Below are 56,795 nucleotides of genomic sequence, written 5' to 3' on the forward strand. Positions count from 1 at the left end.
CTCCCGGATGGCCTACACGGAGATCCTGGCCGATGAGAAGAAGGAAACCGCTGCAGGGTTCTGGGAACGCGCCAACGCCTACTTCGAATCCTGCGGAATCACGGTCAAACGCGTGCTAACAGATAACGGCTCCTGCTACCGCTCTTACGCGTTCAAGGACGCACTGGGCCCGGAGATCAAGCACAAACGCACCAGGCCCTACCGYCCCCAAACCAACGGCAAAGTCGAGCGTTACAACCGCACCATGCTCGATGAATGGGCCTACGCCCGCCCGTACCGATCAGAGACCGAGCGTGTTGCCGCCTTCGCGGACTGGCTCCATCACTACAATCATCATCGAGGCCACACCTCACTCAAAGGTCAGCCACCAGCCAGCCGCGTCACCAACCTCCGTGGGCAATACAGCTAGCTGCGCACAAGGCCGTGCGCAACGTCGAATGCGCAGCTACGCGTCGAAATGGGCGAGCCGCTCGAGGGATATTGACGTGCCGTCTTGGAAGGTGAAGCACCCCTTCGCTTCTTCGTACGTGACACCTGCCTCCTCCGAAGCACCTCCGTCACCGGCGAGAATCACGACGGCGGCATAGTCGCCGTCGTGCACGGTGCCCGCGGTTCCCACCCACGGAATAGTGAGTTCCGAACCCATCGGGTGGGCGCCGGACCGGACAAACGTTCCGGAAGCATCCAACGCCAAGCCAAACCCAGGCACGGCCCGCACAGAGCTCACCACGGAAGATGCAGCATCCACCGGCCAGCCACCAATTCGCAGCGAAGCCCCCGAAGAAGCAGCACCCCGCACCCGAACCAGCCGAAGCTCCACAGCCCCGCGCGTCACAGAAACCACCGTGACGGAAGGCCCGGGAGTCGCAGTTCCGGCAACCCCACTGCCGTGGTCGGGGCCGGCGTCGGGATCGGGTTCGATCCAATGAGCAGTGAACCGGGAAGCGCCCACCTGGACTCCGCTCTCAGAAGACGAACCAAGGTACTCGAACCCGGTCCGGTGGGTAAGCCGGCCCGAGGAATCAGCGAACGTCACGGCGTTGTCCACGGACTCTGCGGAGTGATCAGGGAACGTGTGCGTGGAGTACCCAATCCGGGCGTAAAGAGGGCTGTCGGCAACCAAAGCCCCAACCACAGCGTGATCGGTCGCGTGGTTCCGGATCCGAACCACCCCGTCGGAAACAGTTCCGTCCACTTGCCAGCCGGGGGCGGCAATGATGCGCTGGGTGTCGGAAACCTCAACAGGCAATGGAGCTTCCACCGCAGTCCATGCAGGGTGTTCCGCCGGAAGCGCCAACCCGAGCATCCCCTTCGCAGCCCAGTACGGTGATCCAGCACCGGAGTACGCCTGCTTCATGCCCGCAAACTCGCCGTGCCAACCGATGGACAAGAGCCCGTCTTCAGTGATGGACCCGTGCCGGGCAAAGTAGTCAAGCATTCCTGACGCTGCCCGCCGCGCCAACCCGGGCGACAGCCTACTGTGCCCGGATAACTCCCCTGCCCAGAACGGCGCTGCGGCTGCGAACCGGTAAATCAAACTTCGCCCCTGAATCAAGGGAGCCCCGTTGGACCCCACCAGGTAAGAAGCGTCATCCAGGAAATCAGCCAGCCGGTCGCCGTCGAGCTTCTTGCGTGCGGAAACCCGGGGATCGGAAGGTGCCATCAGAGCCCACAGCTGCGGGTACACCTGGAAAGCCCAGCCGACGTAGTGGTCGTATGCGCGCTCCGGACCATCAGCAAACCAGCCCCCGCCCCGGTAGAGCGAGTCGTGGATGGCGAGTCCGGCGTCGATATCTTCGTCCGAGTAGCGCCCACCAGCAGAAGCCAGGAACGTCTCCACCACAATCTGGAACCACACCCAGTTGATGGGCGGATAGTCCTCGCCGATCACCGTCTCGAACCAGGCTATGAGCTGCTCCTGCACTCGCTGCGAAAGCTTGTCCCACAGCACATCGCGGGTCAGTGCCAGGCCAACCGCCAACGACGCCGCCTCTACCTTCGCCTGTCCCAGCTCCCCTGGTGTCGGCCACCGGTTGGGATTTGCGGGGTTGGTTCCGGCGTCGAGCCCCTCGGCGTACCACTCGGCGATCCAGCCGGTGGTGGCAGGATCCCCGGCGATGCGGAAGGAAGCAAGCAGGAACGTCCGGGCGAAGGCTTCCAGCGAATCACTCCGTGGGCCGTATCGGCTATTGGCGCCTGGGAGGTGAATGTTGGCGTGGTCATCAGTGCCAAACCGGTGGGCCGAACGCAGCAAGTAATCCGCATAAGAGCACCAGTGATCGCGGGTCAGGCCTGTAAAAGGGGACAATGCAAAGTCCAGCGGAGGCAGCACAAGAGCCATCAGAGCGAATCCTCCAGCACAACGTCAGTCCGGACGCGGGGCGCACCCACAGAGGATTCCCGCACTATCAGTTCAGGGTTCAGGTCAATCCGATGCACTGGGCGCATCCTTCCTTCGGCCAGGCGGGCAGCCATGAGCTGCACTGCAACCTTGCCGACGTAGCTCTTGGGGGGCCGCACCGCGGAGATCGCAGGCTCGGCAAGGTAGGCAACTTCGTCGTCGTATCCCACGATCGCCATGCTGCCGGGAACGTCCACTCCGCGGTCCACGCAATGCTGCACGAACGCCACGGCTTGGGTATCTGAGTGCACCAACATAGCGGTGGTCCCCGAAGTACGGCACAGTTCCAGGACGTGATCAAAGTGTTTGGCGCGTTCGCCATTATCCAGCTTGGCCGAATCCTCATGGATGGACTTGTCCAGCGGGATCTTGAGGGCGGCAAGGGCTTGCTTCCAACCGCGGACCACGTGCGGGCTGGTGGGACTGGTGGAATCCGTGAGGCAGCCGATCATCCGGTGCCCCTCCTGCCACAGGTGCCGCACAGCCATTCCCGCCCCGAATGCATGATCAGTCGCCACCCATTCAAGGCGGTGGGCCGGGATCTCGGAGGGCGCACGCCGCTCGGTCAAGATCACGGGGATGGGCAAAGCATTGAGCCAGCGCAGCAGCTCCTTGCCATGCTCACCGCTCATATCCGGCGCCACGATCAGCCCGTCGATGTTCTGGGTATCCAGCAATGCCTGGACTTGTCGGCGGTTATCGGCAGCATCGTACGCTGAGCCGCGAACCAGAATCCGGAGGTTCTGCAGTTCGGCCTCGCCGCGGGCACCGCTGATGACCTGCGGCCAGTAGTAGTCGAGCGAGGGAACCACCATGCCGATGGAATAGCTGTGCGCCGATGGCCTTCCCACCGCAACTGAGCGGTCCAGTGGACTGGGAAGCGTAGCGCCGCCATGCACGCGGGAAACGAGGCCTTCATCGGCCAGAATGTTCACGTCGCGCCGGATGGTCAGTTCGCTGACACCGAGCTTCGAGGCAATGTCGCGCACCGTAATAGCACCGTGGGCGCGCAGTTCCTCCATCAACCGCTCGCGCCGTTGCAGCGAAAACAGCGACTTACCGCTGCCCTCGGGACTTGATTCGTTAGTCATTGATGGCCTCCACAGTGAGGGTGAACGCGCCGGAAGCGCGGGTTTCGGCGGGCATGCGGAACCGCAAGCGCGTTAGCTTTTCGCCCCAAACGCCGCTGAGGAGCGGATCGTCGAGGTGCCATTCATCCACGAGCACGACGGCGGTGGCCGGCGTCCAGCGCAGGTGCACGCCCCTGGTGGTTTCTACAGCCGGAATGCCGTCGGGCGTGACAGTCGCCGTCGCGTCATGACCCAAGCGAACGGTGCCGGCCAGGAGATAGGTGATGTCGACGTCGGGCGTTCCCTCCGCTGGCCCGGGCGGCAGGTTCCAACCGTCATCTATGACTACGGTTCCAAGTTCCCGGTTCAGCAGGGAGGTCCGGATCCACTGCTCAGCGTGGTCCAGGCCGTAGGCGGAGCCAAGGCCGAGTGCGAGTACCGGATCCTCGGGAGTGGGCTCCTGGAGAACTGTAGCCGCGAAGGACGAACCGGTCCCTTGCTCCAGGCCGAACGGCGCCGGTACGCTGTGCCACGCGCTTTGCATGGCCCGGATCTGATACCGATCGGGGCCGAACGTCTGCGCGGTGTAGGTGGGCTGGCCGGCGTCGACCAGCAAGGGGACCCCGTCCATGGCAACCACCACGGACCCGACGTCGCGGTGATTGTGGTGCTCACCGTTATGCCCGCCCTTGGCCGCGAGAGTGAGCCCGTCTGTGGTGCCGGGAGTTTGCCGGGCGATCATGATTTGGACGGAAGGAAGGTACGTCCCCCAACTAGGTCGCAGCTGTGCGCGTTTTGAGGGCTCAAAACGCGCTGTGCTGCTACTTAGTTGGGTGAGGGAGGTGAGGACGCGGCCTAGTCCGGCCCGCGGGTCAGGCTCCGGTTCGACGGCGGCAAAGGTTGCGGCGTGCGCTGCTGCTTCCGAGTCACCGAGTCGCACAGCCCAGTGGTGCAGCATGTCCCACGGCAGGCCCGCGGGTGCGCGGGCGGGACCGTCGGCGACGTTCAGGAACCAACGATGACCCAGATGCATGCGGTGTGGGAACGCGACGAGTTCGCGGATCACAGGCAGGTCCACGTTGAGCATTCCGTCGGTAGCTTGCTCCAGGACGGCGAGGCCTTCCAGTGCGCGGCCGGCCCCATTCCACCAATAGGCGAAGCCTTCATCAATAGCGCCGTCAGCAGGAATCGAGGCAAGAAAACGGTCAAGTCCCTCGATGCACCGGGCGACAGTTTGAGCCTGCACTTCGGGATCATCCACAAGCAACAGCGCCGCCACAATGAGGTTCGAGTGGATCCAGGGATTCCAGTTGTGGACGTCCCCATTGAGGCCCAGCCAGTGCCAGTCCAGCCTATCCAGGAATGGGCGGATCACCCTCTCGTTGGCCTCCAGCCGGATGCGCTTCCGCAGGCCCGGGGAACGTTCATCCAGCCGCTCGCCAAGCACCAGATCCAGCCACGCGAGCTGGGCAACTACCTCACCGGCGCCCAGGTCCAGGTAAGGGCGGGAGCGGTCAGGAACCACGTCGCCGTTGCGCGTAAAAACATCATCATGGGCAGCCCAACTCCAGGAGCTCTGCTCGCACAGGAGGAAGGCGCCGTCGATTACTTCATCAAGCCAGCCGCCTTGGTCCGAGCCCTCCACCGCAGCCATCACGACGGCGCGCGTCAGCCGCTGCTGCCGACTCGCCACGAGTTCTTCGTAGGCCGTGCGATTGCCGTCGCGAAAGTAGCGCGCGTAGTGGGACACCAGCGGTTGGGGCCAGGGAGTGCCCTTCTCCGCCTTGGCCTGGGTGCGTAGCTTCGTGAGCGAGCATGCAGCAACGCGCTGCCATCCGGCGTCGGACGCTGGACGAATGGTGAGTCGATCGCGGGCGCCGCGAAGCGATTCAACAAGGGACCCGGCCTCAGCCTGGGAGCCCCACGAAGTGAGCAATAGTGGCGCTTGGACGGCGTCGGTGCCGATTGCCATAGGAATTCTTCTCTCATTTGTTCGAGCGTGAACGTTTAAGATCAAGCTCGATTGAGTTGAATGAACTGTCTTGTTCATGAGTATGTACTGATTATTAGATGTGATGCAACACATAAATAACCGGTCGAACAGGCCGGCTGAAATCCGAAGGGAGGATCCCTCAATGTCGCTCAAGCCCCAGGCACTGCTGGTCATGAATAGCGGAACCTTTGCTGATCAGTTCGATTCCACGCGACTGGAGCGGCTGGCAGAATTGGTGGATCTTGGAGATGAGCCGTGGACGGATTCCCTGGACAATCCTGAGCTGTACGGTCGCTTGCAAGAGGTGGAAATCCTCCTCACCAGTTGGGGAGTTCCCCGGCTCAACGCCGAGCGCCTGGAGCGCATGCCCAAACTCCGGGCAATTTTTCACTGTGCAGGAACGGTACGTAGCTTCGTCAGCGAGGCACTCTGGGACCGCGGAATCACTGTCACCAATGGTGCCGATGCCAACGCGATCCCCGTCGCCGAATTTACCTTCGCTTCGATTGTCCTGGCTGGCAAGAAGGCCCAGGTGCTGGCCAATGATGCCCGCTCCTTCCGCGAAAACTGGAGCTACATCAGCGACCGCGGCGAACTGGGCAATATCGGCCGCGTGGTGGGCGTGATCGGATTCTCGCGGATCGGACGACGGGTGGTGCAATTGGTCCAGCAGCTCCAAGACGTAACCTGCCTGGTCAGCGACCCCCATGCCAGTCCCCTTGAGGTGGCGGCCGCGGGCGGCAAGCTGGTGACGCTTCAAGAACTGCTGCCGGTATCTGACGTGGTGACTATCCACGCGCCTGCTCTACCGGAAACACGCAATATGATCAGTACTCAGGAACTGAACGCCATGAAAGACCACGCCACCCTCATCAACACCGCACGTGGTTCCCTGGTTGACACCGCGGCCTTGGAAAAAGAGTGCGCCACCGGACGAATCACCGCCCTGCTGGACGTCACGGAACCTGAACCACTGCCCGCTGACTCCACACTGTACGACCTCCCCAATGTGATCATCACCCCACACATCGCAGGCTCACTCGGAACCGAAACCCGGCGGATGTCCGATGCCGCCCTTGACGACCTGGAACGGTACCTCGCCGGTAAGGACCTCCTGGCCCAAGTAGTTCACGAAGACCTCGGCCTCAGCGCCTAGTCCCTCACACACAGCGACCACACACAGCCAACCACACAGAGCCGCAGCTGCGGCAGACTTAAACCCTTAGTAAGGAGAACGCAATGAAGCGCACAACCCTCGCCGCAATCGCCCTTGCGGTGACTGCAGGACTCGGACTCACCGGCTGTGCCGGCGCTGCGGGTCCCGCTGAACCGCAGGCGGCCGACGGCAAGACCAAGCTGACTGTCTCGGTATGGAACTATGCGGGCACTCCGGAGTTCAAGGCCCTTTTTGACGGCTACGAGGCTTCCCATCCCAACGTGGACATTGAACCCGTGGACATCCTGGCTGACGACTACCCCCAGAAGGTCACCACCATGCTTGCGGGTGGCGACACCACCGACGTCCTCACCATGAAGAACGTGATTGATTACTCCCGCTACGCCAACAACGGCCAGCTGCAGGAAATCAACAGCGTGGTGGACAAGGTGGGCAAGGACAACCTGGCCAGCATCGATGCGTTCGATATCAATGGAAAGTACTTCGCTGCACCCTACCGTCAGGACTTCTGGCTCCTGTACTACAACAAGGACCTGTTCAAGGCCGCCGGCGTTGAAGACCCCAAGGACCTGACCTGGGAGAAGTACACAGAGCTTGCCAAGAAGCTCACCAGCGAAGCGGACGGCAAGAAGGTATACGGTACCTACCACCACATCTGGCGTTCCGTGGTTCAGGCAATCTCAGCAGCGCAGAACGGCGCTGACCAGAACAGCGGCGAGTACGGCTACTTCCAGGACCAGTACAACACCGCCCTGGACCTGCAAAAATCCGGGGCCACATTGGACTTCGGCACTGCCAAGAGCCAGAAGACCAGCTACCGCACCATGTTCGAGTCCGGCCAGGCAGCCATGATGCCCATGGGCACCTGGTACATTTCCAGTCTTCTGCAGGCCAAGAAGGACGGCAAAACCAACGTAAATTGGGGCTTGGCTCCAATGCCTCAGAAGAACGACGACGGTAAGGTCACCACGTTCGGTTCGCCCACTGCCTTCGCTGTGAACAAGAACGCAGCGCACTCCGATGAAGCCAAGAAGTTCATCGAATGGGCAGCCGGCGAAGAAGGAGCAAAGGCTATTTCCAAGATCGGCGTCGTGCCTGCCCTGCAGAACGATTCCGTGACGGCCGAATACTTCAAGCTCGACGGAATGCCCACGGATGAGCTCTCCAAGAAGGCCTTCACTCCGGACGACACCGCCCTGGAAATGCCCGTCAGCGATAAGTCCGCAGCCACGGACAAAATCCTCAACCAAGAGCACGAGCTCATCATGGTCGGCGAGAAGTCCGTCACCGACGGCATCGCTGAGATGGACAAGCGCGTCAAGAGTGAAGTTCTCGGCCAGTAAGAACCATCATGACTACAGAAACCATCACCCCGACGCCTGCCCCGGCACTGAGCCGGGGCAACAGGAAGCAGGCCAGGCGTAATACGTTGATCGGCTGGACGTTCATCCTTCCGAACTTCCTTGGGTTCCTGGCCTTCACCCTCATTCCGGTCCTGGCGGCGTTCGCGCTCTCATTCATGGAATGGACCTCGTTCAGCGCACCCAGGTGGGTGGGTCTGGCCAACTTCCAACGCATGTTCGCCAGCGACTCCTTCTGGATTGCATTGCGGAACACGGTTGTCTACGCACTCGGCCATGTCCCGCTCACCATGGCGCTCGCTCTCATCCTCGCGATGCTCCTGAACCGCAAGCTCAAGGGCATCGGCTTCTTCCGGGTAGCGATCTTCTTTCCGTACATTACGTCCCTGGTGGCCGTAGCGGTCGTCTGGAACATGCTGTTCAGCCCGGACACCGGCCCGATCAACCAGTTCCTTCACGCAGTGGGCATCGCCGAGGCCCCGGGCTGGACATCCAGCTCGGACTGGGCCCTGCCCGCCGTGATCATCACCAGCGTATGGCGTGACATGGGCTACTACATGGTGCTGTATTTGGCCGGGCTTCAGGCCATCCCCACGGAGCTTTATGAAGCCGCGGAAGTTGACGGAGCCAGTGTCTGGCAGCGTTTCTGGAACGTCACCATCCCGTCCCTGCGGCCAACCACGTTCTTCGTGGTGGTCATGCTGACGGTCTCCAGCTTCAAGGTGTTCGACCTCATTGTGGTTATGACCAATGGTGGCCCTGGCCGATCCACCACGGTGCTGTCCCAGCTCATCTACCAGGAGGGCATCGGCGAAGGTAAGTTCGGCTACTCCTCGGCCATTTCACTGGTCCTGTTCATCATCGTGCTGACGATCACCGTCCTGCAATTCAAGATCCAACAGCGGAGGGAACGCTGATGACCAACATGGCTGAAGACCTCAAAGCCCTGGAACTCAACGTACACGCGTCGTCCGTACAGGGCGGCGCACCCAGCGCGGAAGACCGCCGTCGTACGGATCGAAAGCGCTCCCCCCGCGAGCAGAAGAAGCGGACCGCGAACTACGTCATCTACGGCGTTCTAGTGGTGCTGGTGGTGGCGCTCATGGTGCCGTTCATCTGGATGCTTTCCTCTTCCCTGAAGGAAAACAACCAGGTCCTCACCGTCCCCATCCAGTGGATTCCCAAAGAATTCGTTTGGAGCAACTACGCGGACATCTGGACGCGCATCCCCATGATGGGCTATCTGCAGAACTCCCTGTACCTTGCGGTGGTCATCACGTGCCTCCAGGTGCTGACGGGTTCGCTGGCCGCTTACGGCTTCTCCAAGGTCCGTTTCCCGGGCCGCGATGTGCTCTTTCTCTGCTACATCGGCACCATCGCCGTTCCGTGGCAGGCCTACATGGTTCCGCAGTACATCATGATGCAGCAGCTCGGACTGACCAACAGCTTCAACGCCCTGATCCTGCTTCAGGCCTTCGGTGCGTTCGGGGTGTTCCTGATGCGCCAGTACTACATGACCATCCCGGACGAGCTGTGCGAAGCCGCCCGCATCGACGGCTTGAGCGAGTACGGTATCTGGGCCCGCGTGATCCTGCCCTTGTCCAAGCCTGCGCTCGCAAGCCTGGCATTGCTGACTTTCGTCAACACGTGGAACGACTACATGGGTCCGTTCATCTACCTCACGTCCAACCGCCTCTGGACTGTCCAGCTGGGCTTGCGTTCCTTCGTTGGCCAGTTCGACGCCGAGTACGCCATGATCATGACCGGCTCAGTGATCTCCGTGATCCCGATCCTCATCATCTTCCTGATCGGGCAGCGCTACTTCATCCAGGGCATCGCAACCAGCGGGATGAAAGGATGAGTGCTGTGGGTGCGACGACTTTGCAGCAGAAGCGACGCCGGTGGGCCGGGCCGGGGTTCGAAACCTTCGGGAGCATTTTCGGCTTCATTTACACGTTCCTGGTCGGCAACGTCCTGCTGGCCATAGCCAACGCTCCGCTGGTCCTCAGCCTGTCGTTGGTGGCCGACCCCGCCGCTGCGTGGCCGTTCTTCCTGGCACTTTCGGTAACTATCGCGCCGTCCCTGGCTGGCATCTTCGCTGCCTTCAAGGCCTTGAACGACGACGGCGGCGCGGTCAAGCCTGTGGCTGCTTTCCTTCAGGGATACAAGCGCAGTTTTGGCAGGACTGCCGTATTGGGCCTGGGCGCTGTTGGCCTGCTGATGTTCCTCGGTGTGGATCTCGCGATCGTTTCCGCAATGCCGGCTGCTGCGGTCCTCGTGCCGCTGATCGTCGTAGTAGCCGCCGTGGCGGTGAGCCTTACTGTGACGGCGATTGCCGGCGTCGTGCTTCTGCCCGAGGCAAGGCTGAAAAGCATCCTCAAGGCCTCGCTCTATTTGGCCGTCCAGCGCTGGTATCTGAGCCTGGCCATGCTGGTCCTGCTCGGGATCATTGCCTCTGCAGCCGTGCTTCAGCCCGTTCTGGGCATCGCGTTGGCCCCGGCGCCCCTGCTGTTCGTGATCTGGAGCAACGCTTCGTTCGCCTTCCACGCGGCGCTCCGCGCGCCCTAGCCCCCGGATGTTCTCTCACATCCTGACGTCTTTTCCCGAATGTTTTCACATCATGTGAGAGAACGTCCGGGTTAAAGGGGTGTGATGTGAGAGAACATCGGGGGTTGTAGCCGTTAGGCCGCGGGCGTCATTAGCCGCGGCAGAGCTCGCCGTACTTGGTGCCGGCTTCCTGGTAGGCGGCGGAAAGCTCACCCATCTTGTTCTCGTCCGGGGATTCCTTCACGAGTTCATCCGAGTATTCAAGGATGGCCGTGACCACGGGCTTCATCTCATTGGAAGCAACCGGTTCAATCGGGCGGATGGCGTTTGCGACGCGAATGGTTGCGGTCTTGCTGGCGTTGCTCGGGAGGCTGGCAACGGCGACACCCACCCGGTCACACGTTTCTGCGGTGGTCAGCTGCGGCGAAGAGCAGGCTGAAGCCGTGGCAAGCAGCCCGGCAGCGATCAGGACAGTGGTGAGTTTCTTCATGATTCCCTCAATAGTCGGCGCGTCCCTTCGATTGTAAACAGTGCAGGGCCGAGGCCGCGCATCGGGCACCGTATCGAACGGGCCCCCGCCCTGGCCTAGGCTGGAGAACATGGCGATTATTCACAAGGCAACCCTGTCCCCGTCCAAGCTCGAACTCATCGCTGGATACCTGCCGACGCAGCCCTGGTTCGTCCAGGAAGGTGCCCCGGAGCTCATCGGAGCCTACCGTTTTGACGACCCCGCCGGCGAGGTCGGGCTCGAGACACATGTCGTCGCTGCGGGAGAGCGGATCTATCAGGTCCCCCTGAGCTATAGGGGCTACGAACTGGCCGGCGCCCAAGAATGGCTCATCGGCACCATGGACCACTCCGTCCTCGGCAAGCGGTGGGTCTACGACGCCTGCGCCGACCCCGTTTACGTCAAGGCCCTCGCCACTGCCATCCTCACCGGCCAGGAAGAGGCTGCACTGATCGTCGACGGCGAACGCGAGCCCCGGCCCAGCACGGTCAACGTGAAGGGAAGCGGAACGCTCGACGTCGGTGTCCCCGCCTTGAGTGCCTCGGCCCCGGTATCGGGCAGTGGCGTGACCATCATTGATGCTGGTGAGCTTCGCTTGAAGGTATCGCGGGTTGTCGATGTTGATTCTTCGGCCAGCGCAGCTGCATCTCCGGAGCTCCACAGCGAGTTGATCCTCAGCGGGAAGTGGGCCGGACTGGAGAAGCCTGTGGAGCTGGCAGCGGTAATCCGGACCTGAACGAGCGTTGTGTTCGGGCACCTGTTGGTCCCGCGGCCCGCGGCGTAGTCTGGCAACGGGGCCATCTACTCCGTGAGGGGTTCACATGTACAAAGCACAAAACATCATTCCCGCAGTCCAGGACCTGGCCGGCGAGTGGGTGAAGCACGCAGCGGAGGGCACGTCGTCGCAAGCGGATGCAGTTGTGGGGTGGGCGTTGTCCCGGATCAATCACGCCGACGTTCCATCTGTGGTGCACGGTGTGATGCTCACACTGACCGGGAACCGTAAAGCCGCAAAAAGGGCTCAGCGCACCGCGGCCAGAGCGGTCAAGAGAACAACGCAAACTTTGAGCCGCCGCACCAGTCAGCGGAGTTCCCCGCGTGCCGGATGGATGGTTGCCCTCGCAGTTGCTGGCGTCGGCGCAGGCCTGGTGCTCGCATGGCGAATGATGGTGCCTCCCGGGGAACCTGTCCCTGCCAAACCGGCCGCGCAGACGGCCAAGCCGACCACGCCGAATGACCTCGCTGCTTCGCCTACGGATGTGCCCCCGGAGACCTACTGAAGCTGGCCGGACGTACTGAAGCTGGCGGATTTCTACGGACTAGCTCGGTGCCGGGCTAGTCCGGCTTGCCCTCATCGTGTCGGCGAGTCCGTCTCCTGAGGACCATCCTGCTGAACAGTAAGTAGGCGCCTGTTCCAGCGAGCAGGAACCCGACCACACCCACAAGGACGAGTTGTGTGATGATCCCGGCAATGACCATCGCGAAACCGGCCAAAACTGCCAGGACACCAAAAACTGAGCGCGCCACTGCCCCTCGCGGGCGCCCCGACTTCAGCTGGAGGTCCAAGTCAGGATCCGATGAAGCGAGATCCCGCTCAAGCTCTTCCAAACTCCTGCGTTCTTCATCCGACAACGACATCGGAATCTTCCCTCACTACACGAGCATGGGACGCTTTTCAGCGCCTACACGCCAACCACTAGCACGTGCCCTTCTTGCCGTGCCATGACTTTATTATCGTCCTTTTCCGGCTACGATCCACAGCTGAAGTCAGCCTTACCCTGCGCTGGGTGCCGGCACCGTCTCATTGAGTGTGCGCAACGCATTGAGCGTACGGGGATACCCAATGTACGGCAGCAATTGCGTGATGACGTCCAGCATCAGCCCGCGGCTGTTCCCTACGTTCAGATTCGCCAGAATGTGCCCCTTGACCTGTGGCTCGCAGCCGCCAAGGGAGACAAGCATGGACAACGTGAGGAGTTCACGTCTCGGAACATCAATGCCGGTGCGTGTCAGATAGTCGCCGAAGCAGTTCCCGGCAAGGTACTCCTGGAAGTGCATTTCATCAGCTGAAGCAGCTGCACGCATATCATCGATGCGTTCTGCGCCTGCGATCTCCCTCTGGATAGCCAGACCTTTCTCCCCTCGGTCTTTCGGGGTAGTGGTGGACTGGCCTGGAACAGGTAGCTCCACACCGTTCTCCTTGAGGATTTCATTGGTGGCGTGCAGGAAATCCGAAACCTTGCCCATGCCGACGTAGGGGACGGCTTGGTAGACAAGTTCCTTCACCTCCACCGGGATCACGCCCACCGTAAGGGCCGCTCCGAGCAATGCACGGTACTCACGCATTCCTTGTGACGCGATAAGAGACGCGAGCTGAACCATGAGCCTCGTCCTGGTATCCAGTCTTCCGTGACTCAATACCTCGTCGAAAGCGAAGTTGTTGAAGATCTCCACGAGTTCGGGGTCTGTAACCGCCAAGGCTGGAAGCTGACCGGGGAAGAGTTCGTCGTGATTGCGTCGTGCCGTTTCGCTGGGTGCCATCGTGGGCCTCTCTTTCATAGGAGCTCTCCTACTAATCACACTCCTTTTGATGACGGCGCGGGAGAGTCCACTGTTACAGGTTCCGGCAGTGCCTCCTTCGCGTGCGGGAGCATACTGGGGACATGACCGAGAACGATGAGTTCCTTGCCTGGGTCAGGACCACGCTTTACCAGGCTGAGGTGGCCCTCCTCAACGGAGACTCCGCTCCGCGTCGGGCAATTTGGTCCAGCCACGAGCCCGTGAGCGTCCTGGGCGCCTGGCGCAACGCCGTCGGGCAGGAAGAAGTCGGCCGGCTTTTCACAGATCTGGCCAACAGGTTCTCCGACTGCACCGCCTACTCCTTCGAACTGCAGGCCTACGACGTCGTTGGCGACATGGCCTACACCGCTGGTTTGGAGCGATCCTCAATCTCGATTACCGGGCAGCCGGTGAGCCAGGTCCTGAGGGCCACCCAGGTGTACCGCCGCGAGGATGGCGAGTGGAAGGTTGCGCACCGGCATGCTGACACTGTTCTGGAGTGAGATGGCCTACTGCTCTGGCCGCGGCCTCCACACCACAACGGCTTGCGACCTCGCACGGGGACGTTGACCGCGGGCCAGACTGACGACGTCGCCCGCTGCTCCTGCCGCGAAAATACGCGTGTCCAAAGGACTTCGGCGCCGGGTTAGTTCTTCTGTCAGTTCGGCCACCCGGTACTGCAACGCCGCTACCTGGTTTTCAAGGTCCAGGATGCGCCTGATGCCTTCGAGCGAGACGCCGGACTGGGAGAGGCGCTGGACCTCCCGCAGCTTATCGACGTCGTTCTGGGAGTACCGCCGGGACTTCCCGGGGGCACGGCTGGGCGAGACAATGCCCAGGCGGTCGTACTGGCGCAACGTCTGCGGATGCATGTCGGCAAGCTCCGCGGCGACGGAGATGACAAAGATCGGCTGGTTGACGTCGATTGCCATGACCGTCTCCCTACAACCGGGCCTTCGCGGCCAAATCGTGACGCGGGTTGGCGTCGGTGGTCGCGGCAGCAAATGCCTTCACGGCCTCCTCCGCTTCCTTGTTCAGGTTCTGGGGGACGGCGACGTCGATAGTCACCAGCAGGTCACCGGTCGCCTTGGACGTTTTCACGCCGCGGCCCTTGACCCGGAGAGTACGACCGGACGGCGTCCCGGCGGGGACGCGTACCTTGACGGTGTCGCCGTCGATCGTTGGAACATCGATAGTCGCGCCGAGCGCAGCTTCCGCAAACGTGACCGGCACGTGGATGCGGATGTTGTCGCCGTCGCGCTGGAAAAACTCGTGGGGCTTCACATTCACGGTGATGATGAGGTCACCGTTTCCGGCGGGACCAACGTTGCCCTTGCCGCGTTGCCGGACCTTCTGCCCGTCCTTGATGCCCGCGGGAATCTTGACGTCGATCACGTGGCCGTTGCTTTCACGCAGGCTCACAGTAGTGCCCTTGATGGAACCGGCAAAGGAGATGGACGTCGTCGCAGTGCGATCCGAGCCCTTCTGCGGAGCACGCTGGAACCCGGTCTGGCCTCCACCGAAGCCACCCCCAAACAAGTCAGCAAACTCCGGAGGAATACCACCGGCACCCGAAGGCTGACGCGCGCCGCCACCAAACAAACCACCGAACAGGTCCTCGAACCCACCGTTGGCGCCAGCACCACCACGCCCGGCGCCGGCACCCGGAGCGAACCGGGCACCACCCATAGCGCGGATAGCGTCGTACTGCTGCCGGTCCTCAGGGTTGGACAACACCGAGTAAGCCTCGGAAATGTCCTTGAACTTCTTCTCCGCAGAAGCATTCCCCGAGTTCGTATCAGGGTGATGCTCGCGGGCTAGCTTGCGGTAAGCCTTCTTAATATCCGCGTCAGACGCGTCCTTGGCAATACCAAGGATCGCGTAAAAATCCTTTTCAACCCAGTCCTGGCTGGCCAAGAGCGTTTCCTTTCGTTGTGTCGAAGCTTGCGCTCCGCTGGATAGGGGGCCGTGCCCGCTTCGCGATGCCCGCCACGCCGCGGCCCCCTATCCAGCTGCGCGCTGCGGTCATCCCACCTTAGGTGACCCGACAGCCGAGCCGGAGCGGATGAGGGGGCCCGGGAGTGGCATCGGGCCTACCGGAGCGTGGTGGCCAAAGTCCGCAGGACTAAAGCCACCACGCGAAGGGGCGGGGCCCCCTCATCCGCGAAGGCGGACGTTACGCCGGAACCGCCACGATCACTTGGGCCGCACGCAGAACCCGCTCGCCGGAGCGGTATCCGGAGCGCAGCACCTGGCTGACCGTGTCCACGTCGATGTCCTCGCCGGGCTGCTGGATGAGTGCTTCGTGGATGGTGGGGTCGAATTCGACACCGGTTTCCGCGATGCGTTCCAGTCCGTACGTCTTCAGCGCGTTCTCCAGTTTGGTGGCGATGGCGGCGAAGGGGCCGTCTTCGAGGTCACCGTGCTGGCGGGCGGCGTCGACGTCGTCCAGCACCGGGAGCAGGGAGTTCAGGACGCCGATGACGGCCATCTCCCCTGCTACGGCGCGGTCGCGTTCGACGCGCTTGCGGTAGTTGACATACTCAGCCTGAAGGCGAAGGAGGTCGTTGCGGAGCTCCGCTGCCTGGGCTTCAGCCGCGGCGCCGGAGGCTACCGACTCCTCGGCCGGCATCTCTACCCCGTTGAGGATTTCCTCAGCCTGGGAGAGAGCGTCACCTTCCGTGGGGGCGGTGTTGCCTTCGGTGGGAGCAGCAGCTTCGCCTTCGGGGTGGCGGGCAGCCCCGGTTTCCGGGTCAACCTTGCGGTTGTCCCGGATTACGGGCTTGCGCGGCTCGTTTCCTTCAGAGTGCTCTGCTTCGTTGCCGTGGTGGGGCATGGCTACTTCTTCGCTTCGTCTTCGTCGATGATTTCAGCGTCGACGATGTCTTCGTCGGCAGCACCGGAACCTGCGCCACCGGCCGGGGCACCTTCTGCACCGGCACCCGGAGCGTCAGCTGCGGCTGCCTGCGAGTAGATGGCTTCGCCGAGCTTGGTCTGGGAAGCCTGGAGCTTCTCGAAGGCCGTCTTCACAGCGGCGTCGTCGGTGCCTTCCAGCGCGGACTTGAGGGCGTCGACGTCGGCCTTGACCTCGGTCTTGACCTCTTCCGGCAGCTTGTCGTCGTTGTCGGCGATCAGCTTGTCCACAGAGTAGGCGAGCTGCTCGGCGGAGTTACGGGTGTCTGTAGCTTCGCGGCGGGCCTTGTCCTCTGCGGCGTGCTCCTCGGCTTCACGGACCATGCGGTCGATGTCTTCCTTGGAGAGTGCGGTGCCACCGGTGATGGTCATGGACTGTTCCTTGCCGGTGCCCTTGTCCTTGGCGGACACGTGGACGATGCCGTTGGCGTCGATGTCGAAGGTGACCTCGACCTGCGGAACGCCACGCGGTGCCGGAGCGATGCCGGTCAGTTCGAACGTGCCCAGCGGCTTGTTGTCGCGGGTGAATTCACGCTCGCCCTGGAAGACCTGGATGGCCACGGACGGCTGGTTGTCGTCAGCGGTCGTGAAGGTCTCGGAACGCTTGGTGGGGATAGCCGTGTTGCGCTCGATGAGGTGCGTCATGACGCCACCCTTGGTTTCGATGCCGAGGGACAGCGGCGTGACGTCGATGAGGAGGACGTCCTTGCGCTCACCCTTCAGGACACCGGCCTGGAGTGCAGCACCGACGGCTACAACTTCGTCCGGGTTGACGCCCTTGTTGGGCTCCTTGCCGCCGGCAAGTTCCTTGACGAGCTCAGAGACAGCGGGCATACGGGTGGAGCCACCGACGAGCACGATGTGATCGATGTCGGAGACCTTGATGCCGGCTTCAGCGATGACGTCGTGGAACGGCTTCTTGGTGCGGTCCAGCAGGTCCTTGGTGAGGTCCTGGAACTTGGCACGGGTCAGCTGCTCGTCCAGGTGGACCGGGCCGTCGGGGGTGACGGACAGGTACTGGAGGGAGATGTTGGTGCTGGTGGAGGAGGAGAGTTCCTTCTTTGCCTGCTCTGAAGCTTCGCGGAGACGCTGGAGGGCGATCTTGTCCTTGGAGAGATCGATGCCCTTGATCTTGAGCTGGTTCAGCAGCCATTCGACGACGCGGTTGTCCCAGTCGTCGCCACCGAGGCGGTTGTCACCTGCGGTTGCGCGGACCTGGATGGTGGAGAAGTTGTCTTCGTCCTTGCCGACCTCGAGGAGGGAGACGTCGAAGGTACCGCCACCGAGGTCGAAGACCAGGATGAGTTCGTCTTCCTTGCCCTTGTCCAGGCCGTAGGCCAGCGCAGCTGCGGTGGGCTCGTTGACGATGCGGAGGACGTTGAGGCCTGCGATTTCGCCGGCTTCCTTGGTGGACTGGCGCTCGGCGTCGTTGAAGTATGCCGGAACGGTGATCACGGCGTCGGTGACCTTTTCACCCAAGTAGCTCTCGGCGTCGTTCTTGAGCTTCATGAGGATACGCGCGGAGATTTCCTGCGGCGTGTACTTCTTGTCGTCAATGGCGACGGACCAGTCGGTGCCCATGTGGCGCTTGACGGAAGCGATGGTGCGGTCGATGTTGTTGACGGCCTGGCGCTTGGCGATCTCGCCAACCAGGACCTCACCGGACTTCGAGAACGCAACGACCGACGGCGTGGTGCGGCCGCCTTCTGCGTTGGCGATGACGGTGGGCTCGCCACCTTCAAGGACAGAGACCACGGAGTTAGTGGTTCCGAGGTCGATACCTACTGCACGTGACATATCTTGTTTCCTTTCAATGGCCGATGTTCGAGATTGCCCCCGGCACCGGTCCGCTGGGCGGTTGGGTTATCGGGAGCCCACTCAACAATCGGCTAGTTGAGCGTTCTGCACTCAACTGTACTCAGCCTCGTTTCAAAGTCAATCCAAAGTTGAGCGAGGTACGCTCAAGTTTGGCTTTGGTGCCGAAATTTCCCCCGGAAGTACGCGGTTCAGGGGCTGGTTTCGCCCTGCGTGAACTGGCAGACTTGCGCGATGGACTTCGCTGGATTCGTGCCGCGCTGTAGCCTGCGGAGAAGCGTGGAGACACAGAACGGAGGCTCGCCGTGGTCGGGAGACACCCATTTCTTGTGCTGGCCATCTTCTTTTGCTTGAGCTGGTTCGTTCTGGTTGGGTTCCTGGACCGCGGACTCCTGAACCATAATGCTGGGGGTATTTCCGGGCTCTGCCTCGGCGAATATCTTCCCGCCGGAACAATCCATAACCCCGAGGGCTCACCCGTACCACCCCGGGGAGAGTATGCCTTCCTGCCTTTGGGGATCGAGTGCACTTTCACGATGACTGACGGCACTCATCAGCAGTCCATCCACCCGCGACTTACGCAGATCATTCTTGGTGCACTACCCGCGGCCGCGGTTCTGGCATGGGGAGTGGCTAGGGCTTCAGCGTCAATTCGCAGGAGTAGAGCTGCCTGACGACACGCAAACGCACCAGCGTCACTCCGGCGGGCGGGCGACACGGATATCCGGGTGTCCCTGGCGAATGTGGGTGGCGCCAGGGGTTTGGGTGGCGCCACCCGTTTGTGTGGCGCTGGCCGGCGGCGGCTCAGGTTTGTACACCCACGCCACGAGCACCACGGAAATGATCATCAGCAGGAACCAGGCAAGGAGCTTCTCGATCGAGACCGCCTGCCAGCCATTCACCTGGTTGGGGTAGAGCCAAGCGTGGGACCACGTGCCGATGTTCTCGGCGAACCAAATGAACAGTGCCACCAAGAGGAAAGACACCAGGATGGGCATCCTGAAGCGCTTACGGAACACCCGGAAGTGCATCACGCACCGCCCGTAGACAAGCACGACGGCGGCAAGAAGCACCCAGCGCGCGTCGAAGACGTAGTGGTGCGAGAAGAAATTAATGTAGATCCCGGCCGCTACAAGGGCAGTGATCCATCGCCAGGGGTAGTGGTCGAAGTGGAGGTCAAATAGCCGGAAGACGCGCACCATGTACGAGCCAACAGCCGCATACATGAAGCCACTGAACAGCGGAACAGCACCGATCCGGAGGAAGCCCTCGGCCTCGTAAGACCACGAACCCACGTCCGTCTTGAACAGCTCCATGACCGTTCCCACCGCATGGAACAGCAGGATCACCCGCAGCTCGCGCAGTGTTTCCAGCTTGAAGCTGATCATCAGGATCTGAATGACCACTGCGGCGATGGTCAAAAAGTCATTCCGCGCCAAGCTGGCGTCGTCCGGATACCAGAGGCGGGCTGCGATGATCACGGCGAGCAGTGCTGCACCAAAGACGCAAGCCCACGCCTGCTTCAGTCCGAACACCACGAACTCGGTCAGCCGCATGCGGAGTCGGCCGCCCTGAGCGTGCTGCAGATAACGGTGTGCGAGGTCGTCGATGGCTTGTTCCACCGAGGTCGAATTACGCATTCCTTGCCTTGCCCCCGATCTTGGACGGGGTGGTTTCCAGCCGGCTCAGATAGTAGTCCCTTGGCCAGTGCCGTATCCGCTGCGGCAGCCGGGGATAGACGCGTCCGAGCCACCGCATGGTCCGCTCGAAGCGACGGCTATCGCGGGGAGTCCACTCCAAGCCGAAGCCCTCGCGCAGATGGTCCGGAAGCAGGCCGGCGGTCAGGAAGCGGGCAAGCGGCATCGCCAGGCGCATGAGCGCGGGCCCACCTGCCGGATACAGCAGATCCTTGGCTATCTTGCGGGCTTTTTCATCAGGTCGAAGCACGTCCACGTGCGAAGACCAATACCCAGCGAAGGCCCCACGATCGGGCGGCCACATGTTCACCGGAAGCTGCAGCGCCGTCCCAATGCGCGCATAGTCGCGGTACATGCGGTCGGCGGTCTCGTCGTCGAGCGGTCCGTGCACTTGCTCGTAAACGGTGACGGCGGTGTCATAAAGGGTGGCGACAACCCAAAGCTGCGACTCGGGGTCGAAAGCGTTGTAGCCCTTTGTTGCATCGTCAGGGTTCCGGCGCACCGGAGCGTGGGCGCGGTTGACGGAGCGGCGAACCGCAGCAACTTGCTCGTCCGTGCCGTAAACAATGGCATAAACGTAAGTCAGCGTAGACCGCAGCCGGTCCTGCGGCCGTTGGGCAAAGTCACTGTGATCGGCGACTCCATGACCCACCCTGGGATCCGCAATCTGAAGGAGAATGGCGCGCCCGGCACCGGCGAGCAGTATGCCCTCCGCGCCGATATCAGCAAGCCCTCGAACCATCTTGATACTTTACCGTCTGCTGCTCGGTGTCCTGCCGCTGGCCGCAGGCCCGCTGGTCATAACCCCGCCATGCCCTGGAGGACGAGCAGTTGGTGCTCGAACAATTCATCGCGCGCGGCAAAGGTATCCCGCCCGTACTGGCCAAAGACTTCGAAGCTCACAGCCCCGAAGACGGACGTCCACGCCAGCACGCCCCGCGCGAGCGCTGACTCGGGCACCGTGATCCCAAGTTCAGTCCGGATGTTCCGCATGTCTGCTGCCAAGGCCGGTGGGATGACGACGGCGGGACTCACCTCCGTCTCCAGTGCGCCCGCGCGATGGGCTGCGTCAAAGATGCTTACGAGGCGAAAGATGACACGTGTTCCGGGAACTGTGGTTCGCTCACCTGGTGCCTGATAGCCGGGAACGGGGCTCCCGAAAAGCAGGGCGTAGCTGGCTGGTTCCCTGAGCGCCCAAGCACGAATCGCCTTACCCAGGGCACGAAACTGACCTGCGAAATCATTCTCAGGAACCGCCGCTACAGCTGCATCCACTTCGTCGCCGAGCTCGTTGTAGCCGTCGATGAGCAAGAGTGTGAGAAGTTCGTCCCGGCTTTCCACGTAGCGATAAACGGCCGAAGAAACGACGCCAAGGTCCCGGGCCACAGCCCGCAGCGAGACAGCCGCCGCGCCGTGGACTGCTAAGTGCTCCCGGCCGAGTCGCACTATGTCGGCGATGGTTTGTGCCCGCGCACGCTCACGGGGAGTTGGCGGCTTGGCTTTGGGCTGGGCTTTTGGCGCAGCTTCGACGCCTCGCGCAGTGGAAGACATGACACCACCTTGCCACAACACAGAGAGCACCATCAACAAATGAGAGCAGTGCTCTTGACTTTGGCGTTGATGAAAGACATTCTGAATTCAGAGAGCACTGCTCTCTCTTCAAATTTAATTGGACTTCGAGGAAAGAGATCAGCATGTACGTCGTGACCGGAGCAGGACCTGTTGGTTGGACCGTCGCCGAACAACTCGCTGAGCAGGGAGAAGACGTTCGCATTCTGACGCGTTCCGGCAGCGGCCCGGACCATCCCCGCATTGAACGAATGCGCGTGGACGCCTCTGATCCCAGGCAATTGGGCCAAGCACTCAACGGCGCCGCCGCGGTCTTCCACTGCATTCACGGATCCGCTTACCGTGCGGCGGCATGGGCGGCCGAACTCCCGCAAGCCGAACAAGTGGTGATGGATGCAGCGGCAGCCGCGGGCGCCGTCGTCGTATTTCCAGAGAGCCTCTACGCGTACAGCGAGCCGGAGAACGTGATGACTGAGGCGGGTCCACGGGCGGCGTCGGGCGGCAAACGAGGCATCAGGACCCAGCTGCTGAACGCGCGGCAGATGCATGCTGCAAATACTGTGAGTGTGGTGGCCGGCGACTTCTTCGGCCCGCTGGTGCGCACGGCGCATGCAGGCGAACGAATGGTTCCACTGGTTGTGGAGGGAAAGACAGTCCAAGTGATTGGCAGCGCTCGGCAACCGCACTCGTTCACGTTTGTCCCTGACCTGGCGGCGGCAATGATCATAGCGGCCCGGAATCCTAAGCTCTGGAACACCGTGCTCCACGCGCCGACCGGTCCTGCGCTGACCCAACGCGAACTTGCCGCGGCGTTCGCCGACGCTGCCGGCGTTTCTGTTCCGAAGGTGAGTGCTGTGCCCGGGTGGGTGCTGAGGACCGCAGGTCTCTTTTCGACCGACATGCGCGAGCTTGCCGAGATGCTCTACCAGTTCGAGCGGCCGTTCGTGATGGATTCCTCGCAAAGCCAGCGCCTCCTGGGCTGCGAACCGACGCCCCTGCCGGAAGCTGCCGCAGCAACAGTGGCGTGGTGGCGGGACGCTGTCCGGCAAGTGAAGTAGCCGGCAGCGTGCGGTCGAGCGCGTATGTCTGAAAATGTTCGAATCATGGATTTCCTCGCCCCGGGCTGAAACGCTAAGTCCAGTGCATGGAACGTCGCCGGAACGTCCCTCACGATTCCAAACCCACCATTGGAAACACCCCCAAGGGACACTCAATGAGGAGATCTTCCATGTCCAAATTCGCCATCAATCGCCGCCAATTGCTGCAGACCGGGGGCATCGGCAGCCTCGCCGTTGCACTGTCAGCACTGTCACCAGAAGCCGCCCAGGCCGCCCGACCACAGATTTTGAATGCGCCGCTGATCACGGACCTCGGACCGGCAGTAGTTCAGTTTTCGCTTATGAGTTCGCTGCTGGTCGGAGACACCGTGTACATCGGGTCCCGCAACCTGAGTCCTGCCCGGGTCATCGGATTCCATCTCCCTACCCGCACCATAACGTCGCGAACGGACCTTGGCTCGGGATACAGCATCCAAGCGTTGGCCGCCGATTCCACCGGTCGCTACCTGTACGCCGGCGTGCTCCGTGACGGTATTGACGGCAAACCAAATATCTACCGCTGGGACCTGAGCATTCCGAACCTTCCCGCGGTGGGAGTCGGCGAAACGGGAGACCGGGACATCCGGGCACTTGCCGTGGCTCCAGATGGCAAGGTCTATGCTGCCGGCGGCGGGTTGACCACCAATGCGCCGTCCCTGTGGGAATACGATCCGGAGACGGGTACGGTGACCAGCTGGGGCGTTCCGGATCCGGGAGCCACCATTGCCCAAGCCGTTGCTGCGACAGCCAGCACCGTCTACTTTGGCACTGGCAGTACTTTGGGCGGCGGCAACGGCTCAAGCCCTGCCCGGCTCTTTGCCTTTGACCGTGCCACCAAGACATCCACAAGTATCCTCCCGTCCGAGGTCGCAACGGGCGTTTCCGTTACCTCGCTGAGCGTGTTGGACGGGCAACTGGGTGTCGGTGTGAAGGGCCCCGGCAAGTCCGTGTTGATCAACCTTGCCGATCACTCCAAGTACACCATCATTGCCAAGACCGGAGTGATGTTCCGTCAGCTCGGGAACCAAGTGTTCTTCATTAAGGAGCCCGGAGTCTGGTCCTACAACATGATTACGAAGAAAATCACGCAGATTCTTACCGAAGATGTGGGCGCTATGTGGGGTCTGGACGTCCATGGCAGCAGTGTCCTGACTGTGTCCTCCTACGACGTCATCGAGGTGGATCCGGTAACCAAGACTGCGGCCAAGTATGACCTGACACAGGCAGGGGCTCCGGGCGGACCGCAACTCTGCATGGGCCTGGCGGCCGGTGCAGGTGACGTCTATGTAGGTGGCACGGGCACCATTGCCCGGCATCAACTCGCGTCGGACCAGGTTTCCTATCTACGGGCTACGGGCGAGGCCAAGGACGCCATCGTGGTGGGTGGGGTTCTGTTCACGGGCCAGTACAACTCCCGGGGTATCTACTCCTACGATCCTTCAACAGGCCAACTCCCCTATCAGGTGGCAGCCTTGCCGCCCGGACAAAACCGTCCCCTGGACGTTTGCTGGGACGCTGTCAATGGCCTGGTGATTGCGGGGGCGCAGAACGATACCGGCGGGGGCGGATGTTTCGCCGCGTACAACCCCGTCACAACCCAGGTCATCAGCAGGGTCAACCCCATCGACAACCTGCAGATGGTTCGTGCCGTAGCAACGAAAGATGGGGTTGCCTACCTTGGCGGCGACAACATCTATCCAGACGGACCCCGGAGCACGGTAGTGGCGTGGGATCCGCTGGCCAACCAGGAGTTGTGGCGAATTGACCCCGGTCAGACTGCGGGCATTGCTGCGATGGCCATCCATGGGAAGTTCCTCTACGGGATGTCCCGGAGGGCGGCAGGGCTGTTCGTCATCGACCTTGACACGCGCCAAGTGGTTCACCAGGGCGACCTGAGCAGCGTGTGCACTGACTTCGGGGCACTGCAGGTGAGCCGCGGAATCGTCTACGGCGTCTCCGATTCCACGGTCTTCCGGATCGACCCTGCAACCTTTGCCGTCTCTGTGGTGGCGGCCGACATCAACGGCGGGTGGTACAGCGGCCCACACATTACGGCAGACGAAGATGGTCTGCTGTACACGCTACGTGGCCCGAACCTGGTCCGGATCGACGATCAGCAGGCAATGCAAACCATGCGGCGCTAAGCGGAAAGTAGCAGTTGGGCAACAACCCCGAAAGAACATACTTATGACCTTGATCTCCACCCCCGTTCTGTCCGCCACCCGCACTTCTGTTCCCACGCTCACCTGCACCGTGAGGATCGGCGTAGATATTGGCGGCACGAAGATTGAGGCCGTCGCCATCGATCCGGACTGCAATGTCCTCAACACGGTGCGTCGTCCCACTGGAATTGGGAACGAAGCCCTGCTCCACTCCCTCTTCGGCGTCCTCGAAGAGTTGCGTGGTGCGGAAAGCCTGGCGGACTGCACACTGTCCGGGCTGGGGATCGGGATTCCGGGAACAGTGGATACGGCGACCGGGTATGTACGGAATGCCGTGAACGTTGGGGTTGCCGGATTGGAGCTCGGCGGCTTGGTGGAAGCTGAACTTGGGCTGCCCGTCACGGTCGAGAACGACGTCAATGCCGCCGCTGTCGGCGCCCACCACTTGCTGGCCGACGGCGACGCATCCGGGTCCAGCGCCTACCTGAACCTGGGCACCGGCTTGGCCGCCGGCTACGTCAACAATGGCATTTTGGTCCGCGGCGCTTCCGGGGCGGCGGGCGAAATAGGGCATCTCCCCCTCGGGATCCATGGCGGGAAATGCCCCTGCGGTCAGCGGGGTTGCCTGGAGCTCATCGCCTCGGGATCGGGCATCGCCCGCCAGTGGACCGGCGAGGGCCAGTGGCCTGCCGTCGCACTTTTTGAAGCAGCGCTCGACGGCGACCCCCGCGCCCATGCTGTCCAGCGTCGGTTCTTCCAAGGTGCTGCCGCAGCCATCCGGATCATTGGGCTGACCTACGATCCCACCCATATCTATATAGGTGGTGGCTTGAACGCGCTGGGGCAGCCCTTGCTCGCCGGTATACAGCAGGAGCTCGCCCGGTTCAGTGCTCAGTCGCCATTCCTGGCGGGGCTGGCACTTGGTGACCGTGTTCAGTTGGTCCCGACCGGGCTCCCCATCGGCTCTGTCGGTGCGGCGATCGTCGCCGGATAGCAACGTCCCTTCCACTAACCAAAGGAAACCCATGGCAGAAGTCATCATCGTCCGCGATCAAACCGAAGCTGGCAATGTGGCCGCAAAGATCTTCGCAAAGCAGATCATCGCAAACCCCGCCACCGTCCTTGGCCTCGCAACAGGTTCCACACCTCTATCCACCTACGCGGAACTCGCCAAGATGGTCCGCCTCGATCGGATCGATGTTTCCGGGGTTCGCGGCTTCGCTTTGGACGAGTATCTTGGCGTCCCGCCGGAGCACCCGGAAAGCTACCGTTCAGTCATCACCCGTGAGGTAGTGGAGCCGCTGGGACTGAATCCGGATCAAGTGTTTACCCCGCGAGGCACTGGTCCGGATGTCGGCCAGGCCGGAGCCGAATACGAAGCCATGATTGCGCGGGCCGGCGGTGTGGAAATCCAAATCCTGGGCATCGGTTCCAACGGCCACGTGGGTTTTAACGAGCCCGGGTCCTCATTGGCATCCTCGACCCGTATCAAGGCGCTGGCGGAACAAACGCGCAAGGACAACGCCCGGTTCTTCAGCTCCCCGGAGGAGGTCCCGACCCACTGCATCACCCAAGGCCTGGGGACCATCCTCCGTTCCAAGCAGTTGGTCCTCTTGGCCTTCGGAGCGAATAAGGCACAGGCTATTGCAGCTGCGTTGGAAGGGCCGGTGTCTTCGGCTGTTCCGGGCTCGGTCATTCAACAGCATCCGCGGGCCACGGTCATTCTTGATGAGGATGCGGCCGCAGGGCTGGCACACGTCGAGTACTACCGGCACGCATGGCGATCGGCTCAAGAGCTGCGGCAGTATGTTTACAACATACGCTGATCAGGGTCTCTCGTCTTGCCAGCCAGCGGGCGGCGGAGCGTCCAGGAACGTTGTCACAACGTCCTGCACAAGGTTGGTCCTCGCCAGACCGAAGAAGTGCGTGGTGCCTGGAAACACAGCGAGCTGCGAGGCGGGCACACCCTCAAAATCGCCGTTCAAGTCACCCCCGCGCAGCTGGAGGAACCGCACCGCGTGCTCAAGCCTGACCATGTCGCAGTCGCCTACGGTGATCAAAGTAGGGGCTTGAATTCCGCGGATCTCGTCATCCGTCCATCCCTTTGACCCGGAGTCGTAGCCGCCGAGTTTGTTCAAGAGTCCCTGCAGGTGCTCGTGATCCGGGTGCGGGGAGACGGCCAGGTACCGCTGCTCCATGGGAGTGCCCGCGATCATGTCAACGGTCATTTCCATGACCGCCTCAGTGTTGCCACCGCGATCGCCGTCGGGGTTGAATGACACCGACGAGACGATGAGTTTACGGATGAGTTCTGGGTGTTTGATCGCCAAGTGCAGTGCAACCGCCCCTCCAACGCTGAAGCCAAAGACGTCAACCTCCCCAACGTCCAGATGTTTTAGAAGGCCAACGACGTCCGAGGCCAACTCAGCGGTGTTCAGTGGACGGTCGATGTCGTTGGTTCTGCCGTGGCCTTGGAAGTCCGTAGCGATAACCCTGCGTCCATTCGAGAACGCCGGGATGAGAGCGCCGAATTGCTGTTCGATGTCGAACAAACCGCCATGCAGGAGCAGCAACGGCGTGCCCCCGGAACCGTGCAGCTCGTAGTACATCTGAAGTCCGTTGACGGGGGCAAATCCCGCTTCCAGTGCTGCGGCCACTTGCTCATTCATCTTCTGGACCTCCGCTTCGTTTCGGGAAATCCTAGTCCGGCCGTACCTTTCGCGAAAGCAGACTGAAGCGTTCGATGGCGGGTCCCCACCCGCCGTCGAAGGCTTCAGGAAGGCTCTGCCCCCTACTCCGCGTCTTCCCCCATCACCGTCGACTCCCGGATGATCAGCTTCGGGGCCAGGCTCACGCGACGAAGCGCAGGCGACACCGAAGTGCCAGACTTGCCGGCGAGGCGTTCCATGCACATGGTCACCGCCGCRTATCCGACGTCGCGTTTCGGCGGTGCAATAGACGTAAGCGGCACCGGCGCGAGATCCGCAACTTCGTCGTCGTAGGCCACAATTGCCAGATCCTCCGGAATGTCCATCCCGGCTTCCTCGGCGAGGTTTATCAGGGTGATGGCTTCTTCGTCGGGAAGCACCAAGGCAGCGTGCGTGTCGGTTCGGCGGCACTCCTCCAGGAACTGACCAAACTCTTCCTGGTTGTTGCCCGCGCCCATGGATCGAACATATTCAAGGATGGGCGCGTCGGTCTCCAGACCCAGTTTCGCCACCATACGTGCGTGACTGTCAATGAGCCAGGGCGCCGTGGGACTCGTTGCAATGGCGAGGCCGATCCGCCGGTGACCCAGGGAAACAAGATGCTCGATGGCAAGCTCAGCACCATAGCCGTGATCGGACATTACGGACTCGAACACCCGGCTTGAACGTTCCACGAGTACCACCGGGATCCGTAACCCGGACAACAGCTCAAAGGTCGGTGAACCGGTTTCAAGTGGTCCGGCAGTCGCGAGCAGTATCCCGTCCACGGAGTTTGCCACCATGCGTTGAAGTTGCCGGTATTCGTCTTCAGCAGAGTAGTTGCTAACACCAAGAATGAGCCGTGCATTCAATGCCCGGGCTGCAGCTTCAGCGCCACGAATGACATCGGGGAAGTAGTAGCCGGTGGTCGGAACGATGAGGCCCAGGGTTGCGAGCGGCTGGCGGGGGCGCCGGTGAACAGTGTCACCGGGCCGCTCCACCACCATCCGCACCGCTCCGCCATGGACACGCCGCAACAAACCTTGGGCAGCGAGCTGCGTGAGATCGCGGCGGATGGTCATGGTTGACTGGCCGCTCTTTTCGGCAAACTCATTGACGGTCAGGGACCCTCGCAGCTCCAACTCACGGAGTATCTTCTCGTGGCGTTCCCCGCTGAGCATGCCAATCCTCTTCCGGAATCCCAATGTTCAAACAAGCATAAATGACCGAATACAAACAACGTCGCGGGGCAATTACTGCTGGGGCTGGTCGTCAATACGCACCAGGTTCCTGCCGCGCATCGTGTAAAGGTAACCATCCTCGTCGTTGGTGATGTGCGAGCCGCTGTACCAGCCGCCGTCGATATCGGCCACCACTGTGGCGAGCTCGAAAGTCTTGGGATCGAAGCGGAAAACCGTGGTGTCAGAGACCCCGTAGACGGCGCCACGGTTGGTCACCAGCGCTGCGAACCCAGTGCAAACAGCGCTGATGTCCGCTTGGTGCACAACAGCGCGCGTCCGAAGGTCAACAACGAAAACACGCCCCGTCCGCACGATCCCATAAAGGAACGGACCTTGCACGGCAAGGGCGGAGACGCCGGCGCCGAGTCCCGGATCGATCCGACACAGTTCCTTGCCCCTCACGGGATCGAATGCCACCACTGTCCCTGGCCCCTCCGTACCGGGGCGTCCGCCGCCAAGGTAAGCAACGCCGTCGTGCGCTGTAACGGCGCGGACCAACTGGACGTTGTCCACGGGGTTAAGGAAGAACCCGGATTTTCCGGTGCGCGGATCGTACGTCCACAGCGAACCGCCGCCCTCAGTGTCCGCCTGCGCGCAGACCAGGACGAGCTTGTTGACCTCATCCCAGTGAACGTCCAGCGGGCGATTTTGCTCGGCGGAGAACTTGGCCACCTGACTGATGGGCTTGCCGCTGCGGGGGTCATAGCTCCAAATGCCTTGGGAGCTGTACTGGCCAGTGTAAAGAACGTTGTCCACCACCACGGCGTCTTTCGCTTCGCCGGGAACGGCCATGTTGGTAACTTGGCCGTTCTTTAACGAACGGCGCGAGATAACGCCGTTGCCGCCGACGTAGACCAGGCCTCCTCCGGCTGCCAAACCCATGGCTTCCTGCGCGTCCGACGGCGCACCGGCCTCGCCGAGGTCGGTGGTCTTGGCCGTTCCGGCAAGGGGGTCGATTTCCGCGACGAAACCGAACGCGGAGGTGACCAGGAGTTTCCCGTTCAGGGCGTCGACGCCCCAGATTTCGCCGAGGGACGGCCCGCTAAACGACAGCGCCGCGATGGAATTGGTCGCCAGAGAATAGGCCAGCAGGCCGGTTTCGTTGGCGAAATAGACCTTGTCCCCCATCACGGCAAAGTTCTTGGCTGTCTTTCCTACTGATGCGGCAATTACGTACGACGACGGGTTGGCCACGCTCATGGCGGCGATCTTGGACGTGGAAGTGGACGCCGCGGAGCTCACCATCACCTTGTCCCCAAAGATCGCGAGGTCCCGGATGCTGGGGTCTGCAGCCATCTCGCCAGGCGTGACATTGGTGAACGTCTTGGTGGCATGGCTGTACGCGTAGAGGCAGGCGCGGCTGGCGCTTCCTCCACCTCCGAGCGTGCTGCCCGCACCGAAGAAGACGGTCGAATCCGTCGCCGCGACCGCGCGGGCCAAGGTGGCCCCGCTGTCCGGAACGCCCAGGTTGGTGACCAGCCCGGTGGCGGGATCGTATTCCCACAATGCCGGTGCCGTGGCGCTGCCGCCGCCAACCGCGTAGAGGCGGCCGTTGGGTGCCACGCTCATGTCACGAACGTCGCGATCTCCAATGCGGCCGATCGCCGTGGCCTTCGCTCCCGGGCTCGACAGGTCCCAGCGGAAGAGGTTCGGCTGGGGCCCCGTGGTGTTCTGCAGCACGCCGGCGTACAGATATCGGCCGGACGCGTCGGCGGCGAGGGTTTGGATGGAATAGCCGTTCTCAAGCTCAGTCACGCCGGTGACTTTGCCGGTGGGGACGTGAAACGCCACGATGCGCACCGGGTCCAGGTTCCGCGAACCGATGTAGAGGGTGTCGCCCACCAGCAGCCCGCTCATCAACGAGAACTGTACGACGCCGGGGCCCAGGTCCAGGACTTCGGTTGCCTTTGGTTTGGACGCAAGAAATTTGGACGCCGACGCCGGTTGGCCGACTGCCAGTCCGATGGCCGCAGCGAGCGAGGCCGTTCCGCCGACTTGAAGGACTGCCCGCCTGCTGATGTTCGATTTCTCCATGGGAATCCCTGTTCTTAGGTAGCTTTTCTGGGTGGTGCTCATTGAGGGGTGTCCAGAATTCATAGCAGCGTCAAACAAACATCGTCCAGCATTTCTGTTCGTTCAAACAGAGAAAGTTGCTAAATTTCGATCCGAATCCAGCCACAACTTGAGTTGTTCACTCGACTCAATGTTTGAATTTGTTTGAAACGTTGAAGATGTTCGAACTTGCGGATTACATGGGTTCATCGGTGTGGCCCCAGCCACATACCCTCCCCGCGCATCGCAAGTCTTCAAAGGAGAACACCATGAAGCGTCGTCACCTATTTGCAGGGGTGGCAGGCCTGGCCGCCAGTACCCTGCTGCTCGCAGCCTGCGGCACAGGCCCCGGCCCCGGCGCAGCTCCCACCCCCGCGGAAGATCCCTGCGGTTCCATCACCTTCTGGTCCTCCTTGGCCGGCATGGACAAAGTGGCTGAAGCGTTCAACGCCAGCCAGGACAAGATCAAGGTCAGCTTCGAAACCATCCCCAACGGGGCCAACGGCGGTTACGCAAAGCTCTCCACGGCCATCACGGCAGGCAACGGCCCCGACGTCGCAACCATCGAATACCCACAGTTGCCGCAGTTCGTCAGCAACAGCCAGGTGATCCCGCTCGATGGCCTGATCAACAAGGCAGAAACCGTGGACAAGCTCACGGACGAGACCAAAGCTCTGGTCCAGTTCGGGGAAAAGACCTACGCCCTCCCCTACGACGCCGCCCCCATGCTCATGTGGTACCGCAAGGACATGCTGGCGAAGGCCGGCGTCGAGGTCCCCAAAACCTGGGACGATTTCGAACAGGCGGGCAAGAAGCTCAAGACCGTGGCGCCTGACTCCTACCTCGCCAGCTTCAACCCCAACGAAGTAGCTGCGAGCGCCGGGCTGGCTTGGCAGGCGGGCGCCAAGTGGTTCGRCACCGAGGGCGACAGTTGGAAGGTGGGCGTGAATGATGAGGCAACTCAGAAGGTGGCCACTTACTGGCAGAAACTGATCGACCAGAAGATCGTCAAGGTCACCCAGGCCTACAGCGACGAATGGAGCCTGGACCTGGCCAACAGCACCGTGGTTGGCGTCGTTGGTGCGAACTGGAGTGCCACGGGAATCCAGAAGCGCACCGAAGCCAGTGGCCAGAAGGGGCAGTGGATCGCTGCCGAACTGCCCAACTGGGGCAACGAATCGGGAGCCTTCTACGGCGGTTCCAGCTTCAACGTGACCAAGAGCAGCAAGAACCCGGCAGCAGCAGCGAAGTTCGTCGAGTTCCTCACCACCAACCAGGACGCCATCAAAGCCCGCGGCAACACCGGCTCGGCTTTCCTTGCCTTCCCCGGCCTGACGCCGGTAGCCCAGAAGGCCTATGACGCCAGCTACTTCGGCAACGACATCTATGAGGTCTTTACCCAGGCGTACGGCACCATCACCCCTGGTTGGCAGTGGGGTCCCAACTGGGACATCACCAACACCGCACTCAAGGATGCCTACGGCAAGTTGACCACCGGCGGCACCATCCATGACGCCGTCGATACCGCCCAGGACGCCACCGTGGCCAGCCTGAAGCAGGCCGGCCTGTCCGTCAAAGAGTAGCCACCACGCGGGGGCCTCTTCGGAGGCCCCCGCAAGCTAGGAGAATCACATGGCCACCCAGGCCCTCACCACCACAGTGCGCCGCCGAGGCCGCGCGCTGGCGGGAACCGGCGGACGGACTGCCGCCCTGTTCCTGGTCCCCTTCTTCGCGGTCTTCGCGATCGCCATGATCGCACCGGTGATGTACTCGCTGGTGCTGAGTTTCCACTCGCAGCAGAAGTCCGGACTGGGCTTCGGGGAAGCGAAGACCATGTTCGTAGGACTGGAGAACTATGTTCAGGTCTTCCAGTCCGACACGTTCGTGGAAGGCATCGCCCGCCTCGGGTTGTACTGCCTGATCTACATTCCGTGCATGGTGGGCGGTGCAGTGGTCTTTGCCCTCCTGCTGGATGCAACCGTTGCCAAGGCACGCAAGCTTTTCCAGCTCCTGGTGTTTCTACCCCACGCGGTTCCCGGCGTCATCGCCGCCCTCATCTGGGCCTACCTCTACACCCCCGGCATCAGCCCGCTGGTCCAGGCGCTCCAAGGCGGGGGTATCCAAATCAACTTCCTGGACGCGCACATGGTGCTGCCGTCCATCGTGAATATCGGCGTGTGGGAGTGGACCGGCTACAACGTGATCATCCTGTTCACCGCATTGCAGGCCGTTCCCCGGGAAATCCTGGAAGCCGCCCGCGTGGACGGGGCCGGCGAGATCCGCGCCGCAGTGAGCATCAAGTTCCCTCTGATCCTGCCGGCATTGAGCGTCATCATGCTCTTCACCATCATTGGCACCCTGCAGCTTTTCACGGAGCCATCCATCATCTCCAAGGCCACGGCATCCGTCACCAGTACCTGGGTTCCCAACCTTTGGGCCTATGACGCAGCCTTCATCCGCCACAACCTCAACCAGGCTGCGGCGGCCTCCATCATCATCGCCGGACTGGCCGCAATCCTGTCTCTGGCCGTCACCCGCCTTAGCTCCAGGATGAACAAATCATGAGCACCTCAACTCTTTCCCGTGCCCGCAAAACCGCTCCTTCCCAGCTAGCTCCCCGCCGCACGGGATCCCGTTCCAACCGCGGCAGTTCCAACCGTGGAGGCGGGTTCGCCAGCAAGCTCACGGTCAACGGGCTGCTCATCATTGGCTCCGCCTACATGGTGGTCCCGGTCCTGTGGTTGGTTTTCGCTTCTACCAAGAACGCTGCAGATCTGTACGGCACCAGCGCTTATGCCTTGGGCAACTTCTCCCTGTTCGAGAACATAGCCGCGGTGGCAAACCAGGACGGGGGTCTCTTCTTCCGTTGGCTGGGCAACTCCGTGATGTACGCCGGTGTGGGCGCTGTCCTTGGCAGCCTGATTTCGGTCATGGCGGGGTACGCGTTCGACAAGTTCCAGTTCCGGTGGAAGGACTCGCTCTTCGGTTTCGTCCTGGTGGGTGTCCTGATTCCAAACACGGCCACTGTGCTGCCCATGTACCTCCTGGCTTCCCTGGTGGGCATGACCAACACCATCTGGGCCGTCCTCATTCCGGTCCTCTGCAACCCGTTCGGGGTGTACCTGGCCCGCGTCTACTCCGCGAGCTATGTCCCGGCCGAAACCCTGGAAGCGGCACGCATGGACGGCGCCGGCCCGGTCCGTTCCTTTTTCTCGCTCGGCTTGCCCATGATGATGCCTGGCTACATCACCATCGCCCTGTTCCAGTTCGTGGGCGTGTGGAACAACTTCATGCTTCCCCTGGTGATGTTGCAGGACCAGCAACTCCTGCCCGTCAGCGTGGGCATCTCCATCTGGCAGGGCTACTCCGTACCGCAGCCCGAGTTCACGCCCATGGTCATCACGGGTTCGCTCTTGTCCATCATTCCTTTGCTGCTGGCGTTCATTATGCTCCAGCGTTTCTGGAAGTCCGGCCTCACCGCAGGGAGCGTCAAATGACCACGAGCAAACTGAACGTCGCACTGGCGATGGGTCCCGGCATCGTATCCCGGGTCTTTCCCGCACGACGACTCGAGTCCCTGGCTCCTGAACTGCAGTTGTTGAGCCCGGAACCTATGGAGGATTTCACATCTCCCCGTTCCCTGAAACTCCTGGCCGATACGGACATCCTCATCACCGGCTGGGGCTGCCCGCGGCTCGATCCCGCCGCTTTGACGGCAGCACCACGGTTGAGCCACGTCCTGCACGCCGGCGGAACCGTCAAGCATCACGTGGGCCAGGAATGTTGGGACCGCGGCATCGAAGTCAGTACAGCTGCTGATGCCAACGCCATCCCCGTAGCTGAATACACGGTGGCCATGATCCTGCTGGCCAACAAGAGGGTCCTGCAGATCGCCCGAAAACTGCACACAGAAAAAACGGAAATCGAGCCCGACCAGGTGTTCCCGGATATGGGCAACTTCGGCAAGCGTGTGGGCATCATCGGGGCCTCGAAGATTGGCAGGCACGTCATCAGGCTCCTGCAGCCCTACGACGTCCAGCTCGTCGTCGCCGACCCCTACCTCGACGATGCAGCGGCAGCAGAACTCGGCGTCGAGCGTGCCACCCTGGAGCAACTGGTGGCGAGCTGCGACGTCGTCAGCCTCCACGCGCCGTCGCTCCCCTCCACATTCAATCTGATCCATGCGGGACTGGTGGATTCCCTCAAGCCCGGCGCCACGTTCATCAACACGTCCCGCGGCGAGCTGGTGGACCAGGACGCGCTGCTGGCCCGTGTTGAACGGGGTGACCTGTTCACTGTCCTGGATGTCACCACCCCGTGGGTGCTCCCCGCAGAATCCAGGCTCTACACGCATCCGAACGTCCTCCTCACCCCGCACCTTGCCGGGTCCTTGGGGACTGAACTCGAAAGAATGGCTGTCAGCACCATCGATGAAGCCCTGCGCATCTCCCGTGGCGCACCGCTCCTCCACAGGTTGCACGCACAGGATCTCGCCTTCACAGCGTGACTCACGTTCCCACCTGCACATTCAATCGAATGGAGTTACTCCTGATTCCCCAGTGACTACACGCAACAGCGGGAGTAACCTAGTCCCAGTTGCAATTCTGGTCACCTTTCGAGTTCTGGGTTCTGCCGTGGGCTATGTGCGTTCGTCGTTGACCGACCTCCTGGGGGTACTTTCCGACGCCGTCGCTCCCCAGCGCGTAAGGTTCGACGACGGCTCCCCCGAAGCCGTCATTCCCACCCCGGACGCTCCGGTCACCGTCCATGCGGTCACACTCAACCGTGTGGGAAGATCCCGACGTGATGGCCCGGTCCTTGACCTCGAACTGCGGGTAGCGGTGGAATGCCATGGGCCCGAACAACTGGACAACATGGAGCAGCTGCTCCTGGCCGTGGAGCGCCACAGCCAGTACTCGGTGGTTTCCGCGGGCGAATTCCATCCCGAAGAGTACTCCGGAGCTATCCGGCAAGGGCTCGGATTCCTGGTCCGGATCCCCGTGGCGCTGCGCTTCGAAGAGCCTTCCGGACCGCCCGTCCTTGAACCACTCATCGCCAAGACCGGCGTTGCCCGGCGCATCCACGGTCGGCTCGTGGACGTCCACAACAAAGGCATCCCCAACGCCTACATCCATGCCCATTCTTCCGCCACGGCAGTCGTCAGCGATGCGACCGGCCACTTCGAGGTCCTGGCCTCGGCGGATGAACTCCAGCACTTTGCCGTAGCAGTACGCGGCACCGAAAAGGAAGTCTCGGCCAGCACCAGCAGCCTGCCGGTCATCATCCGGTGGGTGTGAATCCGCGGACTACCGCGGGCAGGAAAGGGAGCGCACCATGGCGAACTATCAGGCGCCAGGCGTTTATGTTCAGGAAGTGCCCAGCGGCGCGCGAGCCATCGGGCAGGTCAACACCAGCATCGCAGCGTTCGTAGGCGTGGCTCCGAACCAGGACGCCTTGGTGGATGAGCTCCGTGTGCTGGACAACTGGACCCAGTTCGTGGACCAATATGTCGGCAACGCGACAGCGGGCACACCGCTCTCCAACGCTGTTTACGGCTTCTTCTCAAACGGAGGGAGCCGTTGTTATGTGGTGAACATTGGGGCCAACGGCAGCCTCACCGGGACGGCCACCAAACCCACCGGCCTCACGCTCTTCGAGGCCGTGGACGACATCTCCATGGTGGCAGCGCCGGGCTTCGCGGATGCCGAATCCTACGCTGCACTGGCTGCGCATGTAGAGCACCCGCTCCGGCAGGACCGCATGGCCATCATGGACACGGTGGAAAAAGTGGACGACGTCGGGGCGCTCACCAGGGCCGCGACGTCGGGCGTTCCCGAGGGTGCACGGGATGCGGGCCCGGATGACGAGCGGACGACGGCGGACGCTGGCTCGGGTGGGGATGCTGGCCCGGATGGTGGCGGCTCAAATGACGACACCGGGGAGGAAGCGGATGCCGGCGACAGCACGCCGTCATCGGCTTCTTCTGCATCCGCGGTGTCCTCCGACCACCCCGACTGGCCCGACTCAACCCGGCCCCCGGCGGCCCGCTCGGCGGATCCGGATACGGAAGCCGGCGGCCAGCAGGACCTCGGAGCTCCGCAATCCCCCGGCGGTTATACAGCGCTGTATTTCCCGTGGATCGTGATGATCGATCCCGTGTCCGGGAAAAAGGTGACGCAGCCGCCGTCGGGCCATATTGCAGGCGTGTGGGCGCGCGTCGACGCGACCCGCGGCGTCCATAAGGCGCCAGCCAACGAGCCCATCCAGGGTGCGATCGATCTTGTGCGACGCGTGAGCCGCGGCGAGCAGGAGGTCCTGAACCCGGCGGGCGTGAACTGCATCCGATATTTCCCTGGCGAGGGCATCCGGATTTGGGGCGCCCGAACCAAAGCTCCCGAGGCGAGCGAATACCGGTACGTGAATGTGCGGCGGCTGACCAACATGATCAAGGAGTCCGTGGCGGACGGGACGCGCTGGGTGGTGTTCGAGCCCAATGATCACACGCTGTGGAAGTCGATCCGGCGCGACATCGGCGCGTTCCTGACCAACGTGTGGCGGGACGGCGCCCTGCTCGGGGCTACTCCTCAACAGGCATTTTTCGTGAAGTGCGACGAAGAAACCAACCCTCCAGAGGTCCGAGACGCCGGGCAAGTGGTCACGCTGATTGGAATCGCGCCTGTGAAACCGGCAGAGTTTGTGATCTTCAAGCTCATGCAGTCGGCGGACAACACCAGCGAGACAGAGAGCGCAGGAGCCTGACATGACAACCCCAACACCTGCCGCCCAGCCGGGCAACGTGGTGGACCCGTACCGGGCCTACAACTTCAAGCTCGTGATCCAAGGAGTGGTTCAGGGCCACTTCACCAAAGTGGAGGGCCTCGGCCTGAAAATCGACCGGATCCTCTACCGCTCCGGCGGCGAAAACAGCACAGTCCGCGTCATCCCCGGGCAAGTGGAATACACGCCAGTGACCTTGAAGTATGGGCTCACCGACTCCACCGAGATGCTGCAGTGGCTCTTCAAAGCCGTGGATGGGAAGGTTGAACGCCGGAACGTCTCCATCGCGATGCTCAACGACGCCGGCTCCGTGGAAGTCCGCCGCTGGAACCTCCTGGGAGCCTGGCCGTGCGACTGGTTCGGCGCACCCCTTGACGCTTTGGGCAAGGATCTCGCCATCGAATCCCTCAGCATCGCGTACGACCGCCTGGAGCTCGACGATGCCCGCGCTCCCGTCGCCTGAGCCTGGGTTTTCGTGGCGGCGGGCAGCTGCTCGGCGGTTGCGGGGCGTGGCTGCGTGGCTGGATCGCGGGTCGGCTTCTCCGGGCGCGGGTTCTCCGGGCACAGGCGCGTCGGCGGCTTCGTATTCGGAGCCTGATTCGTCGGAAAGTTCGACGCCGGTGCGCGGCCTCAACCTGGAAGGCGCACCTGAGCACTGGGTTCAGTTGCTGCGCGACGCCGGGTTGGTTCCTCCCGCCGCTCCCAACAACACGCCTCCCGTTGCGAGGCCCACTCTGCGTGCATGGAGACGCTCCTGGCGCGCAAAGCAGGCCCCACAACGCACTTCCACCACCACACCCCTCGTTGCGGGGCCCGACATGCGTGCTTCCGGGCCAACACGGGACGCAGAGCAGGCCCCACAACACGCCACACCCATGCTGCGCCTTCGCACGGATCGCCCAGCCACACCTCCCGTTGAGGGGCCGGATGTGCGTGCTTCCAGGCCAATGTGGGACGCAGAGCAGGCCCCACAACGCACGCCCACTCGTATGGCGGGACCCGATATGCGCGCTTCCGGGCCAACATGGGACGCAGGACGGGTCCAACAACAAACGCCTAGGCTGCGTCTTCGCACGGATCGATCTGAATCGTCCCTCGTTGGGAGGCCTGATCTGAGTGCTTCGGAGCCAACATGGGGCGTAGACCAGGCCCCACAACACACCCCCAACACGACACCCCACATTGTGGGGCCCGATGTGCGTGCCAAAACCCAAGATTCGGGCGCAAAGCAGGCCCCACAACACATACCCATGCTCCCCCTTCGCACCGATCGGCCCGAAACACCCCACGTTGCGGGGCCCGGTGTGCATGCCAAAACCCAAGATTCGGGCGCAGAGCGCGCCCCACAACACACCCCCAACACGACGCCTCCCATTGCGGGACCTACTCTGCTTGCTAAACCCCAAAATCGGGACGCAAAGCAGGGCCCACAACGCACACAACCCCAGGGCCACCCCAGCGCGAGCACAACCCATACCCCGGCACCGGCACCGGCACTCAAGGGGGACTGGCCGGAGCTCGCCCCGAGGCCCAGCCCCACCGCCAACCAATCAAACCCGGCAACCACGCCACTAACCGAAGCAATCGCCCGCCAAGCCCGCCTCACCGACGAACACTTGGCGGTCTGACATGGAACGTGTCGCCTTCCTGATCGAGGACACCGGGGAACACCTGGGCTGCCTGCTCAACCCTGAAACGGTGGTGATGCAGCGTTCCGCCGGTGTGGAGCCCCGGAGAAGTGCGGGCGGCAAACTCAGCGGCAGCGGACTGGCTGATGACCCCCTGCTCTTCACGGGAGGCGGCCACACAGAGCTGAGGCTGGACCTACTCTTCGACGTCGACCTCGCGCCGGCGTCGCTTCATGTGCAGGACGTTCGGCAAATGACCAGGCCTATCTGGGCGCTCGCCGAGAACAGCGCGGAGGTCGAGCGCCAGCGGAGGCCGCCGTCGGTCCGGTTTGTGTGGGGCCGCGCGTGGAATGTGCCGGGCATCGTGACCGAGGTGGCGGAACGCTTTGACCGCTTCGCCCCGGACGGCTCACCGCTCAGGTCCTGGATGCGGATGGTCTTTGTTCGCGTGGGCCAGTCTGCAGACGAGGAAGGCGGCGAGAATTACGAGCTCGCCCAGCGACTCCCTGCCGTGGATCTAACGGCCCCACCCGTGGATACGCTGGCGGTCACGGGCGATGGCAGCACAGACAGGGACGCAGCAATGCCCGACGGCGGCGAGCTCCTTCCTGAGGTGCCACCGGCTGAGTTGGGGCGACTTTCCGTGGAGGCCTTCGGGACACCCCTGCTTTGGAAGCTTCTCTTGGAATACAACAACATCGACGATCCCGCGCACTTCAGCGGACCCCTCGCCGTCCCGCCGGTTGGTGAAACACCATGAGGCAAGTCCAGGGCCTCCCCGAACTCATCGTCACGCTGGGGCGGCGCAGACTCAGCACGGCCGAAACGGCGGCGATAGTGTCCGTCCAGGTGCTCACTTCACTCGCACGCCCAGCCCAGTGCCTCATCAGCTGGCGACCCGGTCCGGGCAGGACTGCTGCGGCGAGGGGTGGCGTGGATCCGGCGCCCGGTGATGCCCTGCGGGTGGAGCTCGGCGGTCACCGGACCCCGCTCTTCGTGGGCGAGGTGACCGTAGTGGAGTACAGCTACGGAGCCAATCTTGGTCAGGAAATCCGCATCAGGGCCTACGATGCCCTGCACCGGCTGAGGAAGCGCCAATTCACCCGGCTGCACGAGGACGTCGATCTTGCAACATTGGCAAGGACACTCTGCGAAGGCACCGGACTGGACGTCATGGGCGGCGGCGAGAAGCTCGGGCAGGTGTACCAGTGCGCCCGAACGGACCTGAGCCTCCTGGTTGAACAGAGTGCCCGGGTGGGCGCCTACCCAGTGGTGCACGACGGCGCCCTCAGGCTGACAGGACTCGACGGCGAAGGCGAACCGCTGGAACTCAGCCTCGGGGCATCACTTCATTCGGCAGAGATCGAGGTCAGCCAGGAACCGGCGTACGCGGCCGCAGCAATCAACGGCTGGCGCGCCGAGGACGCCTCACTCCACCAAGCCGAAACCAGCAGCAGCGACGCCAAAGCCCGGGTCACTGCCGACCCAACATTGGCCAGCGTGGGCGCAGGCGGGACCCTCCGACGAGACAACGAAGTGCTGGAATCCGCCCAGGAGGCGAATGGATTGGCACAGTCCGAGCTGGACGTCAGGATGGCCGGGCAGGTCACCGCGGTGTTTGTGGCTGAGGGCAATCCCGGGCTTAGGGCAGGTGGGCGAGTCAGGATCAGGGGGGTAGCGCCGTCCATCGAGGGAACGTATCTGATCGCGAGCGCCTCACACCGTTTGGACGGCACGGGCTACGAAACCACGCTTACCACCCGCCCACCGAGCCCGGTCCCCGAACGACGCCCGGACGTCTTCACGCTCGGGATCATCACTGATGTGGACGATCCCGAGGCGAGGGGGCGTGCCCGTGTGCAACTACCGGCCTACCCGGACCTCCAGACAGCGTGGGCTCCCGTGCTTACTGCGGCCGCCGGTCCCGGCAAGGGGATGATCACCCCGCCCGCTCCCGGCGATCACGTCCTGGTGCTTCTTCCCGCCACGGATCCGGCCCAGGCCATCATCCTCGGTGGCCTGTACGGCAGCGAACAGACGCCCGACAACCACGTCAACACACCCCGGGAGAGCCGTTACACGTTCCGCAGTGCGGACGGCCAACAAATAATGCTCGACGGCGGTGCCCGCACTGTGAGTTTCACGGATGGCCACGGCTCGTCGGTGGAGCTGGGGCCGGACAAGCTCCGTATCACCGCTGCCACGGACCTGGTGCTGGAAGCTCCGGGTAAAGCCATGAAAATCCGTGCGAAATCCGTCGACTTCGAGGAGGCCTAAGCCATGAGGATTCTGGTTAATGAGGCCGTCCTGCGCTGCGGGCACGACGGCAAAGTGCAGAACGTGCCCTCGCAGGAGTGGGTCCGTGTCAAAGGATCGCCGGTGCTCGTGGACAACGATCCCCAAGGCAGGGATATCAGCATGTGCCCGAATGTTGGCATCAACATCAAACCGTGCAATAAGACGCTGCCCGTCACCAAGGGCTATTCCATCTTCATCAGAATCGGGGGCAAGGCCATCTGCCTGGACACTGTGGAGGGCTTCACGGACGGCACACCCCCGGGCGGCGTGAAGTACAACGTGCGCCGGCCTGGGCAAACGTTCGTGGGGTCGGGTTCATGAAAAGGGGACACTCATGAGCGCGCCACGCTACACATCGATTGCTTTCATCCATCCGGATTTCGACGCCGCAGCCGGCTTCCCGGGCCTGCGCGTCACGCCGGCAGGCAGGTTGGCGACTGTTACGGACGCAGCCTCCATCCGACAGGCCCTCCTCCTGCTGCTCAGCACAAGGCCGGGCGAACGCGTGAACCGCCCGACGTACGGCTGCCACTTGTTCCGCTTGGCGTTCGCGCCGGCTGATGACACCACCGCCGGGCTCGCGATCCACTATGTGGCCCGCGCCGTGGAACAGTGGGAGCGGCGCATCACGGTCCTTTCCTTGGACGCGTCACGGTCGCAGGAGGACCCCGAAGTCCTAGAGGTACGACTGAAATACCGTGTCCGGACCACCCAGCTTGCGGACGAGATCGCCATCGCCTTGCCCGTGGAATCCGGAGGTGCACTATGAGTATTCCCGTGCCCAATCTGGACGATCGGAGCTTCGCGGACCTCGTGGCGGGTGCCCGCGAACGCATCCAGCAAATCGCCCCTGAATGGACGGACCTCTCGGTCCACGATCCCGGCATCACCATTGTGGAGGCCTTCGCCTACCTCACGGACACGCTCATGTACCGGCTGAACCGCGTGCCGGACAAGCTTTACGCCGTCTACTTGAACCTTCTGGGCACGTCGCTGTACCCGCCGAGCAGCGCAGAAACGATGCTGGAATTCAGCCGCTCAAGTGTGGGCGATCAGGAGATCCGGATCCCCCGCGGCACGCAGGTCAGCTGCCCAGCCGGCGTTCCCGGTTCACCCCAGCCTGTATTTACGACGACGGCGGCAGCCACTTTGGCTCCCGGCATGAGCAGCGTCCTGGTCCCCGCAGCCGATATCACCATGTACGACGCCGTACCGATTGGTACCGGGACTGGAAGACCAGGCCAGAGCTTCGTGATCCCTAACGCGCCGATCGTCTCGGGCGCAGGCCTGGCGGTCGCCGTCGAAGTTCCGGCAGGGACGCGGCTAAGCAGCGGTGAGGCAGTGCTCGTAGACGGAAAGCCGTTCCGGTACTGCAAGGAAGTGGAGGCGTTCGCCGACGCAAGGCCGGGTGAGATGCCGGTACGGATCGACCGAAGTGCCGGCGTCGCGATGTTCGCTTGGTGGGACGAAGAGTCCAGAACGCGGACTGAAACGGAGCAAGGGCCATTAGTACCGGGAGCGGGCGCCGAAGTCCGCGCTTGGTACCGCAGCGGTGGCGGTTCGGGCGGTAATGTCGGCGCGGGTCAGCTCACGGTGCTGCGTTCCCCTGTCCCGGGGGCCAAGGTCACTAATCCGGAGCCTGCAACGGGCGGCCGCGATGGCGAGTCCTTGGAGAACGCCCTGAGGCGCGCGCCCCAGGATTTTCAAGCCCGCGACCGCGCAGTTACTGTCCGGGACTACGAGGTCCTGGCACGTCGGCACGGCGGTGTGGGCCGTGCCCGGGCCTTCACGCGCAAGGATCTGTGGGCGTTTGCCCGGCCGGGGGAAGTGGAAATTGTGCTGGTGCCCTTCGTTCCAGGCGGCAGAGCAGGGGCTGCCGAACCATTACGCGCAGCGGACCTAATGTCACACGCACGCGACGAAGTGCGGATTGAAGTGGAACAATATCTCCGCAGGCGGTCCACGGTTGGCGCCGAGCCTGTAGTGCGCTGGGGCCTCTACAAACAGGTGCTGGTGGATGCGCGGATCGTTGTTCGTCCCGATGAGGATGCCGAGGCCGTGAAGTCCAGGATCGTGGGCCGCCTGTCTGAAGGGATCAGTCCGTTGAGCCCGGATTCGTCCAGTTACGGATCCGGCTTTGGGAAGCCACTGCGTGTCTCCAATCTGTATCGCGCCATGGAGGAGGCTGAGCCCGGCGTTCAATATGTGGACCGGGTCAGGCTGGAAGTGGACAAAGTTCCGGACAGTGATGCCGTGTCCTTGGTACAGGCTGAAGGCCAGGACAAAACGTGGTTCGTGGCCCAGGGCGGCATCCTGTTCCGCACCACCAACGCCGCCGACGGCTGGGAAGCCTGCGCGGATTTTGGAGATGCCTCCGACGGCGACCAGACCGAAGAAGCCGTCCGCGCCATTGCTCCGTTCCGTTCCCCCGCACCTGGCCGGGTGGGTCCGGAGCGCCACCCGGGCATGGTGGCCGTCAGCACGGTGACGGGTACGGGGTCGCGCATTTATATCAGCGAGGACCTCGGCGAATCGTGGCGCAAAGCAGCCGAACTGGGGTTCGTCGTCGCCGATTTGTGTTGGGTGGACCGCCAGGGTGAGCCGTTGCTGTTGCTCGCAGGCGAGCGCGGCCTCTACGAACTTCCGATGAGCCAAGGTGCCATTCCCGTGCAGAACGTAGTAGACACGTCCCAGCCGGATCGTGGTTTTTACGCCGTAGACGCTTTGGTGGATGTCCGTGGGAGGACCGGCGTTGTGGTGGCCGCCGAGGCCTCGGCCGGCGTCTGGCTCTCCCCCGACGCCGGTACCGCCGACAGCTTCAAGCAGGTCAAGGCCGCTGGCGAGGACATCCGCTGCATGACGATCCAGTACGACGGCGGTGCGAGCTATGTGTGGCTCGGCCGGGCAGTGCCGGAAGGGACCGGGACGGGATGCCTGCGGCTGAAGATCGACGAGTTGGGCCGCACGGATTTTGATGAGTCCTTCATGAATTCGTGGGAGGAGTTCAGCACTGGCTGGACCGGGGGCAGTTGCTGGGGTGTCCACGTGATGGGTAACGCTGCCTACGCCGCTACCCAAAGCGGCGGGGTGTTACGGCTGCAACTGGGCCAGGCGTCGGCGCAGTGGAGCGTGCCGGACGTTAACTGCAATCTGCCGCTGAGGGACCGCACCCGGTTCGAGCCTGTCCGTTCGGTGTCCGGTGCGATCCTTGACGGCAAGCCTCTGGTCCTGGCTGCCGGTCCCAAAGGCGTTTATCGCAGCACAGACAACGCCGTTCAGTGGGAGAGCTGTACGCGACGCGTGGTGGATGATGTTGTGACGCTGCCCGACACCTGGCTGTTCTGCTCGGGCGACCACAGGATCGAGGTGGTCCATGGCAATGGCTGAGTCCATGGGGCCGTCCGAGTCCAAGCTGCTGAGGGTCCTGCCGGAAGTGTTCCAAGTGGCCACCGATACCAGCTCTCCCCTGCAGGCCCTTCTTGCCGTGGCCGAGGATATGCATGCGCCCGTCCGGCAAGTCTTGGACCGCATCCATACCGTTCCCGATCCCGGCCGCGCGCCGTCGTCGTTGATTCCCTTTCTCTCGCGCTGGGTAGATCTGGACTGGTTGACGCTTCCCGGTCCCGAGGGCGGCGCTCAATACGGTGGTACAGGGTCCGGTGGTCCAGGGCCCGGCAGCATACCCGCGACCGGCGCCATTCCTATATCCCGGCAGCGGGATCTCATTGCGGCCGCCGCGCAGCTCTCTGCACGCCGCGGCACTGTGGACGGGCTCACCCGTTTCCTGCACCTTGCCACGGGGGTGCCGGGGTTCGACGTCGAATCCGTCCCCGGCGCGTTCCATATCAAGGTGCTGGTTCCTGCGGAAGCGGGTGGGCAGCTGGAGCTGATCCGGCGGATCGTCAAGGGCATGAAACCCGCGCACGTGACGGATGAGCTTGAGGTGCGGGCAAATGAATAAGGAGAACCGCACACCGATTCTTGTGGTGATTGCCTGTGGGGTCATCGCGCTGTTAGTGCTGGTGTTCGGCGTCAGTTGCGGCGGCGGTAACAACAATGCAGCACGGGACTGGCAGGGCGGTTTCTCCAACGCAGCCGCGGGCGCGCAACTCACCTCAGCAGACCTTTCTGCCCAAGGCGGTTCGTGTTCGGCATCGGATACCCAGCTGGTGGTTACGGGTGCGTGTGTGTTCGAGGTGAAGGAATTCGGTGGGAGCCTGTTCTATTTCGGACCTCCCACCAAGCGGGCAAGGCTGGCACCCCAGCAGGCAGTCACAGTCTCGCTGTTGGTGCAGGGCACGCGGGCTGAGCAGAACTCAGGCCCAGGGAAGACCGTGGACCTGACCTTCGGGACCTCGGGCGGACAGTTGGGAGTCTTTTGTCCCGGCCTCGGGCCCTGTGTACTGCTGATCCAGGAAGCCGGAGGCTGAGATGTGCTGCTGTGCCCCGAAACTACAAACCGCGATCCCAGGAGTTGTTGTGCCATGACTGCCATCACCATGACGTTGAGCTCCCCGGATGTGGTCCTTAAAGACGGGAAGGGATCGCTGACGGCATCCGTCACCAACGGCTCCGCTGAAGCCGAGCGAGTGGTGCTCGGCGCCTTCCCCGGGCAGGTGACCAATCCGCCGTCGAAAACGTACACCACCATCCCCAACCCGTTGCGGACCATCGCCGCGGGGGCCACCGAACAGTATGTGGTCAATTTCGACACCGACGGGGCTTCCGCGGGCAGCTACCCGGTGAAGTTGATCGCCTACTCTGCCGACGACGCACCCGAGGACTACGCGGACCAGGCGCATGTGGTCACGCTGACTGTTCCGGCGGCCGAGCAGCCGAAGCCCAAGCCAGGATTCCCGTGGTTGTGGGTGATCATCGGGGGTGTGGTGCTGCTGGCGGTTATCGGCGTGATCCTGTACTTCATGTTCAAGGACGCCAACGTTCCGGACGTGAAAACCAAACCGCAAGCTGAAGCGGTCAAGATCGTGACGGACGCCGGTTTCAAAGCCGCGACGACGGAAATCGAAAGCGCCTCGCCTGAAGGAACCGTAGTCAACCAGAGTCCCGCCGGCGGCGAGAAAGTAGGGCGCGGCAGCACGGTCAACTTGGAAATCGCGGTGCCGGTGAAGGCCACCGTGCCCAGTGTCCTGGGATCACGGATTGAAACGGCGCGTAACGCCTTCCAGACCGCACAACTGCAATTGGACTTCACCCAGGGTTCCGCCTGCCAAAGCTCGCCGCCCCTCTCCCTGATGAGGTGCGTAGTGGTGGGCGTCAATCCCGACGTCGGCACCAAAGTTAACGTCAACGCTCTCGTTTTGGTACGGACCGAGTTGAGGTCCAGCATCATCCTGGATCCGGTGAATATCTGCCTGAGCAACCCCCAACTTTGCGAGGTGCGGCTGAACCCGTGATTATTTCCGGACACGTTTGCCTGCCTGGGCAGCTGCCATGAAAAGATCAACCATGCGTCCCATGCAACACTCCAGCAAACTCCAGAATGTCCGCTACGAACTCCGTGGTCCCATCCTCCAGGCCGCCAAGGCCATGGAAGCCGAGGGACACCGCATCCTCAAGATGAACCTTGGGGACACGGCACCGTTCGGGTTGGAAGCGCCGGAGTCAGTGGTGGTGGACATGATCCACCACATCCGCGGGGCCCAGGGCTACAGCGATTCAAAGGGCATCTTCTCCGCCCGGACCGCGATCTCGCAGTACTACCAGACGCGCGGTCTGATGACGATCGGCGTCGAGGATGTCTTCATCGGCAACGGCGTCAGCGAACTCATTTCCATGACCCTGCAAGCGTTCATGGAGAACGGTGACGAGATCCTCATCCCGGCACCCGATTACCCGCTCTGGACCGCGGCTGTGACCCTCACGGGTGGCAAAGCCGTGCACTACCTCTGCGATGAGGACGAGAATTGGTGGCCCGACATGTCCGACGTCGAAGCGAAGATCACCCCGCGCACACGGGGCATCGTGATCATCAACCCGAATAACCCCACCGGTGCCGTCTACCCCCGGCACATACTTGAGCAATTCGCGGCGCTGGCGCGGAAGCACGATCTCGTCCTGTTCTCCGATGAGATTTACGAGAAGATCCGCTACGTCGACGCACCGCACATTCATACCGCGTCCGTGGCAGACGACATCCCGGTTCTGACGTTCAGCGGACTTTCCAAGGCCTACCGCATGCCCGGCTATCGTGCAGGCTGGGTTGCCGTGACAGGACCATTGACCGCAACGGCTGCCTATCGGGAATCCTTGGAACTGCTGGCCTCGTTGCGGTTGTGCTCCAACGTTCCCGCGCAGCACGCCATCCAGACCTGCCTGGGCGGATACCAGAGCATCGAGGCCCTCATCCGTCCCGGCGGGCGCCTGCGTGAGCAACGGGATCTGGCGTTGAAATTGTTGACGGCAATCCCAGGCGTTTCGTGTGTTCCCGCGGCCGGCGCAATGTACCTGTTCCCTCGGTTGGACCCGGAGATCTACCCCATCGAGAGCGACGAGAAGTTCGTCCTGCAGCTCCTGCAGGAACAGAAGATCCTCGTCTCGCACGGAACGGCCTTCAACTGGCCCACGCCGGACCACTTCCGCTTCGTGATCCTGCCGACCGTGGAGGACATCGAGGAAGCCGTGCGCAGGATCGAACACTTCCTCGCCGCGTACCGGAACCGCCCGGCGGACTAACCGCGTGGCCTAAGCCAGCGAGGTGCACGTTAGCGGTTCGGGTCTATCATCGTCATGCCTGCAGGGGCTGCTTTGTCGAATCCGGGCAACAATAGCGCTGCTTCTTCCAGGCCGATGGTGCGTTCAATCAGCAGCTGCGGCTGAAGCGCACCCTGCTCGATGAGCGCCATCATGCCTGGGTAATCAACTGCGGCCATGCCATGGCTGCCGAGAAGATCGAGCTCCCACCCGATAACCCTGGCCATGGGAACCTGCGGGTTTCCGTTGATGGCTGGCAGCAGACCGATCTGGACATGCCGGCCCCGCCTGCGAAGGCTGAGGATGGCGTCGGCGCAGGTCTGTTCACTTCCGACGGCGTCCACCGCCACGTGGCTGCCCCCGCCGGAGAGGACGTTGACTGCGGCGGGGATGTCCGTGCCGTCGGCGAGTACCGTGTGATCCGCACCCAAACGTGCAGCCACAGCCAGGGCCTCCGGGTTCCGGTCCACGGCGATGACCCTGGCGCCCATGGCTTTGGCGATCATCACAGCGCTCAGCCCGACGCCTCCGGCACCTACAACTGTCACCCACTCACCGGCTTTCACCTGCGCACGGGCTGCCAACGCGCGGTATGCGGTGGCGAAGCGGCAGCCGAGGCTTGCCGCCGTCGTAAATTCGACGCTTTCCGGGAGGGCAACCAGGTTGCTGTCGGCAGCGTGCAGGGCCACGTATTCGGCGAACGATCCCCAATGGGTGAAGCCGGGTTGTTGCTGTTCCGGGCAAACCTGGGCTTCTCCTGCCAGGCACCACTCACATTTTCCGCATCCACAGACGAACGGAACAGTTACCCGGTCGCCTGTTTTCCAGCGCTGGACACCTTCGCCGACTGCCTCAATGACGCCAGCGAGCTCATGGCCGGGCACGTGGGGAAAAGCGATGTCGTCGTGTCCAGCCCAGGCGTGCCAGTCGCTGCGGCACATGCCCGTGGCTTCGACTTTCACCACCACTCCACCGGCCGGGGCCTCAGGCATGGTTACTTCCCGCACTTCAGGCTGGGCCCGGACGTCATCAAATATCACTGCTCGCACGCACCGACTCTAACAAGGTCCCGGCATGCTTCGCGGCGCGACAGCCTAAGGCGCAGAGTCCACCACGGAGGTCCTCAGCGACGTCCACGTCGTTACGGTCCCTGCGGGATATCCGGGATAATCCTTCAGCAGCACGGATTGTTCCCCGATGACCAGACCTGAGGTGGGATCGATGACGATGTTCGACCCCGTCACTCCATCTGATGATGCGATACCGATGGCGATGCCTGTGCGGCCGTCGATCATCGCGTGCCGGTCAGTCACCGTCACCCCGGGAATTAGAGCAGCTGCCTTGTAGAGTGCAGCGCGCAGGTCAGCCGGAACGATTCCGGTCCGCAGGCCATTTGCGATTGCGGTGAAAGCCTCACTGTCGGGAGACTTCCCGGCGCCCTTGGTCCGTTCGTAGATCAAGTCCAGCAGAGCCTGTGGATTCCTGGGCAGACTCGCAGCCTCCCCCAGCGGCGTACCAACGATGACGGTCGGCTCATTCCCATGGAAGAAACCTCCCGGGGAACGTAGAATCCCGACGAACCCAGGTTCCCCATCTGACTCGGCTTCCTGAGCCCTACGGACCTCGTCTGGCAGAGCCTTGGCTTCCACGCTCGGCGAGTCCAGAATCAAGCGCGGTTGCCAGTTCCAGACCCATACATCTGCCCTGTCGGCTGGCACGTACATCTGACTGTTTGTGGTCTCTTCCCATCTCACGTCACTTACATCGGCAGCCTGCCCGCCCGTTCCAAAGACCGACTTCGTTGCGATCTTCAGATATTGGCCGGGCCCCACCACGGGGTCGGACGTTTGAATGGCTGCAGCAGCGGCGTTGTTCAGCACCTCGGCTGCCTCTGCTGTGGTTCCCGGACCGCCGGATCTGACGACATCGGCAATGACGATACCGCCGACCAACAGGGCGGCAGCGGCAGAAGCCAAAAGAGCACGTCGCCCGAATCGGATGGGCGTAACTGTCGTTTTACGTTGAGGTGTTGAGGTGCCGGACGCTTGCACTTTGGCCATGACCTTCTCCCTGCCGCGGGCCAACGTGGCAGATGGTGCGGAGCCGACGTCGCTACGCATCTCGCGGAGCAGTTGCAGTTCGTCCATGGTGGTTCTCCGTTTCGGTAAGTCTTTCGAGGCTGAACTGGGTTCGAAGTATTTGGCGAGCACGGTTCAAGCGGGAACGAACCGTCCCCACCGGCACGCTCATGGCCTGGGCTATGCCTTCGTAGGTCAGATCGGCCCATGCGTAGAGCAGCAGCGTTTCCCGGTCGATGGCTGCCATGTTCCGGAGGGACTGGGCAATTCGACCGATGGCGACCTTGGCGTCGACCTCTGCGGCGATCCGGTCTGAATCGTCGGCCGCTGCTTCGCGCGTGGCGGACCTGGCGGCCGTCTTGAGAACTTTTGCTTCAGCTCGGTGATGCTGTCGAAGCAAATTAGTAGCGATTCCGAACAACCATGGCCGGGCATCGTCCCGGCCCGTGTCGTAGGTTTCCAGATGCTCCCAAGCGACGAGGAAGGTTTCCGAGGTGACGTCGTCCGCAGCAAATTCCCCAGCTCTTCTGGCGGCATACCTGTAAATGGCCGAGGCATGCCGATCGTACAGCTCCCCGAAAACTGCGGGGCTGTCCCGGGACCGCCTAATGATGTCGCTGTCTGTGCTCACACTATGTATTGACCGCCGGCCGCAAAAGAGTTCACGCAGCAGCCCTTCTTCCTCCCCTGGACTTCGACGTCAGACTATCCGTCCCTCGTGATCTCATCCGGGACCGCGGCCTTGCTCAAACTGTCACACTTCCGGCTCCCCTTACGACATCCCTGATGTAAGACACCACCACAGAAGGGAAACAGCATGACCCGCATCAATATCGGCCACAGCAACAAACTCGGCTATGCCGCTGTCATCGGGCTGGAAGGCTACGCCCGCAAGTCGGTGGATCCCGACTTGTTCGAGCTCATCAAGCTCCGCGCCTCCATCTTGAACGGCTGCGGTTTCTGCGTGGATATGCACGCAACCGACGGCCGGAAGCGCGGCATCCCGGAACGAAAGCTGCATGCTGTCGCCGCCTGGCAACACTCCAAAGTGTTCTTCGACGCCCGCGAGCAGGCCGTCCTCGCCCTGACCGATGCTTTGACTCAGCTGGGACCCGACACAGTTACCGATGAGATCTGGAATGCGGCCGCCACCCATTTCGACGACAGCCAGATGGGAGGCCTGGTCCTCGCCATCTCCACGATCAACGTCTGGAACAGGATCGCCATCAGCACGCAGATGGAGCCGCCGGTAGATGAGAAGAACCCGATCGTCTGAGGGGTAGCGTGGAGGGCATGAGTCTTGCGGTATCGGCCACGGCCGCGTGGCAGAGCGAACGAAATCGTTTGCTGGGAATCGCCTACCGGATGTTGGGAGATTTCGGCCATGCCGAGGACGTCGTCTCCGAGGTTGCCATCGATGCCGTCCGGCAGGAACGCAAGGCCGATGGCCACAGCGTGGAATCCTGGCCCGCGTGGCTGACCACAGTGTGCGTGCGGCGCTCGGTTGACCGGGTGCGCCAACTCGCCGCTGTGCGCGAGGACTACACCGGGCCTTGGCTGCCGGAACCGGTAGACACCTCCAGGCTGCCGGAGGAAACCCTGGCCAACCGCGAGCTCCTGTCCTTGACCTTGCTTCACTTGGCTGAGCAACTGACTCCGGAGGCGAGGGCCGCACTGGTGCTCCACCGCGCTTTTGGGATGTCCGCGCCGGAAATCGCGGACATCCTGGAAAAGACCCCTGCGGCCGTACGCCAAATGATCTCCAGGGCTGAGCGCCGCTTGGACATCGACCCGGACGCTCCCGCTCCCAGGACCAAGGATCGCGCGGCCTTGGAGAAGCTGGTACACGCCATCGAGCACGGCGACATTGACACGGTAGTGGCGATGCTCGATCGGGACGCAGTGCTGTGGGCCGACGGCGGTGGCAAGGTCAAGAGCGCCATGAATCCTGTATTCGGGGCGGAGCGGATCGGGCGGTTCTTCGCGGGCATCCTCGGCAAAGCAGCCACCTTCGATCCCGTACAGCCCGTCCGGACCCGGATCATCGAGGTCAACGGCGAAGCTGCGGTTTTGCTATGGCATCAGGGCCGCTGCGATGTCCTGTTGATCGACGGCGGCCTCGACGGGAGCGTTCGGGAGCTGCGGCAGGTTGCCAATCCGGATAAGTTGACCCGGCTTTCGCTGGGTACTCTTTAGGGTCCAGGCTCAGTCCCCCGCCGAACCACTCACGCGCAGGGCGTTGATAATGGCGGGAATCGACGCAATCAGCATAATCAGCGCCCACACGAGCGCCACCACCACAGTGATCAACGCCCAGAACTGATCGCCAATGGACACCAACGGACCCGGCAGGAACCCGTGGATCAATCCAAGGATCACCTGAAGCAGCACGGACACCACCAGCAGCACCACCAGCCCGGTGACTTTGAGGAACTTCGGCTGGCTAAGGATCAACAGCACCGCGAACACGATTTTTAGGACCAACAGCAAACCCAGGATTGCCGCCGCCTGCCCTTTCGGAAAGCTCCCCCACAGGGCCAGGTACGCGATGGTTCCAAACGGGGTGGCCACGAACAAACCGATCATCAGGAACAACTTCGCCAAGGCCAACATTGCGGTGAGGAACGCCGCGATAACCCAGAGCAGCGTCACGATGAACGTTGTGAGGCCTTGGATCCGGCCATATGTTCGCAGATCGATGATCAGACTGAGACCCAGCATCACCACCGTGAACAGCAGCAAGCCATCCAGGAACGCGAGGAATCCAATGCCCGCGCCCGGTGGTTCGGCATCGGCTCGCTGCGTCTTGAGGAAGACATCGAGCGGAACGCCAAGGTTGTTGGCATCGCTTGCGGAGACGGGGTCGACGGCGGTCTGCCCCAGCAGGAGCGACATACCCACCTCGGCCAGGACTACCAGGGCAAAGACAACCACCGCGGCAATGAAGAAGGGTCGGCGCAGGGCATCAGGGTCAGGCCCGCTGCGGAACCCCTCACGAATTGACCACGCTGCGGCCATGGCTCAATTGTGGCACCGGGGGTTTCAAATACAAGCGCCCCACCAACAATGCCGCAGCACCCAGCATGGCCGGCACCAGCAGCGCCCAGCCGCTGAAGAGCAACACCACGAGCATCACGACGGCGGCCACGATGACTCCGTACCAGGCGGCGGTTCCGCGGGGCAACAGGAGTACCCCGGCGGCCAGGCCAAAAGCGGTGACGGCGGTGAAGCAGGCCGAGGCGGCGCCGATCTGGAACTCCATGCTGAGGAACCCCACAGCTGCGAGGGCAAAGGAAAGTGACGTCATGACAGCGAGTGCCGCCAGGCTCACGGACGGCACCTCCCCGGCACCCACGCCACGCGCCAAAGTCCGCGGCAGCACGCCGTCGGACGCCAACCTGGCGCCAAGCTTGCTGGCCCCGGCCACGAACGTATTGAGTGGTCCGAACGTCAACACGGCTGCCGCAACAGCCGTCACGGGAGCCGCGGCTGGTCCCAGTCCTTTCGCCAGCAGTTCGGCCACCGGGACGCTGCTGCCCGCGAGTCCAGGGCCGAGGACGGCGACGCACGCCGCCACCAAGCCGATGTAGACAACCCCGACGACGACGAGCGTCAGCCAGGTGGCCCGCTTCAAGTCGCGTTCGGGGTGGCGGAACTCGCCGGCCAGATGTGTTACGGCCTCCCACCCGGCGAAACAGAAGAAGAGCAGGCTCGCTGCACCGCCCACTGCCCAGTAGCCGTTCGGGGCGAAGGGCACGAAGTTTTCTGCCTTGGCGTAGGGCGCTGCAACGGCTACGGCGAGCGCAAGCAACGCCACGAGCAGGACCATGAGGAGGAGTTGGAGTTTGCTTGAGACGCGGATCCCCACCGCGTTGCTCAGGAAACCGGCCGCCAGGATCAACCCTGCCGCGGTCAGGGCCGTCTCCCGCCCACCGCCCATGGCATGCGCGATGTACTCCCCGCCGATCACCGCGGTGGCGGGCGCCCCGAACGGGATGGCGAAGTAGAAGAGGTAGCCGGCCACAACTGAGGCTCGCTGCCCGAAAGCGCGGGTCACGAACGTGGCGATCCCGCCGGCGTCGGGCTGCTGCCTGGACATTTCGGCAAAACTGAAAGCAACCGGGGTGCAGAAGACCAACAGCAACGCCCACGCTAATAGCGACGCCGGTCCAGCAACTTGGGCAGCGATGGCCGGCAGAACCAGCACGCCTGAGCCCAGAATCGCACCTACATAAATGCCGGTCGCCCTGAACAGTCCAAGGCCAGAATTACCCGAATTACTGACAGCTCTACTCACTCTTCTACTGAACAGTGTTCGGGGCGGGTGCAACAAGCGGGAAAACTGCCTGCTCGAGGCAATATCCTGCCGAATTCTTGCGGGTCTCGTGCTTCCTGACCTTCTGTGGATTTAGTTGCGGCATTGTGCAACCCAATAGGGCTGATTACCGCCGTAGCTGGCGCCAAAGAAGGTCAGGAAGCAGCGGCCATTTGTACCCGACGCCGCAGCCGGGCCACCAAGGTAGCGGCGAGTAACGCCGTCGTGATTTCCAGTCCGATCACCAACAGCAGTCCGGCAGCCCCGGATGAAAAAACAGCGCCGGAAGTATCAACAACGCTCGACGCCGGTCCCCCACCGTGCGCGTGTCCGGCACCTCCCGCTCCCAGCAGCAGGACGGAATGAAGGGCAATCATTGCCACAGCCGAAACCGTGACTTGGTGGAGCGCCCCCACGCGGCTGTGGCGCCAGATGTGAAAGGTGCAGGGGACGCAGATTGCCGCCAAGGCGATCATGAAGACGCCGAGCCACACTCCATGGTGTCCCCACGCCGCGACCCAAAGGTGGACCAGGCACGAGACAGCCGTGAGGGCTGCGCAGATCCGGGGATGGAGGACGGGCCCGGCTGACTGGACCCGTCCCGTCGTCGTGGTCATGTGCCTGGGTGTCCGCTTAGTGGCAGTGCCCAGGCTCATGGTGGCTTTCCCCGTGTTCATCCGCAGCGGCGGTGGCGGAGCTGTGGCAGCTCGAACCTGAAGAGTTGGCGGGCACATCCAGTACGGGGCTGCGGTCGAAGAAGCCCTCGGGGCGCAGCTTGAAGCCGACCGTGTCCACCGGCATGATCGGCCAGTCCTCCACGCGGGGGAAGTGGGTGAGGCCGAAAGTGTGCCAGAGAACGATGTCCTGGCCGTCGATGTCGCGATCTTGGGCAACGTAGGCCGGCAGGCCTGCTCCGCCGGAGTGCTGGTTCACGAAGTCACCGGTGGGGTACCGCTCCTCGTCGGAGTAACGCGTGACCCAGAGGTCCTTCGTGGCGAAAGCGGCACGCTTCGCTATGGAGGAACCTGGATCGGCCAGAAGCGTGGGCTGGTTTTCGGCGTGGAGCTTGTAGCCAACCGGCTCGCCCAAACGGTTTTGGGACTCGGGGTTGGAGATGATCCACGTCCTGCCAGCGCGTGCATCGGCCTCCCGGACGCCATCAGACTCTTTTGTCAGGACTGTGCGTTTGCGGGAGAACGCGTTGCCGCGCTCGTTGCCCTCGCCCATGGCTTGACGGACAACGTCCTCTTCCTCCACGCGGTTGGTAAAGCCGTCAATGGCCACGTCCAGACGTGCGCTGAAGAGGTGCTGGTGGAACGGTGCGCCGAGTCCTGGAGCCAACTGCGAGATGTTGTCCGAGCCACTCTCGGGGAAGGCGCTGGTGAACACGATGCCGGTGGCCTTGGCTTCAAATTCGATGGTGCCATCCAGGTACAGGTACCAGTAGAAGCCGTAATCGTAGTTGCCGATGGTGGTGAAGAAGGAGATCACCAGGCGGCGATTGCGTCGCGTGTAGTTGATCCCGGTCCAGAGGTCCGAGTGCTTGGAGAGGATGCCCCAGTCTTCCTCGTGCATGCAGATGCCATTGCGGATTTCCCGCGGGTTGCCGAAGGCGTCGCTGATGACAGGGCTGAGGTAGGTGATGTCACCAAGGCAATCGCAACCGAGTTCCAGGGAGTTGGCGTACTGGCCCACGAGGTATTCGCCGGTGTCGAAGTAGTTCTGCCAGGAGCGGATAGGTGACGGATCGCCGTAGGGCACAACCATTTCGGCAATGGAGGCCCGGTTGATGATGGGCCTAAGGCGGTCTCCGTCCTTGAAGGCCAAGTTGTGGAGGACCACTCCTTCGCGCACATCGAAGCCGACGTCCACGCTCCACTTTTCCCACTCCACATGGTTGCCGCCGGTGACTGTGAAGCTCGGGCCTTCGGGTTGGGTAATGCTGATGGGCTTTTGAGTGGTCCGGAGCGGGCCTGTGAGTTGGGGATCGGTGTAGTTTCCGTGCTCTTCCGGAATCGGCATGACACCGAGATCAATCACCTGGGTGACTTCCTTGTTGACCACATCCACATATGCCACCAGCCCATCTACCGGGTGCGCCCATGCGCTGTCTTCAGGGAAATCCTGCACAAATGCCAG

General features: G+C 62.6%; 54 protein-coding genes (1 of these 54 running past the window's edge). 31 read left to right on the forward strand and 23 right to left on the reverse strand.

Annotated features, from left to right (window positions below; genetic code table 11):
* Positions 1-409 (forward strand): integrase core domain-containing protein (locus tag AC1DCM_RS12935; RefSeq protein ID WP_477518520.1); only part of this gene is annotated, 409 nt, incomplete at its 5' end.
* Between the two features lie 36 nt (positions 410-445).
* Here the strand turns inward: AC1DCM_RS12935 and AC1DCM_RS12940 are convergent.
* The 3 genes from AC1DCM_RS12940 to AC1DCM_RS12950 are packed head-to-tail and all read right to left on the reverse strand — an operon-like array spanning position 446 to position 5,443.
* A complete protein-coding gene (locus AC1DCM_RS12940; protein WP_477518521.1) occupies positions 446-2,341 on the reverse strand; it encodes a DUF2264 domain-containing protein in 1,896 nt (631 codons plus the stop codon).
* Positions 2,341-3,492: a LacI family DNA-binding transcriptional regulator gene (locus AC1DCM_RS12945; protein WP_477518522.1), complete on the reverse strand. Its 1,152-nt coding sequence runs from the start codon at positions 3,490-3,492 to the stop codon at positions 2,341-2,343. Before AC1DCM_RS12945 ends, AC1DCM_RS12940 begins: the two co-directional genes overlap by 1 nt.
* Positions 3,485-5,443 carry a heparinase II/III family protein gene (locus AC1DCM_RS12950; RefSeq protein WP_477518523.1) on the reverse strand — a complete coding sequence of 653 codons (1,959 nt, stop codon included), beginning with the start codon at positions 5,441-5,443 and terminating at the stop codon, positions 3,485-3,487. The genes AC1DCM_RS12945 and AC1DCM_RS12950 overlap by 8 nt, the downstream gene beginning before the upstream one ends.
* Before the next feature lie 163 nt (positions 5,444-5,606).
* Between AC1DCM_RS12950 and AC1DCM_RS12955 the strand changes: the two genes are divergently transcribed.
* The 5 genes from AC1DCM_RS12955 to AC1DCM_RS12975 all read left to right on the forward strand — a co-directional run bounded on the left by AC1DCM_RS12955 (position 5,607) and on the right by AC1DCM_RS12975 (position 10,570).
* Positions 5,607-6,620, forward strand: coding sequence for a hydroxyacid dehydrogenase (locus AC1DCM_RS12955; protein WP_477518524.1), 1,014 nt, complete (start codon positions 5,607-5,609; stop codon positions 6,618-6,620).
* An 83-nt stretch (positions 6,621-6,703) separates the two neighbouring features.
* Positions 6,704-7,984 (forward strand): ABC transporter substrate-binding protein, encoded by a 1,281-nt coding sequence (locus tag AC1DCM_RS12960; RefSeq protein WP_477518525.1) that lies wholly within the window; start codon positions 6,704-6,706, stop codon positions 7,982-7,984.
* Positions 7,985-7,992: 8 nt separating this feature from the next.
* On the forward strand, positions 7,993-8,919 hold the full coding sequence (locus AC1DCM_RS12965) for a carbohydrate ABC transporter permease (protein WP_477518526.1): 927 nt from the start codon (positions 7,993-7,995) through the stop codon (positions 8,917-8,919).
* The gene (locus AC1DCM_RS12970) at positions 8,919-9,863 is read left to right on the forward strand and encodes a carbohydrate ABC transporter permease (protein WP_477518527.1); all 945 of its coding nucleotides are present in this window, start codon (positions 8,919-8,921) and stop codon (positions 9,861-9,863) included. The genes AC1DCM_RS12965 and AC1DCM_RS12970 overlap by 1 nt, the downstream gene beginning before the upstream one ends.
* Before the next feature lie 5 nt (positions 9,864-9,868).
* Positions 9,869-10,570, forward strand: a complete 702-nt coding sequence (locus AC1DCM_RS12975) for a hypothetical protein (RefSeq protein WP_477518528.1) — start codon at positions 9,869-9,871, stop codon at positions 10,568-10,570.
* Positions 10,571-10,700: 130 nt separating this feature from the next.
* On the opposite strand, the gene AC1DCM_RS12980 is transcribed toward AC1DCM_RS12975, so the two are convergent.
* Positions 10,701-11,039, reverse strand: a complete 339-nt coding sequence (locus AC1DCM_RS12980; protein ID WP_216926732.1) for a hypothetical protein — start codon at positions 11,037-11,039, stop codon at positions 10,701-10,703.
* Positions 11,040-11,148: 109 nt separating this feature from the next.
* On the opposite strand from AC1DCM_RS12980, the gene AC1DCM_RS12985 reads away from it, so the two are divergent.
* Both AC1DCM_RS12985 and AC1DCM_RS12990 read left to right on the forward strand, forming a co-directional pair.
* Complete coding sequence (locus AC1DCM_RS12985) at positions 11,149-11,793, forward strand: CG0192-related protein (protein ID WP_442016036.1); 645 nt, start codon at positions 11,149-11,151, stop codon at positions 11,791-11,793.
* An 85-nt stretch (positions 11,794-11,878) separates the two neighbouring features.
* Complete coding sequence (locus tag AC1DCM_RS12990; protein WP_477518529.1) at positions 11,879-12,337, forward strand: hypothetical protein; 459 nt, start codon at positions 11,879-11,881, stop codon at positions 12,335-12,337.
* A 55-nt stretch (positions 12,338-12,392) separates the two neighbouring features.
* Here AC1DCM_RS12990 and AC1DCM_RS12995 read toward each other — a convergent pair whose 3' ends face one another.
* Positions 12,393-12,695 (reverse strand): DUF3040 domain-containing protein, encoded by a 303-nt coding sequence (locus tag AC1DCM_RS12995; RefSeq protein WP_442003328.1) that lies wholly within the window; start codon positions 12,693-12,695, stop codon positions 12,393-12,395.
* 135 nt (positions 12,696-12,830) lie between these two features.
* Entirely contained in the window at positions 12,831-13,616 is a 786-nt protein-coding gene (locus AC1DCM_RS13000) for a carboxymuconolactone decarboxylase family protein (protein ID WP_477518530.1), read from the reverse strand.
* Positions 13,617-13,720: 104 nt separating this feature from the next.
* Here AC1DCM_RS13000 and AC1DCM_RS13005 point away from each other — a divergent pair, with 104 nt between their 5' ends.
* Positions 13,721-14,119 carry a YybH family protein gene (locus tag AC1DCM_RS13005; RefSeq protein ID WP_477518531.1) on the forward strand — a complete coding sequence of 133 codons (399 nt, stop codon included), beginning with the start codon at positions 13,721-13,723 and terminating at the stop codon, positions 14,117-14,119.
* Positions 14,120-14,125: 6 nt separating this feature from the next.
* Here AC1DCM_RS13005 and AC1DCM_RS13010 read toward each other — a convergent pair whose 3' ends face one another.
* The 7 genes from AC1DCM_RS13010 to AC1DCM_RS13040 form a co-directional block, all read right to left on the reverse strand.
* Positions 14,126-14,548, reverse strand: a complete 423-nt coding sequence (locus AC1DCM_RS13010; RefSeq protein WP_442003331.1) for a heat shock protein transcriptional repressor HspR — start codon at positions 14,546-14,548, stop codon at positions 14,126-14,128.
* A gap of 10 nt (positions 14,549-14,558) precedes the next feature.
* Positions 14,559-15,533, reverse strand: coding sequence for a DnaJ C-terminal domain-containing protein (locus AC1DCM_RS13015; protein WP_477518532.1), 975 nt, complete (start codon positions 15,531-15,533; stop codon positions 14,559-14,561).
* 259 nt (positions 15,534-15,792) lie between these two features.
* A complete protein-coding gene (locus AC1DCM_RS13020) occupies positions 15,793-16,452 on the reverse strand; it encodes a nucleotide exchange factor GrpE (protein ID WP_477518533.1) in 660 nt (219 codons plus the stop codon).
* A gap of 2 nt (positions 16,453-16,454) precedes the next feature.
* Positions 16,455-18,326, reverse strand: coding sequence for a molecular chaperone DnaK (gene dnaK, locus AC1DCM_RS13025; protein WP_442003334.1), 1,872 nt, complete (start codon positions 18,324-18,326; stop codon positions 16,455-16,457).
* A gap of 713 nt (positions 18,327-19,039) precedes the next feature.
* Complete coding sequence (locus AC1DCM_RS13030) at positions 19,040-19,984, reverse strand: DUF817 domain-containing protein (protein ID WP_477518534.1); 945 nt, start codon at positions 19,982-19,984, stop codon at positions 19,040-19,042.
* A complete protein-coding gene (locus AC1DCM_RS13035; RefSeq protein WP_477518535.1) occupies positions 19,977-20,783 on the reverse strand; it encodes an oxygenase MpaB family protein in 807 nt (268 codons plus the stop codon). Before AC1DCM_RS13035 ends, AC1DCM_RS13030 begins: the two co-directional genes overlap by 8 nt.
* A gap of 56 nt (positions 20,784-20,839) precedes the next feature.
* Positions 20,840-21,592 carry a TetR/AcrR family transcriptional regulator gene (locus tag AC1DCM_RS13040; protein ID WP_477518536.1) on the reverse strand — a complete coding sequence of 251 codons (753 nt, stop codon included), beginning with the start codon at positions 21,590-21,592 and terminating at the stop codon, positions 20,840-20,842.
* A 143-nt stretch (positions 21,593-21,735) separates the two neighbouring features.
* Between AC1DCM_RS13040 and AC1DCM_RS13045 the strand changes: the two genes are divergently transcribed.
* The 4 genes from AC1DCM_RS13045 to AC1DCM_RS13060 all read left to right on the forward strand — a co-directional run bounded on the left by AC1DCM_RS13045 (position 21,736) and on the right by AC1DCM_RS13060 (position 26,695).
* Positions 21,736-22,668 carry an NAD-dependent epimerase/dehydratase family protein gene (locus AC1DCM_RS13045; protein WP_477518537.1) on the forward strand — a complete coding sequence of 311 codons (933 nt, stop codon included), beginning with the start codon at positions 21,736-21,738 and terminating at the stop codon, positions 22,666-22,668.
* Positions 22,669-22,838: 170 nt separating this feature from the next.
* Positions 22,839-24,851, forward strand: coding sequence for a hypothetical protein (locus AC1DCM_RS13050; RefSeq protein ID WP_477518538.1), 2,013 nt, complete (start codon positions 22,839-22,841; stop codon positions 24,849-24,851).
* A 43-nt stretch (positions 24,852-24,894) separates the two neighbouring features.
* The gene (locus tag AC1DCM_RS13055) at positions 24,895-25,863 is read left to right on the forward strand and encodes an ROK family protein (protein ID WP_477518539.1); all 969 of its coding nucleotides are present in this window, start codon (positions 24,895-24,897) and stop codon (positions 25,861-25,863) included.
* A 31-nt stretch (positions 25,864-25,894) separates the two neighbouring features.
* Positions 25,895-26,695, forward strand: a complete 801-nt coding sequence (locus AC1DCM_RS13060) for a glucosamine-6-phosphate deaminase (protein WP_477518540.1) — start codon at positions 25,895-25,897, stop codon at positions 26,693-26,695.
* Here the strand turns inward: AC1DCM_RS13060 and AC1DCM_RS13065 are convergent, their stop codons facing one another.
* The 3 genes from AC1DCM_RS13065 to AC1DCM_RS13075 form a co-directional block, all read right to left on the reverse strand.
* On the reverse strand, positions 26,696-27,538 hold the full coding sequence (locus AC1DCM_RS13065) for an alpha/beta fold hydrolase (protein ID WP_477518541.1): 843 nt from the start codon (positions 27,536-27,538) through the stop codon (positions 26,696-26,698).
* 122 nt (positions 27,539-27,660) lie between these two features.
* Positions 27,661-28,737 (reverse strand): LacI family DNA-binding transcriptional regulator, encoded by a 1,077-nt coding sequence (locus AC1DCM_RS13070; RefSeq protein ID WP_477518542.1) that lies wholly within the window; start codon positions 28,735-28,737, stop codon positions 27,661-27,663.
* A gap of 72 nt (positions 28,738-28,809) precedes the next feature.
* Complete coding sequence (locus tag AC1DCM_RS13075; protein WP_477518543.1) at positions 28,810-30,831, reverse strand: NHL repeat-containing protein; 2,022 nt, start codon at positions 30,829-30,831, stop codon at positions 28,810-28,812.
* 287 nt (positions 30,832-31,118) lie between these two features.
* On the opposite strand from AC1DCM_RS13075, the gene AC1DCM_RS13080 reads away from it, so the two are divergent.
* The 16 genes from AC1DCM_RS13080 (at position 31,119) to AC1DCM_RS13155 (ending at position 48,245) form a co-directional block, all read left to right on the forward strand.
* Entirely contained in the window at positions 31,119-32,432 is a 1,314-nt protein-coding gene (locus AC1DCM_RS13080; RefSeq protein ID WP_477518544.1) for an ABC transporter substrate-binding protein, read from the forward strand.
* 49 nt (positions 32,433-32,481) lie between these two features.
* Positions 32,482-33,414, forward strand: coding sequence for a carbohydrate ABC transporter permease (locus AC1DCM_RS13085; RefSeq protein WP_477518545.1), 933 nt, complete (start codon positions 32,482-32,484; stop codon positions 33,412-33,414).
* Entirely contained in the window at positions 33,411-34,346 is a 936-nt protein-coding gene (locus tag AC1DCM_RS13090) for a carbohydrate ABC transporter permease (RefSeq protein WP_477518546.1), read from the forward strand. The genes AC1DCM_RS13085 and AC1DCM_RS13090 overlap by 4 nt, the downstream gene beginning before the upstream one ends.
* On the forward strand, positions 34,343-35,356 hold the full coding sequence (locus AC1DCM_RS13095) for a hydroxyacid dehydrogenase (RefSeq protein ID WP_477518547.1): 1,014 nt from the start codon (positions 34,343-34,345) through the stop codon (positions 35,354-35,356). The genes AC1DCM_RS13090 and AC1DCM_RS13095 overlap by 4 nt, the downstream gene beginning before the upstream one ends.
* Positions 35,357-35,483: 127 nt before the next feature.
* On the forward strand, positions 35,484-36,146 hold the full coding sequence (locus AC1DCM_RS13100; protein WP_477518548.1) for a hypothetical protein: 663 nt from the start codon (positions 35,484-35,486) through the stop codon (positions 36,144-36,146).
* Positions 36,147-36,183: 37 nt separating this feature from the next.
* A complete protein-coding gene (locus tag AC1DCM_RS13105; protein ID WP_477518549.1) occupies positions 36,184-37,608 on the forward strand; it encodes a phage tail sheath family protein in 1,425 nt (474 codons plus the stop codon).
* 1 nt (position 37,609) lies between these two features.
* Entirely contained in the window at positions 37,610-38,089 is a 480-nt protein-coding gene (locus AC1DCM_RS13110; protein WP_159708998.1) for a phage tail protein, read from the forward strand.
* Between the two features lie 1,166 nt (positions 38,090-39,255).
* A complete protein-coding gene (locus AC1DCM_RS13115) occupies positions 39,256-40,014 on the forward strand; it encodes a CIS tube protein (protein WP_477518550.1) in 759 nt (252 codons plus the stop codon).
* Complete coding sequence (locus tag AC1DCM_RS13120; protein ID WP_477518551.1) at positions 40,011-41,531, forward strand: phage baseplate assembly protein V; 1,521 nt, start codon at positions 40,011-40,013, stop codon at positions 41,529-41,531. The genes AC1DCM_RS13115 and AC1DCM_RS13120 overlap by 4 nt, the downstream gene beginning before the upstream one ends.
* Positions 41,532-41,534: 3 nt before the next feature.
* A complete protein-coding gene (locus tag AC1DCM_RS13125) occupies positions 41,535-41,873 on the forward strand; it encodes a hypothetical protein (protein ID WP_477518552.1) in 339 nt (112 codons plus the stop codon).
* A gap of 13 nt (positions 41,874-41,886) precedes the next feature.
* On the forward strand, positions 41,887-42,321 hold the full coding sequence (locus tag AC1DCM_RS13130) for a GPW/gp25 family protein (RefSeq protein ID WP_477518553.1): 435 nt from the start codon (positions 41,887-41,889) through the stop codon (positions 42,319-42,321).
* Positions 42,318-44,939, forward strand: a complete 2,622-nt coding sequence (locus tag AC1DCM_RS13135) for a baseplate J/gp47 family protein (RefSeq protein WP_477518554.1) — start codon at positions 42,318-42,320, stop codon at positions 44,937-44,939. The genes AC1DCM_RS13130 and AC1DCM_RS13135 overlap by 4 nt, the downstream gene beginning before the upstream one ends.
* The gene (locus AC1DCM_RS13140; protein ID WP_477518555.1) at positions 44,926-45,513 is read left to right on the forward strand and encodes a hypothetical protein; all 588 of its coding nucleotides are present in this window, start codon (positions 44,926-44,928) and stop codon (positions 45,511-45,513) included. Before AC1DCM_RS13135 ends, AC1DCM_RS13140 begins: the two co-directional genes overlap by 14 nt.
* Positions 45,506-45,982, forward strand: a complete 477-nt coding sequence (locus tag AC1DCM_RS13145; RefSeq protein WP_477518556.1) for a hypothetical protein — start codon at positions 45,506-45,508, stop codon at positions 45,980-45,982. The genes AC1DCM_RS13140 and AC1DCM_RS13145 overlap by 8 nt, the downstream gene beginning before the upstream one ends.
* Before the next feature lie 54 nt (positions 45,983-46,036).
* Positions 46,037-46,966: a PASTA domain-containing protein gene (locus AC1DCM_RS13150; RefSeq protein ID WP_477518557.1), complete on the forward strand. Its 930-nt coding sequence runs from the start codon at positions 46,037-46,039 to the stop codon at positions 46,964-46,966.
* A 52-nt stretch (positions 46,967-47,018) separates the two neighbouring features.
* Positions 47,019-48,245, forward strand: a complete 1,227-nt coding sequence (locus AC1DCM_RS13155; RefSeq protein ID WP_477518558.1) for a pyridoxal phosphate-dependent aminotransferase — start codon at positions 47,019-47,021, stop codon at positions 48,243-48,245.
* A 29-nt stretch (positions 48,246-48,274) separates the two neighbouring features.
* Here the strand turns inward: AC1DCM_RS13155 and AC1DCM_RS13160 are convergent, their stop codons facing one another.
* Genes AC1DCM_RS13160 through AC1DCM_RS13170 form a run of 3 tightly spaced genes read right to left on the reverse strand, consistent with a single transcriptional unit; the run spans position 48,275 to position 50,972 of the window.
* Positions 48,275-49,312 (reverse strand): zinc-dependent alcohol dehydrogenase family protein, encoded by a 1,038-nt coding sequence (locus tag AC1DCM_RS13160; RefSeq protein ID WP_477518559.1) that lies wholly within the window; start codon positions 49,310-49,312, stop codon positions 48,275-48,277.
* Between the two features lie 45 nt (positions 49,313-49,357).
* A complete protein-coding gene (locus AC1DCM_RS13165) occupies positions 49,358-50,410 on the reverse strand; it encodes a CU044_5270 family protein (protein ID WP_477518560.1) in 1,053 nt (350 codons plus the stop codon).
* Positions 50,376-50,972, reverse strand: coding sequence for an RNA polymerase sigma factor (locus tag AC1DCM_RS13170; protein WP_477518561.1), 597 nt, complete (start codon positions 50,970-50,972; stop codon positions 50,376-50,378). Before AC1DCM_RS13170 ends, AC1DCM_RS13165 begins: the two co-directional genes overlap by 35 nt.
* Before the next feature lie 186 nt (positions 50,973-51,158).
* Here AC1DCM_RS13170 and AC1DCM_RS13175 point away from each other — a divergent pair, with 186 nt between their 5' ends.
* Both AC1DCM_RS13175 and AC1DCM_RS13180 read left to right on the forward strand, forming a co-directional pair.
* Positions 51,159-51,617: a carboxymuconolactone decarboxylase family protein gene (locus AC1DCM_RS13175; RefSeq protein WP_477518562.1), complete on the forward strand. Its 459-nt coding sequence runs from the start codon at positions 51,159-51,161 to the stop codon at positions 51,615-51,617.
* A gap of 17 nt (positions 51,618-51,634) precedes the next feature.
* Positions 51,635-52,537: a sigma-70 family RNA polymerase sigma factor gene (locus AC1DCM_RS13180; protein ID WP_477518563.1), complete on the forward strand. Its 903-nt coding sequence runs from the start codon at positions 51,635-51,637 to the stop codon at positions 52,535-52,537.
* A 9-nt stretch (positions 52,538-52,546) separates the two neighbouring features.
* Here AC1DCM_RS13180 and AC1DCM_RS13185 read toward each other — a convergent pair whose 3' ends face one another.
* The 4 genes from AC1DCM_RS13185 to AC1DCM_RS13200 form a co-directional block, all read right to left on the reverse strand.
* Positions 52,547-53,359: a hypothetical protein gene (locus AC1DCM_RS13185; protein ID WP_477518564.1), complete on the reverse strand. Its 813-nt coding sequence runs from the start codon at positions 53,357-53,359 to the stop codon at positions 52,547-52,549.
* On the reverse strand, positions 53,334-54,638 hold the full coding sequence (locus AC1DCM_RS13190; protein WP_477518565.1) for an APC family permease: 1,305 nt from the start codon (positions 54,636-54,638) through the stop codon (positions 53,334-53,336). Before AC1DCM_RS13190 ends, AC1DCM_RS13185 begins: the two co-directional genes overlap by 26 nt.
* Before the next feature lie 173 nt (positions 54,639-54,811).
* Positions 54,812-55,273, reverse strand: coding sequence for a hypothetical protein (locus AC1DCM_RS13195; RefSeq protein WP_477518652.1), 462 nt, complete (start codon positions 55,271-55,273; stop codon positions 54,812-54,814).
* Between the two features lie 16 nt (positions 55,274-55,289).
* Positions 55,290-56,795: the 3' portion of a primary-amine oxidase gene (locus AC1DCM_RS13200; RefSeq protein ID WP_477518566.1), read on the reverse strand. Its footprint extends 483 nt past the window's final position; 1,506 of the gene's 1,989 nt are visible here — the last part of the coding sequence; the start codon falls outside the window, past its right edge — the gene reads right to left on this strand; it ends in the stop codon at positions 55,290-55,292.

It is taken from the genome of Paenarthrobacter sp. 10N417 (assembly GCF_056394745.1).

Bases quoted from the DNA above. Each gene is read 5' to 3' on its own strand.
- AC1DCM_RS12955 (WP_477518524.1), top strand. From the start codon at position 5,607: ATGTCGCTCAAGCCCCAGGCACTGCTGGTCATGAATAGCGGAACCTTT.
- AC1DCM_RS12980 (WP_216926732.1), bottom strand. From the start codon at position 11,039: ATGAAGAAACTCACCACTGTCCTGATCGCTGCCGGGCTGCTTGCCACG.
- AC1DCM_RS13135 (WP_477518554.1), top strand. From the start codon at position 42,318: ATGAGTATTCCCGTGCCCAATCTGGACGATCGGAGCTTCGCGGACCTC.
- AC1DCM_RS13050 (WP_477518538.1), top strand. From the start codon at position 22,839: ATGTCCAAATTCGCCATCAATCGCCGCCAATTGCTGCAGACCGGGGGC.
- AC1DCM_RS13155 (WP_477518558.1), top strand. From the start codon at position 47,019: ATGCGTCCCATGCAACACTCCAGCAAACTCCAGAATGTCCGCTACGAA.
- AC1DCM_RS13075 (WP_477518543.1), bottom strand. From the start codon at position 30,831: ATGGAGAAATCGAACATCAGCAGGCGGGCAGTCCTTCAAGTCGGCGGA.
- AC1DCM_RS13020 (WP_477518533.1), bottom strand. From the start codon at position 16,452: ATGCCCCACCACGGCAACGAAGCAGAGCACTCTGAAGGAAACGAGCCG.
- AC1DCM_RS13145 (WP_477518556.1), top strand. From the start codon at position 45,506: ATGAATAAGGAGAACCGCACACCGATTCTTGTGGTGATTGCCTGTGGG.
- AC1DCM_RS13185 (WP_477518564.1), bottom strand. From the start codon at position 53,359: ATGGCCGCAGCGTGGTCAATTCGTGAGGGGTTCCGCAGCGGGCCTGAC.
- AC1DCM_RS13115 (WP_477518550.1), top strand. From the start codon at position 39,256: ATGGAACGTGTCGCCTTCCTGATCGAGGACACCGGGGAACACCTGGGC.
- AC1DCM_RS12940 (WP_477518521.1), bottom strand. From the start codon at position 2,341: ATGGCTCTTGTGCTGCCTCCGCTGGACTTTGCATTGTCCCCTTTTACA.
- AC1DCM_RS13005 (WP_477518531.1), top strand. From the start codon at position 13,721: ATGACCGAGAACGATGAGTTCCTTGCCTGGGTCAGGACCACGCTTTAC.
- AC1DCM_RS13095 (WP_477518547.1), top strand. From the start codon at position 34,343: ATGACCACGAGCAAACTGAACGTCGCACTGGCGATGGGTCCCGGCATC.
- AC1DCM_RS13165 (WP_477518560.1), bottom strand. From the start codon at position 50,410: ATGGACGAACTGCAACTGCTCCGCGAGATGCGTAGCGACGTCGGCTCC.
- AC1DCM_RS13030 (WP_477518534.1), bottom strand. From the start codon at position 19,984: ATGCGTAATTCGACCTCGGTGGAACAAGCCATCGACGACCTCGCACAC.
- AC1DCM_RS13180 (WP_477518563.1), top strand. From the start codon at position 51,635: ATGAGTCTTGCGGTATCGGCCACGGCCGCGTGGCAGAGCGAACGAAAT.
- AC1DCM_RS13065 (WP_477518541.1), bottom strand. From the start codon at position 27,538: ATGAATGAGCAAGTGGCCGCAGCACTGGAAGCGGGATTTGCCCCCGTC.
- AC1DCM_RS12970 (WP_477518527.1), top strand. From the start codon at position 8,919: ATGACCAACATGGCTGAAGACCTCAAAGCCCTGGAACTCAACGTACAC.
- AC1DCM_RS13000 (WP_477518530.1), bottom strand. From the start codon at position 13,616: ATGAAAGAGAGGCCCACGATGGCACCCAGCGAAACGGCACGACGCAAT.
- AC1DCM_RS13055 (WP_477518539.1), top strand. From the start codon at position 24,895: ATGACCTTGATCTCCACCCCCGTTCTGTCCGCCACCCGCACTTCTGTT.
- AC1DCM_RS13130 (WP_477518553.1), top strand. From the start codon at position 41,887: ATGAGCGCGCCACGCTACACATCGATTGCTTTCATCCATCCGGATTTC.
- AC1DCM_RS13090 (WP_477518546.1), top strand. From the start codon at position 33,411: ATGAGCACCTCAACTCTTTCCCGTGCCCGCAAAACCGCTCCTTCCCAG.
- AC1DCM_RS12985 (WP_442016036.1), top strand. From the start codon at position 11,149: ATGGCGATTATTCACAAGGCAACCCTGTCCCCGTCCAAGCTCGAACTC.
- AC1DCM_RS13060 (WP_477518540.1), top strand. From the start codon at position 25,895: ATGGCAGAAGTCATCATCGTCCGCGATCAAACCGAAGCTGGCAATGTG.
- AC1DCM_RS13150 (WP_477518557.1), top strand. From the start codon at position 46,037: ATGACTGCCATCACCATGACGTTGAGCTCCCCGGATGTGGTCCTTAAA.
- AC1DCM_RS12990 (WP_477518529.1), top strand. From the start codon at position 11,879: ATGTACAAAGCACAAAACATCATTCCCGCAGTCCAGGACCTGGCCGGC.
- AC1DCM_RS13035 (WP_477518535.1), bottom strand. From the start codon at position 20,783: ATGGTTCGAGGGCTTGCTGATATCGGCGCGGAGGGCATACTGCTCGCC.
- AC1DCM_RS13085 (WP_477518545.1), top strand. From the start codon at position 32,482: ATGGCCACCCAGGCCCTCACCACCACAGTGCGCCGCCGAGGCCGCGCG.
- AC1DCM_RS13195 (WP_477518652.1), bottom strand. From the start codon at position 55,273: ATGACCACGACGACGGGACGGGTCCAGTCAGCCGGGCCCGTCCTCCAT.
- AC1DCM_RS13175 (WP_477518562.1), top strand. From the start codon at position 51,159: ATGACCCGCATCAATATCGGCCACAGCAACAAACTCGGCTATGCCGCT.
- AC1DCM_RS13010 (WP_442003331.1), bottom strand. From the start codon at position 14,548: ATGGCAATCGACGTCAACCAGCCGATCTTTGTCATCTCCGTCGCCGCG.
- AC1DCM_RS12965 (WP_477518526.1), top strand. From the start codon at position 7,993: ATGACTACAGAAACCATCACCCCGACGCCTGCCCCGGCACTGAGCCGG.
- AC1DCM_RS12960 (WP_477518525.1), top strand. From the start codon at position 6,704: ATGAAGCGCACAACCCTCGCCGCAATCGCCCTTGCGGTGACTGCAGGA.
- AC1DCM_RS13110 (WP_159708998.1), top strand. From the start codon at position 37,610: ATGACAACCCCAACACCTGCCGCCCAGCCGGGCAACGTGGTGGACCCG.
- AC1DCM_RS13120 (WP_477518551.1), top strand. From the start codon at position 40,011: ATGAGGCAAGTCCAGGGCCTCCCCGAACTCATCGTCACGCTGGGGCGG.
- AC1DCM_RS12945 (WP_477518522.1), bottom strand. From the start codon at position 3,492: ATGACTAACGAATCAAGTCCCGAGGGCAGCGGTAAGTCGCTGTTTTCG.
- AC1DCM_RS12995 (WP_442003328.1), bottom strand. From the start codon at position 12,695: ATGTCGTTGTCGGATGAAGAACGCAGGAGTTTGGAAGAGCTTGAGCGG.
- AC1DCM_RS13045 (WP_477518537.1), top strand. From the start codon at position 21,736: ATGTACGTCGTGACCGGAGCAGGACCTGTTGGTTGGACCGTCGCCGAA.
- dnaK (WP_442003334.1), bottom strand. From the start codon at position 18,326: ATGTCACGTGCAGTAGGTATCGACCTCGGAACCACTAACTCCGTGGTC.
- AC1DCM_RS13040 (WP_477518536.1), bottom strand. From the start codon at position 21,592: ATGTCTTCCACTGCGCGAGGCGTCGAAGCTGCGCCAAAAGCCCAGCCC.
- AC1DCM_RS12950 (WP_477518523.1), bottom strand. From the start codon at position 5,443: ATGGCAATCGGCACCGACGCCGTCCAAGCGCCACTATTGCTCACTTCG.
- AC1DCM_RS13125 (WP_477518552.1), top strand. From the start codon at position 41,535: ATGAGGATTCTGGTTAATGAGGCCGTCCTGCGCTGCGGGCACGACGGC.
- AC1DCM_RS13105 (WP_477518549.1), top strand. From the start codon at position 36,184: ATGGCGAACTATCAGGCGCCAGGCGTTTATGTTCAGGAAGTGCCCAGC.
- AC1DCM_RS13140 (WP_477518555.1), top strand. From the start codon at position 44,926: ATGGCAATGGCTGAGTCCATGGGGCCGTCCGAGTCCAAGCTGCTGAGG.